This window comes from Kitasatospora sp. NPDC096128, from assembly GCF_040303105.1.
GTDB lineage: Bacteria > Actinomycetota > Actinomycetes > Streptomycetales > Streptomycetaceae > Kitasatospora.
Window position 1 is genome coordinate 154489 of sequence record NZ_JBEOSP010000010.1, and the last position, 56175, is coordinate 210663.

Consider the following 56175-nt stretch of genomic DNA (forward strand, 5'->3'; position numbering starts at 1 on the left):
AACCGGCCGCGACCAGCGGCGAGGGCAGGTCGTTGGGGTCGATCCCCAGCTCCTCCCGGGCGTGCACCTCCAGCGCCAGCTCCGGGTCCCGGGACAGCTGCCGGGCCACCTCGTGGGCGAGCTCCGGGTCCACCCCGCGCGAGACGTACACCTGCGCCAGCTCGGCCAGCTCGCCGTGCGGGTTGCGGCTCAGCTCCAGCCGCTCCGCCGCGATCTCGGCCTGCACCAGCTCCCGCTGGGAGGCGACCGAGGTGTACTCCCCCGCCGCCATCGAGCAGGCGCCGGCCGCCAGGCCGGCCAGCCCGGTGAGGATCACCGTGCCGTGGGAGGCCGCGCCGCCGACCACACCGGTCATCAGCGCGAAGTTCGACACCAGACCGTCCACCGCACCGAACACCGCGGGCCGCAGCCAGCCGCCGTTGACGTCCCGGTGGTGGTCGGCCGCGGGTATCCGCGGGTGCTGGGCGGGCTCGGCTTCCAGGGTGGTCGCAGTCACGGTTCTTCCCCTCCGTCTTTCGTTCGTCGCCCCCGACCGTAGCCGCCTTGACCTGGGCATTTCCAGCAAAGCAAGGCTGTCCGAACGATGCTGAGGCTGCCCTTCGCAGCTCTCGCGAAGGGCAGCCTCAGTCAGGGAACGTGCCTGCTCAGACCGGGTTCTCGGCATCCTTCCCGGTCTTCTCGACCGGCTCGCCATCCAGGATCCGAGACGGCTTCGACCCGTCCACCGTCTCACTCGGCTTCACGGTCTCCGCCTTCCCCTTCTCGCCGTCCTTCTCCTGGGCCTCGACGTGCGCCGCCGGGTCGATGCTCGCCGGGTCCTCACGCCCGGGCCGCTTCTTCCCGACGATCACGAAGTAGGCCACCGCCCCGATGAACACCACGATCGAGGTCCAGTCGTTCAGCCGCAGACCGAAGTAGACGTGCGCCTCGTCGATCCGCAGCCACTCGGTCCAGAACCGGCCCACCGTGTACGCGGCCACGTACAGCGCGAAGGCCCGGCCGTGCCCCAGCTTCCAGCGCCGGTCCGCCCAGATCACCAGCAGCGCGACGGCCACGTCCCAGATCGACTCGTACAGGAAGGTCGGGTGGAAGACCCCGTTCACGACCTCACCGCCGGGCAGCGTCTTGTGGATCTCCAGACCCCACGGGAGAGTGGTCGCCCGCCCGTACAGCTCCTGGTTGAAGTAGTTGCCCCAGCGGCCCAGCGCCTGCGCCAGCGCGATGCCCGGCGCGATGGCGTCGGCGTACGCGGGCAGCGGCACGCCCCGGCGGCGGCAGCCGATCCAGGCGCCGACCGCGCCCAGCGCGACCGCACCCCAGATCCCGAGGCCGCCCTCCCAGATCTTGAAGGCGTTCCAGGGGTTCTTCCCCTCGCCGAAGTACAGCTGGTGGTCGGTGATCACGTGGTACAGCCGGCCGCCGACGAGGCCGAAGGGCACGGCCCAGACGGCGATGTCGCCGACGGTGTGCTTGGCACCGCCCCTGGCGACCCAGCGCTTGCTGCCGAGCCAGACGGCCGCGACGACCCCGAGGATGATGCAGAAGGCGTAGGCGCGCAGCGGGATCGGTCCGAGGTAGAGGACGCCCCGCGACGGGCTGGGAATGTAGGCGATATCCATGGCGGTTCCGACGCTACAGGGTCTGCGGCCCCCATCGGACACCCCCGGGGTCACAGAAATCGAACAACGGACACCGCCGCCCCCTCCCGACCGGAAGGAGACGGCGGCCCGGTGGTCTCAGCCGGCCGACGGCGACGGGTTATTGGCCTCCGAAGCAACCGCGGTAGGCGCCGGCGACTGCCCGTTCGAGCCGGCCGTACCCAACTGCTTGCCCTGGTTGGCGGCGTCCACCCACTTCACCAGGTTCGCCGGGGTGATCTCCTCGTTCCCGTTCTTCGGGTAGATCGGCTGGCCGTTGAGCAGCACCGTGGGCGTCGACTTGTAGCTGGACTTGTCGAAGTCCTGCTGCACCGCGGACACCCACCCGCCGTACTTGTTGTCGTTGACGCACGCCTGGAACTCCGGCGTGTCCAGTCCCCCCACCTGCTTCGCGAGGTTCAGCAGCACGGCCTTGTCGCCGAAGGCGTCATTGGTCTCGTCCGGCTGGTTCCGGTACAGCACGTCGTGGAAGTCCCGGAAGTGCCCGGCGTCCTGGGCGCAGGCCAGCGCGTTGGCACCGTTCTTCGAGCCCTTGCCCGGCACCGCCCGGTCGATGAACGACACCACATGGGCGTTCGTGTAGATCTTCCCGGCGTCCTCCAGCTGGTCGATGGTCGCCGAGAACTCGCGCTCGAAGATCCCGCAGGCCGGACACCTCGGGTCCTCGTACACCGTGAGCACCGACGGCGCGTTGCTCGCGCCGACCGGGATCACCAGGTTCTTGTCACCGATCGTCCCGGCCGGGGCGGCGGTCGGGGTCTCCGGCTTGGAGCGCTGGTTCTGCACCACCACGCCGGTGACCACCGCGGCGGCGATGACCGCGAGCACGGCCCCGCCGACGATCAGCTTCTTCCTGCGCCGCGAGCCGGCCTCCTCGGCCGCCCGCTGCTCCAGCATCCGCTCGCGGGCGGTGCGCTTGCCTTCTCGGTTCTTCTCGCTCATTGCCTTGACATCCACGGTCGGGGGCCTTCGTCGGGGGGATAGGAATTCAGCTCGCCAACCAGCCGTCGGCCGAGAGCCGAGTGCGGGGCCGCCACAGCAGGAACCCGGCCAGCAGCAGGAACCCGGTGTCGCGCAGGATCTCCTGGAGGTACTCGGTCTGCGAGGCGTCGACGTGCCCGCCGCCGCCGAAGCAGCCGCAGTCGATCGAGATCCCGCGCGCCCAGGCCGAGGCGATCCCGGCGATGAACGCGAGCAGCAGCAGCGCCGAGACCCCGGCGACCAGCCGGACCCCGAGGCCGATCACCAGCAGCAGGGCGAGCGCCAGCTCCAGGAAGGGCAGCCCGTAGCCGATCGGCTTGACCAGGCCCTCCGGCAGGATCTCGTACGCCCGCACCGCCTGGGCGGCCTCCGCCGGATCGGCGATCTTCGCCAGCCCGGCCCACCCCCAGACCACCGCCAGGCCGAGCCGCACCGCAGTGCCGACCCACTCACTCCAGACCGGCACCCGCTGCGGCGCGGGCGCGGAGCCACCGGACTGCACTGCCGGCCCGGCCATCAGGGAACCCCCCTCGGGAAACTCGTTCACATCCTGACGAACCGTAAGGGATGACGCCGGGTTCCTCCGGATTCACGAATTAAGCCGGACGAGTGACATTCCGTCCGATTTCCCCGAACACCCCTACGTCACCGGCACCCCGGCAACCGCCCCGGATCGAACAACTCCGCTCGCCCCTCGTGCTGCCCCCGCACGGCCCGCTCCGCCGCGTCCCACCGGGCCGCCTCCGCACACGCCACCGCCTCCCGCTCCGCCCGCTCCGCCCCCCGCTTGGCCAACGCCTGCCCCACCTCGGTGTGCGCGCCGACCGCGGCCCCCAGAGCCAGCGCGGCCGCCGCCGCCCGCAGCAGCACGGCCCGATGAAGACCCGCCACCTGCTCACCCCTTCGCTAGCCCGGCCGCCCCCGTACACGTGGTTCGTGCACTCGTCCCTCCACTCAACGCCGGTCAACCCCGCCTGATGCGTGTCGCCCCCGCTCTTCACCCGTTCGGGGCCGCCCCACCGCTGACGCGCCCCCGAACCACCCCTTCGTGAGCACCCCACCACCGAACGCACAGGGCGCACCGCACCCACCACCCCACCCGCACCACCCCACCCACCCCCACCACCCCCCTCCCCCACCCGCACCAGGCGAGAGGGACGCGCTGCGGGAGGGGGCGGTGGAGGGGGTGGGTGCGGAGAGGGGCGTGACGGGTGATTTTCAGACCGCCAACGGTCCCAGCCCCCTCGATGAGGGTCGGCGGTCCGAAAATCACCCAGCCCCCGGAGCGCCCACCCCCGGTGTCGTTGGACGTAGAGATGTCAGTGGGTTTGGACAGTGGATGTCGGTGAGGCCGGTTTTTGGTCATGGGGTGTCGGTGGGTTGGACAGGCGGGCGCGTAGGCGTGTCAGTGGGCTGTCCAGTGCTGACGGTGCCGGGCGCGTGCGGGTGGGGTTGGAGGCGGAGGCTGTCCAGGACGTCGGCGGTGAGCTGGTAGCCCCCGGCTGGGGCGGCCTGGACGAGTCCGCCGGCCCGGAGTGCTTCGGTGGCGTAGTCCATCGCGGGGTCGGCGGACCCGTTCCAGAAGATCGTCAGTAGCGCGGCGGTCTCCTGTGCGGTGAGCGGTTCGTGCCGCCCCGCCCGCTTGGCCGGCAGCTGCTCGGCTTCGCCCTTGTAGTGGGGTCCGACGAGCTGGTCGTGTTGTCCGTGGGTGAGCAGGTCGAGCCGCGGTGTGGCGGTGTAGTGCTCGGGCGGCACCTGCCGCAGCACCAGGGCCCCGCCGACGGCGGGGTGGTGACGGGCGTGGGTGATGGCGGCGTCGATCCGGCGGGCGGGCCAGTCGAGCGCGGCGGCCAGGTCGTCGGCGTCGAGCGGGCGCACGGCGTGGGCGAGCGCGGTGATCACCGTGAGCGCGTCGCCAGCGGAGTCCTCGCTCGCCTCCCCGGCGGCTTCGCCGATGTCGGCGATGCGCGGGAGGGCGAAGAGCTCGTTCGCGCCGCGGATGATGTCGCCGGGGTGGAGGTCCAGGCGGCGGGCGAGTTCGAGCCAGAGCCGGACCGGGAGGTCGGGGAGTTCTTCGAGGTCGACCTGGTGTTCGTGGACGCCGAGCAGGTCGGCGAGTTCCCAGGTGGTCATGGCCGCCGCGTGGAGGCGACGTTTGATCGCGGCGGAGTGCCAGGCGCTCTGGTAGTCGACCCGGCGCGGTCCGCGCGGGCTGCGGTCCGCCCCGCGGGGTGGTGCGGTGCGGGGTTTGCGGCCGGTCACGGGGCCTCCGTGGGGTTGGGCCGCTGGGCGGCGAGGACGTGGTGGGACAGGCCGCGGTCTTCCATCCAGGTGAAGGCGCGGGTGTGGCTGGGCAGCAGGCCGTCGCCGTGGCGGCAGTGGGTGCGGTGGAGCCAGGCCGGGGCGAGGTGGAGCCGGTGACAGGTCCGCAGGACGGCTTCGCGCAGGCCCCGCTCGGGGTTGTGGTCGCCGGGCCGGGTGGGGTGGAGGAACAGCGGGTCGTCCTCGCCCGCGCCGTCGGCCTGCCGGTAGGAGCGGTGGGCAGCCAGCACCCGGTGGACCGGTTCGGGGAGCCGGATCGGGTCGGGAGTGAACAGGTGGGGGAAGTCGCGCGGGTAGAGCCGGTCGGGCGGGTCGTACAGGCTGAACGGTCCCTCCTTCTCCCAGGGGGCGAGGATGCCCGCCTCCGGGTCGGCGGGCGGGGGCAGGTACAGCCGGCTGCCGTCGGCGGCCAGGTGGGTCAGGCGGATCAGGCCGAAGCCGTGGGTGCTGGTGCCCAGGTGCAGGGCCAGGGCGGTCGCGGAGGAGGCCGCGGTGTCGGTGACGGAAGCGATGGCGGCGCCGACCTTGGCGGTGATCACGCCGGTGAGCCGGGCGGCCGGGTCGGGCCCGAGCTCGGCGGGGTTCCAGCGCAGGTAGTGGCCCTGGGTCAGCAGGGCGATCTGGATGGCGCGCAGGCGGATCAGGGCGACGGGGCCGCTGGGGGCCGGCCCGAGCCGCTGGTCGCGCAGGTAGGCAAGGAGCCGGTCGTGGGTGAAGCCGCCGCGGCGCCGCTGCGTCCCGGCCCAGGAGCGGGTGGTGGTGATCTCTTGGTCGAGCAGGAACCGCAGCGCCTGGAACAGGTCGCCTGGCAGGCGGCGGCGGCAGACGGTGAGGAACTGGGGGAAGTCGGCGAGCGGCAGTTCGGGCCAGTCGGTGACCGGCCACGGCGCCCCGACGTCGGGATTGGTGCGCTGGTCGGGGACGGTGGGCACGGGCAGTTGTTCGGTGAACTCGGTGAAGGTGGCGACGGTGACCGGCAGGCCGGCGCCGGTCAGCACCTCGTGCGGGGTGACCACGCTCTTGGCGCCGGTGTCGGGGGCGTGGACGAGCCACAGGGTCGCGCCCGCCCGCTGGGTGAGTTCGGCCAGTGCCCGCAGCAGTGTGGCGGGCATGCGGTGGCCGCGGTCCACCACCAGGTCCCGTACTCCGGCGGCACTGGCGTGGGCGCCGGCGTGGCGCATCGCCGCGAGGGCGGTGAGCTTGTCCTGGTCGACGTGGTCGGGGTTCTTGCCGAGCGCGGCCAGGACGTTGCGGGCCAGGTCGGCCGCGGAGCCGCCCGGGGTGGGGTGGACGACGATCCGGCCAGGGCCGGGCAGGGCGTGCAGGCGGCGGGTGGCTCGGGCGTGGTCGCCGGGGTTGAGCACCACCACCGCCCGCGCCTGGTCGGTCGGCTCAGGCATAGACGCCTCCGCCCAGCAGGGTGAAGGCGTTCGCGACGACCTCGGCGTCGATCCGGGTGCGGTCGGCGTCCTCGCACAGCGCGGCGGCGGTGTGGGTGAAGGACGCCCAGTCGCGCATGGTGCCGTGCCCGTAGGTCTCGTCGATGCTGCGCAGGAGCTCGGTGTCCGCGCCCTCGTAGATCGGGTGATAGGCGCGGATCAGGTCGGGGATCTCCGCCGGTCCGAGCGGGCGGAAGGGCAGGCGGCGGAAGATCCGGGAGCGGAGCATCGGTTCGCGGGAGAGGACTTCCCAGCAGCCGTCGCCGCCGACGTAGAGCAGGGCAAAGTTGGTCTTCCGGTCGTCGTGGAGGTGGCGGAGCATCTCGATGCAGTTGCTGTTCAGCCGCTGGGCCTCGTCCACGACGACTAGGCGCTTGGGGTGGGCGAGCAGGTCGATCAGCTTCGCGGTGATCTGGAAGCGGTTGCGCCCGCCGGCGGTGGCCGCACCGGTGAGCTCGGTCAGCAGCTGGTCGCCGACCAGGCGCATGGTGGGCTGCGAGGTGAACGACAGCAGTGTGACCGCGAGTCCGGGGTTGCGGGCGGCCTGGTCCTCCAGCGCGGACTCCATGGCGTAGGTCTTGCCGGTGCCGGCCGGGCCGTGCAGGACGCCCATCGCGCAGTTGGCGACCAGGTCGTCCACGATCCTGGCGGTGAGCTGGAAGGTGCTGGTCGGCAGCGTGGCCGCGCCGGTCAGGTTCGCGAAGTGGCGCGGCATCAGTCCTCGATCTCGGTGGGTTCGGGGGCGGGCAGCGTGGGGGTGAGGCCGAGCAGGCTGCTGCTGGCCTTCGCCCGCAGCGCGGCGTCCAGCGACCGGCCCGCGTGGCCAGCCGCCGCGGTGCGCGGGACGAGCTTGGAGGGCACCGGCGTGCCCGGACCGGTCATCGGGGCCAGCACGGTGCGCGCGCGGCGGGAGGCGGCGCGCCGCTCACGGCCGAGCCGTTCGGCCTCCTCCCGCTGCTGGGTGCGCCAGTGGTCGGCCTGCTCGTCTGTCAGTTGCCCGCTCGGGTAGGCGGTGCACAGGTGGGCACCGCCCAGGTAAACCTCGATCTGGCGGTCGTCGTGGGGCATGTAGCGGACCTCAACGCTCTGCCCCACCCGGCCCTGGATCTCGGGGGCCAGGTAGGTCAGGCCGTTGAAGCGGATGCCGTCCTTGCCGACCACCCGGGTGGTGTCGGCCAGCAGCAGGTGCCGCAGCCGCTCGGCGTCGATCCGGTGCACCGGCCCCGGGTCCTCCAGCCACGCGGTGGTCGGCGTACGGCCGCCCAGCATCCGGTGCGCGCGCTGGGTGTTGTACCAGTCGGCCCAGGCGGCGAACCGCTCCGCCAGACGCTCGATGCGCATCGGCCCGGCGCCGGCCTCCTCCGCCTGGGCCTTGTCCCGCGCGCTGTCGCCGACCGGCCCGTACAGGCGCCCGGCCGCGTCCCTGGGGCCGCCCGTGAAGCCGGGCAGCTGCGCGATGAGGGTCTGCTCGATCGTCAGGTTCAACCGCTCCACCTTGCCCTTGCGGAACGGCATGTAGGCGGGCAGCCGGTGCACGGTGACGCATAGCGCGCCTATCACCTGCTCGATCGCCGAGGCCGCGAACTCCAACCCCCGGTCGATCCGCACCCGGGAGGGCACCGCGCCGAACGGCGAGCGGCCTTCCTCGTGCACCAGCGCCATCCGCATCGCGGTCAGCACCGTGGCGCTGGACGGGTACACCGCCAGCGCCCAGCCCAGCAGCCCGCGGGTGCCGTCGTCCACCACCGTGGTCAGCCACGGCATGATCGGCCGGCCCTTGGGCGGCAGCACCAGCAGCGGCAGCTGCTTGTGGTCCATCTCCCATACCTGCCCGCGCCCGGCGTCCGGCCGGCGCAGGTACACGTTCTTCGCCCGGCGCCCTTCCTCCCCGACCTTCCAGGCCGCCCGCTCCGCCGGCGTCATCTCCCGCTCGAACGCGCGCGCCAGCGTCCGGCGCGTCACCGACGCCGCGTCGCTCCAGCCCTCCGCCAGGAACTCCGGCACCGGCGCCCCGGCCGTCGTGCCGTCGCCCTCCAGCACCGCCTCGCGGGCGCGGGCCAGCGCGGAGACGTTGCCGCGGTAGAACGCGTACGCCTCCACGTCCGTCTCACTCAGCCGGAACCCGTCCGCCCCCGCCCGTCCCGGCCCGGGACAGTCGCCCAGCCACCGCCACACCGTGCGCGCCGTGACTCCCAGCGCCCGCGCGGCCAGGTCGACGTGTCCGCCCGTCAGCTCACCGCAGCCGCGCAGCTGCTCCAGCCTGGACACCGTGGTCCGTCTCACCTCGCCCGCCACCCTCACCATGGGCAGCAGTGTCAGTGGCCTGTCCAACCCGGCGCGCGGCTCTTGGCGGCCACGCTCCCGGATCAGGTGAACTCGACCCGAACCGGTTGCGTCCGTCCTCGCCGATCCGCTAGACGGAAGCCGTCCCGGAAACGACCGGTTCCGGGACGGCCACCCGCCGCGACGGCCGGAGCGCGAGAGCCGTCCCGGTACCAGTCCCGCAACTGGCGGGCGCGACACAGAAGCGGGACAGGTATTCGGGACGGGCCGCACCGCGCGGCCGAGCGGAAGGGGAACACGTGGACGGCGACCTGGACGAGATCGCCCGCGCCGAGCTCGTCGAGCGCGAGCCGTGCCCGCGCTGCGGCGCCCCGCCTGGCTCACCGTGCCGCGCCAACTCCGGCGTCGTCGCCGTCGACTACCACACCGGCCGCTACAGCAAGATCCCCGCGCTGCGGTCCGGGCCGGCCATCCGCATCCCCGCCGCGCGCGGCCCCGGCCGCACCTGGCACCCCGGCCCCGAACCCACGCCCAGCGAGACCACCGCGCGCACCGGCGACCGCATAGGCTACGCCCGCGTCTCCAGCAAGGGCCAGGACCTCGACGGCCAGGTCCGCATGCTCAAGGCGGCCGGCTGCATCCGCATCCACGTCGAGAAGATCGGCACCCGCGAGAAGATCCGCCCCGAGTACAACACCGCGCTCGCCGACCTCCGCCCCGCCGACACCCTCACCGTCACCATGCTCGACCGGCTCGGGCGCAACATGGTCGAGCTCATCACCTCCGCGCAGCAGCTCGCCGAGCGCGACCACCGCCTGGAGATCCTGACCGGCCCCCTCGCTGGCGTCTACGACCCCCGCGGCGGCGGCAAGGTCCTCTTCGTGATGTTCGCCGCCATGGCAGAGGTCGAGCGCGAGTTCATCCACGAGCGCACACTCATCGGACTCGACACCGCTGCGGCCAACGGCAAGCACGGCGGCCGGCCCCCGGCGCTCGACGCCGACCAGCTCGCCATCGCCCTGCGCCGACGCGACGCCGACGAGCCCATCACCGCCATCGCCAAGCACCTCGGCGTCGGCCGCTCCACCCTCTACCGCGCCCTCGCCGCCCACGACGAAGGCCAGGAACCTCTCTAGACCTGCGTCACGAGCACCCCGCCCGGACAGGCGGGGCTCGACTCAGGGGGCGATGCCGTGCAGCAGCGTCGCCGTCAGCAGTCTCCCGGTCTCGGCGGGTTCGGTGCCTCCCCGGTGGTGGGCGCGGGCGGCGGCGGCCAGGTGGGCGGAGATGACGGTGACGACCCAGCCGGCCGGGATGTCGGCGCGGACCTCGCCCGCGCTCTGTGCCCGGGTGACCAGGTCGGTGAGGCTGGCGCGGATGTCGCGGTCGGCGGCGGCCGGGGTGCTGGTGATCCCCGGCAGGTACAGGGCCTGGTAGCGGTGGGCGATCTCGGCCAGCGCGGCGACGATGCGCTCCAGCGCCTGCAGGGGCGGGCTGTGGAGCGGATCGACTCCCGCGATCGCGTCGGCTGACTCGTGGGCGGCCTGCTCGCGCAGTGCGTCCACGAGGGCCTCGCGGGTGGGGAAGCGCCGGTAGACGGTGATCCGGCTGACGCCGGCCGCGTCCGCGACGGCGTTGACCGGCGCGTCGGGGTCCTCGGCCCACAGCCGGGCCGCCGCGGCCAGGATGGCGCGCTGGTTGTCCGCTGCGTCGGCCCGCAGCGCGCGGGGCCGGGAGGTGTCGGCGGGGTCCATGCGACTACCCTATATCTGAAACAGCCTGTATCAGTTATGGAGTGTGGTGCCGATGCTGTGGCCCCTGCGGTCCCCTGGGCGGCCCGGCCCGCCGAAGCTGGAACGCGCGGTGCTGAAGGTGGCGTCGGCGGCGGTCTTCGGCTCCGTGCTGTCGACCATGGACGGCACGATCGTGAACATCGCGCTGAACACGATCCGGCGCGAGTTCCACACCACGCTCACCGCCGTGCAGTGGGTCACCACCGGCTACCTGTTGGCCCTCGCCCTGACCCTGCCGGTGTCGGGCTGGCTGGCGGACCGGCTGGGTGCCCGCCGCCTGTACCTCGGCTGCCTGCTGGCCTTCTCCGCCGCGTCGGCCCTGTGCGGGGCGGCCCCCTCGATCGGCTGGCTCATCGCTCTGCGGATCGTCCAGGGCATGGTGGGCGGCCTGCTCGCGCCGCTCGGCCAGACCCTGGTCGCGCAGGTCGCCGGACGCGAGCGGCTGGGGCGGGTGATGAGCATCGTCGCCATCCCCACCCTGATCGGCCCGATCCTGGGCCCAACCGTCGGCGGGGCGATCGTGGCCCACGCCTCCTGGCGCTGGATCTTCTACGTCAACCTGCCGCTCGGCATCGCGGGCGCCGCCTTCGCGGCCCGCCGGCTGCCCCCGGACCCGCCCGCCGAGACCGCCGAGACCCGCAGGCGGTTGGACGCCACCGGCCTGGCCCTGATCGGCCCCGGGCTCGGTCTGCTCGTCTACGCCGTCTCCCGCATCGCCCAGAGCGGCGACCCGACCGACCCGACGGCACTGGCCCTGGGCGCCACCGGCGCGGGTCTGCTCGGCATGTTCACCGTCCACGCCCTGCACCTCGGCGAGAGCGCCCTGCTGGACCTGCGCCTGTTCAAGGACAAGGCATTCGCCGCCGGCACGGCCACCGCTTTCCTGTCCCGCCTGACCGGTGACGGCGTCGTCCTGCTGCTGCCGCTCTACCTTCAACAGGTGCGCGCGATGAGCCCGCTGACCGCCGGCGCCGTGCTGGCACCGCAAGGCCTGGGCGCCATGCTGGCGCTGCCGCTGGCGGGCCGCTTCACCGATACCTACGGGCCGCGCCGCACCGCCTGCGCCGGCGCCGTGCTCGGCCTGCTCGGCACCGCCGGCCTCCTGACGCTCAGCCCCTCCAGCCCCCTGGTCTGGCTGTGCCTCCTGCTGTTCCTTCGGGGCCTGGGCGCGAGCCTTGCCGGTCTGCCGCCGGTCGCCGCCGCCTACCGATCACTCAGCCGCCACGAAGCCGCCGGTGCCAGCACCACACTGAACATCGCCCAACGCCTCGGCTCACCGCTGGGTACCGCAGCCCTCGCCGTCGTGCTCGCCGCCGCCACCCGCACCGCCGACACCGATCCGGTGCGCCTGAGCCACGGCTTCACCCAGGCGTTCGCAGCCGCCACCGCGGCCACAGCCCTCCTGCTCGCGGCCAGCCTCACCCTGCCCGGCCCGCCGGAGCCGCAGCCAGGCGATCACAACGCGAGGTGTGTCCAAACCCACTGACATTTCCGTGTCCAACGACACCCGGAACCGCCCCCGGACCCACCCACCCTCCCGAAAGCCCACCCCCCACACCCCAACCCCGCGCAGCGGAACCCCACCCCCCACTCGGCGGACCACCCACCCCCCGCTCGGCGGGGGCGCCAGCCCCCTTCGCATCCCGGAGCCGGATTGTCACCCGCCCGCAGGAAGCGCAGGCTGGCAGGAGGGCCAGGGAAGCGGCCCGCCCCGGTCGGCCGCGGTACCGATGACGGCCACCGGTCAGGCACGAGGGGCAGGGCAATGGCACGCGGGAAGCTCTGGGGCTACGTCGCTTCGGGGGCCCGGGCGCTCAGCGCGCTCGGCGGCGGCGCGCAGAGCGCCGAACGCGCGGGCGGCGTGGGCGGCGTGGGCCCGTACCCGCCGCTCGCGATGGCCGGCCCCAGGACGCTGTCCCGGACGGAGCTGGACCGGCTGAGCTGGACCGGTCGGCAGGCCGGGTGCGAGCCGCAGGCGCGGCACGTGCAGGTCTCCGAGGTGGTACGCCGGGTGGTGCGCGGCGGTGGCCGGGCGGCGGCCGTCACGGTGCGGCTGGCACCGGGGCTGCCGGTGGTGGCCGGGGACGCCCGCCGGATGGAGGCCGCGATCGCCGGGCTGCTGGACCACGCGATCCGGCGCAGCCCGCTGGGCGACCGGGTGCTGGTCCGGGCGGACGTCAAACGCGCCGGCCTGTCGGCCCCCCGGCCCGCGGCCGGTCGGGGCGGCACCGGACGGGGCACGGCCGGGCAGAGCCGGGAACGCGTCGAGATACGAATATCCGACCGTGGTTCGTACGAGTCGCCCGAGGCCCGTGAGTGGCTGCTGGCGGGCGTGCGCACCACCGGGCCGGTGGGCCCGGCGCTGCACAGCCTGGTCCTGGCGGCCGGCGGACGGCTCGCGGTGGAGCCGACCCCCGGCGGCGGCCTGACCGTCGTCCTCCTGCTCAGCGTCGCCTACGACTAGCGACTGGCCGGGCTCGCCCCACCACCCGGCGAACACCGCGCCCCGAACCTAGACTTGCCCCATGCCCCGGCTCAACGACCAGGTCAGGGAGCTGCTCCAGGAGTACGCCGACCTGATCAACATCACCGGCGGGGACGCCTTCCGGGCCCGCGCCTACGAGAAGGCCGCCCGGGCGGTCGGCGGCCATCCCGAGGACCTCGCCGGTCTGGACGTCAAGGGACTGCAGCAGATCCCCGGTGTCGGCAAGTCCACCGCCGAGAAGATCGCCGAGTACCTCACCGGCGGGAAGATCGCAGCGCTGGAGGCCCTGCGGGCCGAGATCCCGCCCGGCGTACGGGAGATGATGGCCGTCCCCAGCGTCGGCCCCAAGCGTGCCCTCTCGCTCTACCGGGACCTCGGCATCGGCTCGGTGGACGAACTCGCCGACGCGATCCGCGCCGACCGGCTGTCCGGCGTGGCGGGCTTCGGGGAGCGCAGCGGCGAGAAGATCCTGCACGGCATCGAGCTGCTGCGGCAGTCCGGCGGCCGGACCCTCCTCGACGCCGCCACCGACCTGGCCGAGCAGCTGGTCGAGGCGATCTCGGCCGTCCCCGGCTGCACCCGCTGCGCGTACGCGGGTTCGCTGCGCCGGATGCGCGAGACGGTGGGCGACATCGACGTCCTGGCGACCGCCGCCGACTCGGCCCCGCTGATGGCCGCGCTCACCGGACTCCCGTACGTGGCCGAGGTGATCGGCAGCGGGCCGACCAAGACCTCGGTCCGCACCACCGGGGGGATCCAGGTGGACCTGCGGGTCGTGCCCGAGGAGGACTGGGGCGCCGCACTGGTGTACTTCACCGGCTCGAAGGCGCACAACATCAAGCTGCGCACCCGGGCGGTGCGGGCCGGCCTGAAACTCTCCGAGTACGGGCTGTTCGAGGTCGACGGCGACACCGGAAAGGCCTCCGGGGGCGGCTCCAAGGTGGTGTCCGCGACCGAGGAGGAGGTGTATGCGGCGCTCGGGCTGCCCTGGATCCCGCCGACGCTGCGCGAGGACCGGGGCGAGATCGAGGCCGCACTGAACGGTGAACTCCCGGAGCTGATCGAGGAGTCGGACCTGCGCGGCGACCTGCACACCCATACCGATCTGACCGACGGCCTGGCCACCCTCACCGAGATGATCGACACGGCGGCGGCCCGCGGCTACTCCTACTACGCCGTCACCGACCACGCCCCGGACCTGGTGATGCAGCGGATGACCGACGAGAAGATGCTGGCCCAGCGCGAGGAGCTGCGCCGACTCGCCGACCGCCACCGGAAGTTGCGCCTGCTGCACGGCACCGAGCTGAACATCGGTCCGGACGGCGGGGTGGACTGGCCGGCCGAGTTCCTGGCCGGATTCGACGTCTGCGTGGCCTCCGTGCACTCGCACTTCACCCTGGACCGCGCCGCCCAGACCCGCCGGTTGATCCGCGCCTGCGAGAACCCGTACGTCCACGTCATCGGCCACCTCACCACCCGCCGGATCGGCCGGCGCGGGCCGATCGACGTCGATCTGGACGCGGTGTTCGCGGCCGCGGCCCGCACCGGCACCGCGATCGAGATCAACGGCTCCCCGCAGCGGCTCGACCTGCGGGACGAGGACGTGCTGCGGGCCAAGCGGCACGGCGTGCGGTTCGCGGTCGACAGCGACGCCCACGCCACCGGCCAGCTCGCCTACCCGCGCTTCGGCATCGGGACGGCGCAGCGCGGCTGGCTCACCGTGGAGGACGTGGTCAACGCCTGGACGTGGCAGCGGCTGAAGCACTTCCTCCGCAAGGACGCACTACAGAAGTAGTCCACCGCACCTACACCTGCTGTCACTTCACCTGCCGCCACCACACCCGCCGTCGCCGCGCCCGCAGCGACCCGGCTGCCCCTCCCCGAGCGAAGCCCCCGGCGAGCCCAGCACCCGGGCCGCGCTGCGGTGCCCGAGCCCGGTGGCCAGCTGGAGGTCCCCGGTGTCGAGGAACCCGGCCAGGAAGCCCGCCGCGAAGGCGTCCCCGGCCCCGGTCAGGTCGCGCACCTCCGCCACCGGCGGCACCGGCACGGTGAACAGCCCCTCCCCCGGCACGTCCACGGTGGTCGCCTCGGCACCCGCCTTGGTGACCACGGTCGAGGCCGCCAGCCGGGCCCGCTCCGGCCCCGGCAGGCCGTCCACCAGCAGCCCGAGGTAGGCCGACTCGGAGCGGTTGGCGAATACGAAGGTGGGCGCCAACTCGGTGAGCAGGGCGAGGAACCGCTCCCGCCCGTACTGCTCCAGCATGCCGGTGGAGGAGGCGTCCACCGAGGTGGTGCCGCCCGTCCGCCGGACCCGGTCGAGCGCGTCGACCGCCGTCCGGCCGACCGGCTCGCCGTCGAAGGAGTACGCGGGCACGTGCAGGTGGGTCAGGCCGGCCAGCCAGTCGTCCGGGACGCGTTCCAGCAGCTTGGCGGCACCGCGGTCGGGCAGCATGGTCCGTTCGCCGTCCCGGTCGATCAGCACCACGATGCTGCCGGTCTGGCCGTGCCGCTGCACCCGGACGTCCACGCCGTGGCCGCCGAGTTCGGCGACGATGCCGTCCCCGACGGCGTCCGCGCCGACGCAGCCGAGGAAGCGGGCCGGGTACTGCCCGGCGGCGAAGCAGGCGACGTTGGCCGCGCTGCCGCCGCGCCGCCGGAAGACCTGGGCACCGGAGTCGGTGCCGTGCCGCAGCGGTCCGTCGACCCAGACCACGATGTCCTCGACGAGGTCGCCGAGCACCCCGAGCACGGCTCAGGCCCCGCTGGTCGCGGCAGCGGCGCCGTCGCCCTCACCGGCCCCACCGGCCCGGCCCGCCGAGGCGGCCGAAGCGGTCAGGGCGGTCAGGGCGGTGGCGATCTCGCCGCCGAGCCGGACGTTGCCCCGGTAGACCTCGACGTTCACCTCCAGGCTGCGCCCGCCGGTGTCGCGCTGGATGTGGTCGAGCAGGAAGGGCGTGGAGGCGTTGCCGGTGATGCCCCGGCGCTCGGCCTCGGCCCAGGCGCGGGCCAGGATGCCGTCCAGCTCCTCCGGCGGCAGCTGCTTGGCCGGGTCGACCGGGTTGGCGATCAGGACGGCCTGCGGCAGTTCGAGCCGGTCGCGGGCGTCGATCACCCCGGCGGCCTCCTCGGGCGACTGCACGGCGAAGTTGATCTCGTGGCCGGAGTCGGTGACGTAGAAGCCGGGGTACTTGGTGGTGCGGTAGCCGATGACCGGGATGTTGAGGGTCTCGAAGCGCTCCAGGGTGGCCCGGATGTCGAGGATGGACTTCACCCCGGCGCTGATCACGGTGACGGGGGTGGCGGCCAGCGTGGTCATGTCGGCGGACTCGTCGAAGCTCTCGGAGGCGCCGAAGTGGACGCCGCCGAGGCCGCCGGTGGAGAAGACCCGCACGCCCGCGCGGTGGGCGAGGAAGGCGGTGGCGGCGACGGTGGTGCCGCCGTGCCGGCCGAGCGCGGCGACCACCGGCAGGTCCCGCAGGCTGACCTTGTCCAGGCCGTCGGTGGCGGCGAGTTCGGTGATCTGCTCGGTGCTCAGGCCGACGGTGGGGACGCCCGCGTGCACGCCGATGGTGGCCGGGACGACGCCCGACGCGCGCAGCTGCTGCTCGGCCTCCAGCGCGACCGCCAGGTTGCGGGGCCGCGGCAGGCCGTGGGTGAAGATCGTCGACTCCAGGGCGACCACGGGACGGCCGTCGGCGACGGCCTGCGCGACCTCCTCGGAGATCTGGATGGCGGGGGTGCTGGCGGGCAGTCCGGTCATGGGGGCGAGCTTCCTGTGAGATGCCACTGCGGTGGGGCAACGTGACGCTCAGCGTAGGGACGGTTCGGATCGGAAACCAGAATGAGTCCTGGGGTTTCCGATAGCCGGTCAGCTATTGGTTCGCACTAGGATGACCCGCATGGGCTTCACCTTGCGGCAGCTGGAGGTCTTCCTGACCGTCGCCGAGACGCTGCACTTCGGCCGGGCCGCCGAGCGGCTGCACATCTCGCAGCCGACGGTCAGCCAGGAGGTGGCCCGGCTGGAGCGGACGGTCGGCGTCGAGCTGTTCGACCGCAGCCGCCGCTCGGTCGCGCTGACCGGTGCGGGTGAGGTGATGGCGGCCGAGAGCGCGCGACTGCTGGAACAGGCCGGGGCGATGCTGGCCCGGGTCCGGCTGCACGAGGCCTCCCGGCTGGGGACGGCCCGGATCGTCGCCTCCCCCAGCGTGGTGAACCGGCTGCTGCCCGCCGTGGTCAGCCGGGCCGAGCAGGAGCTGCCCGCGCTCGACACCGCCGAACTCGCGGTGGACACCGGCCAGGTGTCCGTCACGCTGGCCGGTGAGCTCGCCGACATCGGCCTCGGCCGCTTCCTGGAGGACGTCCCCGGCTACCGGCTGGAGCGGATCGCCGACGAGCCGGTCCGGGTCGCCCTCGGCCGGGACCACCCGCTGGCCGGGCGGGCGACCCTGCGGCTGGCCGAACTGCGGGACCTGCCCCTGCTGTTGTGGCCGCGCGAGCAGCACCCCCGGTACTACGACCACGTGCTCGGCCTGTGCGCGGAGCACGGCGTCGACCCGCCGGTGCTGGTCAGCCCGCCGCGGATCGTCGGCTCCCGGCTCTACCTGCTCGCCCGCAACCGCGCCTTCTCGCTGGTGCCCGGCTCGATGACCGGCCACCTCACCGAGGACGTGGCCACCGTACGGCTGGAGGGCCGGGCCACCCTGCCGCTGGAGATGCAGTGGCGCACGGACGACCGCCGGCCCCCGCTGGCGACGCTGCGCCACCTGATCCGGCAGGAGGCCGCAGCCCTGGAGGAGTGGTAGGGCCGGCCCCGACCACCGCGCCGGCCGGGCGGACCGACGACCCCGCAGGAGCGCCGGAAAGCGACTCTTGACGCTCACATGCCACCGCCGGAAGGATGCCCGGATCACCCACCCGGCCCGTCGCGCGCCGACGGGCCGCCCGACCCCGGGGATCCACCTTGGCCATGTCCCCCCGGCGCTCCCCGCGCCCCCTGCTGCATCGCCTCGCCGGACTGCTCGGCGCCACCGCCCTCACCCTGGCCGGCACCCTGACCGCCGCCGCCCCCGCCCACGCCGACTTCGGCAGCGGCTACCACGACCCGGTCACCGCCGCCAAGCCGCTCACCCGCCCCGACACCCGCTCCTGCACCGTCGAGGTGATGCACGACCGGGAGTTCCGCAACGGCTACGGCAACCCGCCCGACACCCCGTACACCACCACCCTCACCCCGCCCGCCGACTGCGCCGGGCCCTGGTCCGCGGTGGTCCTGGACCTCCACGGACAGGTCGCCGGGCGGCAGTTCGACCGGATCTTCAGCGTCCGCGTCGGCGGCGTCCAGGTGCTGCTGTCCTCCACCCCGGAGCCGTCCAAGGACGGCATCCAGTGGAACGTCGAACGCGATCTCACCCGCTACGCCCCGCTGTTCGCCGCCGGACCGCAGCCCTTCTCGCTCGACCTCGCCAACGTCACCGACGCCACCTACACCGGTGTCTACAAGCTCTCGGCGAGCCTGACCTTCTACACCGCGAACGACCGCTGGCCCGCCGCCCGCGGCGCCGACCAGGTCCTCACCACCGGCCCGTTCACGCTCACCCAGGCCGCTCCCGGCACCGGCACGGACCTCACCTTCCCGCAGAACCTCCAGCGGCTGACCGCCGAGGTGTACGCGCGGGGCGGCGGGGCCTGCGAGGAGTTCGCCTACGCCTCCGCGCCGGACGCCTTCGTCGCCGCCAACCCGTCGATCGGCGCCTGCGGCAAGGGTCCGTTCCGCGAACTGCGGCTCACCGTGGACGGCCGGGTGGCCGGCGCGGTCTGGCCGTACCCGGTGGTCTACACCGGCGGCTGGGACCCGCTGCTGTGGCGGCCGGTCCCGGGGATCTTCGCCTTCGACCTGCCCGCCTACCGGCTCGACCTCACCCCGTACATCGGCCTGCTGCTGGACGGGCGCCCGCACCGCGTCGGCATCACGGTCAACGCGTCCGAGGCGCAGAGCAACGACGTCTGGACCGGCCAGGCCAACCTGTTCGCCGAGGTCGACCACGGCACCGCCCGCACCTCCGGGCAGCTCACCGACTACCGGGTCGCCCCCGAGGCCGCCGTCACCACCCAGCTCGCCGACCACGGCGGCGGCAGCGGCGACTGGACCGTCACCGCCGCCCGGCACGACCTCGCCCGCGGCTGGGTGCAGACCTCGCACGGCCGGATCACCACCGAGGTCCGCGACGACCTCGCGTTCAGCTCCGCCCAGCAACTGCGCGACAGCGGCAACGACGTGACCCTGCACAACGGCGCCGACCTCACCCGCACCACCGCCACCTGGGGCGGCGGACCGCACCGCAGCACCACCGTGCACGAGGGCGAACCGCTGGACGTCAGCTACAAGGTGACCCACGACGCCGCCGGGAACACCGACCAGACCACCGCGATGGACCTCGGCTACCACCGCGAGGCCACCACCGCGACCGGCGGCCACGTCACCGGACGCACCACCGTGGACCACACCCTGCGGCCCACCGCCACCCGCCACGACGGCGACCGCACCGTCCGGACCGGCAGCAGCACCGAGGACTACCGCAGCACCGGGCCGGGCGGGCCGTACCACCGCACGCTGAGCTTCGTGGACGGGTGGCCGAAGCCGTAGAGCTCGGCGGAAAGAGCCCCGAGTTGCGAGATTTGCCCGAATTCGGTCCGTTCACCCCTGGTGCACGGGTCGTAGGAGGCGCATGATGGGAGGTGGACCTGCGAGGTAGCTGAAGGAGTTCGACCGCAGGAGGCAGTGGCGACAGGTCGAGACGGATCAGGGTCTGCCGCTGGTACTACCTCGGTCGACGATCGAACTACCGGCCGGAGGACGTGACGTCCGGAGGCCACCCCCACCTCGTAGGTTCCGCGCGTCCACGGAGCATCCCCTCGGTTCCGTGGACGCGCTCTTCCGTCGCTCCCCTACCGCGGCACCGGGTACCCCATCTCCCAGGCGTGCACCGCGATCCCGACCCGGTTCGGCACGCCCAGCTTGCGCTGGATGCTGGCCACGTGGGTCTTCACCGTGCCCGGGGAGATGAACAGTTCGGCCGCGATGTCGGCGTTGGTCCGGCCCGCCGCGACCTGGCCGGCGATCTCCACCTCCCGCTCGGTGAGCGGCACCACCGGCACCACCGGCACCACCGGACGACCGGCCTGCCGCTCCGGCCGCCCGGATCCTCGCGGCGCCGTCACGTGCCGCAGCAGCCGCACCGTGACCGACGGGCTGATCAGGCTCTCCCCGTCCGCCGCCGCCCGGACCGCCTCGGCCAGCAGGGCCGGGCCGGACCGCTTCAGCAGGAACCCGGACGCGCCGTGCCGCAGCGCCGGGTAGACGTACTCGTCCAGGTCGAAGGTGGTCAGCACCACCACCCGCACCGAACCGGACAGCCGCCTGGTCACCTCCAGCCCGTCCAGCCGCGGCATCCGGATGTCCACCAGCGCGACGTCCGGCCGCAGTTCGGCCGCCAGCTCCAGCGCGGCGACCCCGTCGACGGCCTCGCCCACCACCTCGATGTCCGGCTGGGCGTCGAGGATCCGGCGCACAGCGCGCCGCACGGCCTCCTGGTCGTCCGCGATCAACACCCGGACCACCCGCGGACACTCACCGTTCGTACTCGTCACACCGGGCAGTCTCCCGCACCGACCGGCCGCCGGGAAAGTTCACGCCGTCGGTCCGGCGCGGTTCACCTCCGCCCGGTGAAGCTGGCCGCCATGAACGCTTCCAGTGGACGCCCGCCCGTCGGTCCGCCAGTCAGCCCCTCCGTCAGCCGGCGCGGGCTGCTGGCCGGGGCGACCGGCCTGAGCCTCGGCGGCGCCGTCTCCCTCTCCGGCGTCACGGCCACCCCCGCCGCCGCCTCCCCCCTGCTCTGGGAGCGGCCCGACCGCTCCGGTGCCCCGCGGGTCGGCGGACTGCACCTGCAGTTCGGCCCGGACGCCTCGCGCGAGGTCACGGTCTCCTGGCACACCACCGCCTCCGTCTCCAACCCCCGGGTGGTGTACGGGACTTCGCACGGCGGCTTCGGGCGCACCGAGCAGGCCGAGACCCGCACCTACCGGGACGCCGCCTCCGGCACCGAGGTCCAGGTGCACCACGCCCGGATCGGCGACCTGCACCCCGACACGGACTACGTCTACGCGGCCGTCCACGACGGCGCCACCCCCGAACTCGGCACCGTGCGCACCGCGCCGCGCGGCCGGGCCGCCTTCACCTTCACCAGCTTCGGCGACCAGGGCACCCCCACCCTCGGCAAGCAGACCGCCAACGGCTACGCCAACGACAACCTCGGCAGCCCGGCCGCAGGCGACACCACCGCCGGGGTCGAGCGGCTCGCCCCGCTGTTCCACCTGGTCAACGGCGACCTCTGCTACGCCAACCTCTCCACCGACCGGGTCCGCACCTGGTCCGACTGGTTCGAGAACAACACCCGCTCGGCCCGCCACCGCCCCTGGATGCCCGCGGCCGGCAACCACGAGAACGAGAAGGGCAACGGCCCGATCGGCTACGGCGCCTACCAGGCCTACTTCGACCTCCCGGACTCCGACGCGGACGACGAACTGCACGGCCTCTGGTACGCGTTCACCGCCGGCTCGGTGCGCGTCATCAGCCTCAACAACGACGACGTGGCCTACCAGGACGCCGGCAACAGCTATGTCCACGGCTACTCCGGGGGCGCCCAACAGCGCTGGCTGGAGCGCGAGCTGATCGCCGCCAACGCCGACCCGGGGATCGACTGGATCGTGGTCTGCATGCACCAGGTGGTCATCTCCACCGCCGACAGGTTCAACGGCGCCGACCTCGGCATCCGCGAGACCTGGGTGCCACTGTTCGACAGGTACGGCGTCGACCTGGTGGTCTGCGGCCACGAGCACCACTACGAGCGCTCCCACCCGATCCGCGGCCAACAGCCCACCGACACCCGCACCCCGATCCCGGTCGCCACCGGCACCGAGACCATCGACACCACCCGGGGCACCGTCCACATGGTCATCGGCGGCGGCGGCACCTCCGCCCCCTCCAACCACCTCTTCTTCACCCCGCCCAAGGCCCGGGTGATCACCGGCGTCGGCCCCGTCGACCCGGCCACCGGCAAACGGCCCCCGGTCTACGTGATCGAGGACGCCCCCTGGTCCGCCTTCCGCGACGCCGAGAACCCGTACGGCTTCGCCTCCTTCGACGTCAACCCGGGCGAGCGCGGCGGCGACACCACCATCGACGTCACCTACTACTCCGTCAGCGGCCCGTACGGAGACCTCGTCCCGGTCGACCGCTTCACCCTCACCCGCCCCCGCGGCCTCCGCGGCGGCGGCCGGGAGCGCTGACCCGCACCCACGGCCCGGCCTCCGGCCCCTGGACCCGTCGGCGCCCGGCCGCGTCGGCGGGTCTACATGTGCGTCCACCCGCCGTGGGCGAGGAGCCCGATGGGACCTGCCCCGACCAGGACGGCGAGCACCGTCCCCAGCGTGCCGCGGTTCTGCCGGGCCGTGAGCAGCAACATGACACCGGTCGGGACGCCGAAGACGATGACCGGCAACGAGAGAAAGAAGTACGGGGCCGAGCACACGGCCTCGAGGCCGAACTGGCACCAGCCGACGACCAGGCAGGCGTTCCGGAACGCCGGCTCGCGCGGAACGGCCAGGGGCAGCAGGGCCGTCCCGAAGAACCCGAAGAACAGGCCCCAGAACCACGCGCCGCCGCCGCCCCTCGCCAGGACGTCGACGGTCCACGGCAGCAAGGAGGCTCCGGCCAGGGCGACGAGGACGCGCCCGCTGGGCCTGACCCGACGCCGCACGGGCTCGGCGGGCACTTCGCCCGGCCGGTCGGCGAACGCCGCTTCGACCGCGAAACCGGGCTGTGCCGACAGTGATTCGCTCATTTCCATCCCCCCAAGAACGATTTGAACGCGTTCAACATAGCGCTCCGACCGTCCTACGGAAAGACCGGGGCCCGTGTCGCTACCGCCCCGGCAGGGTGCAGCACACCTCCCAGCCGGACGGCCCGTGCGGGCCCGAGGTCAGGGTGCCGCCGTGGGCGGCGGCACGGGCGGCGAGGCCGGCCAGACCGGTGCCACCGGAGCCGGGGCGGCGGCGCAGCCGGGGCCTGCGGGCGGACGGCCCGCCGGTGTCCCCGACGGTCACCCGGACCGTGCGGCCGTCCGGCCCGGGGACCACCCGGACCGTCACCCCGGCGGCCCGCGGGGCGTGCCGGCGGACGTTGGTGAGGGCCTCCAGGACGACGGCGTACGCGGTGGCCTGGACCTCGACGGCGAGCATCCCGGCGGCCTCCGGGGCGAGCTCGACGGTGGCGCGCGGGCCGCCCGTCGTCCCGAAGCGGGCGACCAGCTCGGGCAGGTCGGCCAGGCCAAGGTGGCGGGTGGTTCCGGCGGCCGCCGGATCCTCGCGCAGGGCTCCCACCATCTCGTCCATCGAATCGAGCGCCCGCAGCCCCGCCTCCTCCAGGCGCCGCAGCAGGGCGGCCGTCTCCTCCGGTTCCTGGTCCGGGAGTTGGCCGGCCTGGGCCTCCAGCACGATGCCGGTGATCTCGTGGGCGACGAAGTCGTGCAGCCCACGGGCCACTTCGAGCCGCTGCTCGCGCCGCGCCCGGTCGACGGCGCGCTCCCGGCGGGCCTCCGACACCCGCAGGTAGAGGCCGGCCCCGGCGACCCCCAGCACCGGCAGCAGGGAGAACAGCACCCCGACCACCGGCCCGGCCGCGCCGCCCTGCGGCACCCGGAGGGCGAACCGCAACGGCAGCAGCACGGCCGCGAGGGCGACCGCCCCGCCGACCGGCCCGGCCCGGCGGTCGGGCAGCCGGCGGACGGCCCGGAACAACACCCCCAGCAGCGCCGGCCATTCGAGCGGCAGCCAGAAGGCGGGCAGCCGGTAGGGCCCCGGGTAGCCCAGGTCCAGCAGCAGCGAGGCCCCGGCCGCCGCGCCGGCCGCGACGGCGAGCGTCACCCCGCCGAGCGGCCACGGCAGCAGCGCCACCGCAGCGGCGAGCGCGGCCGTCAGAGCAGGCAGCAGGGCCGCGCCGCGCTGCCCCGGGTGGGCGAGAACGACGGGTGCGAGCAGCAGGAGGACGGCGACGACAGCGGGCCATCGACGGCGTCGGGCGGGGCGGAACTGACGGTCGGTGCGCACACCGCCGAGCCTAGGGGCAGCTCTCCGGGGGGAGACCCGGTCCTCCCCGCGAAGGAGTCGACTCCCCTCCGCAGCGGGAGGTCTGCGCGGCCCGCCCGGGCCAGACTCGAAGCCGTCGGAACAACCGCCCGCATCGGAGGCCGCACCACCATGAACCGTCGTCTCGCCGTCGCCGCGACCGCGCTCTGCCTCCTGGCGGCCACGGTCGCCACCGCCGCGCCGGCCTCCGCCGCCACCGCCGCCCCGACCCCGGCGGCGGCGCCGGTCGCCGCCGACCACGCCTCGGTGCGCCTGCACGGAAGCGGCAGCACCGTCCTCGACTCCAGGTTCACCACCTTCGAGGGCGACCCGGTCCAGCTCACCGTCGACGCCCGGGCCGACGCCCTCAAGCCGCTGGAGACCACCCGCGGCCACTTCCACGTCCGCCACGTGCACACCGACGGCCGGCTGGTCGCCGACTTCGAGGGGGACATCACCTGTCTGGCCGTCGGCGGCCGGGAGGCCATCGCCACCGGCGTGGTGACCGGGGGCGAGGCGCCGTGGTTCCCGGGCAGGCCGCTGATCGGCCAGAAGGTGGCGCTCTCGGTGGAGGACGACGGCCGGCACGGGGACCGGATCGGCTGGGTCTGGGGCTTCTTCGGCCAGCCGGTCTCGGACTGCCAGGGCACGGTACCGTTCATCCGCACGACCGGTGGCGACTTCACCGTGCGCGGCTGACCACCGCCCGACCAGGGCCTTTCGGCGTCCGACCGGGCCGGGGTGTCACCACCCGCCCGATCCCCGGACCCCCTGGAGGCCCCGATGCTCCCCGACCGCCCGACCCCACCCGGGCCGACCGAAGCCGGCGCGGGGTTCAACGACCCCACAGGGGAGGGCCGTTGAACCCCGCGCCCGAAGAACGGCATCCCGGGCAGCCACGACCCGGGCAACCGGGGCCCGACTACGCCCGACTCGCCGCCCTCGGACCGTACTTCGCCCTCGATACCGCCCCCACCGGCCCCCCGCCGCCCGGCTTCCGTCCGCTGCCCGAGCTGTACGGCACCGGCCCGGACTCGCCGCTCGCACCCCGGATCCGGGTGGTGGCGCAGCGCCTGGGCACGGCCGAACTCCGGGTCGCCGCCTCGATCCTGCACCTCGGCCTGGCGGCGCGCTTCTGGTCGGTGGGCATCGGCTCGGCCGTCCTGCTCGGGACGGTCCCGACTCTGGAACGCGCCTGGGTGCGGATCCCGGACCAGGGCCCGATCGACCTCTGGTCGCCGCCGGAGGAGGTCCGCCCCGAGCCCGGGGAGCTCGTCGATCAGCTCCACCACGCTGTCCTGATCGGGCAGTTGGAGCCACTGGCCGCAGCAGTGCGCGCCGCCGTGCCGCTCTCGGCACGCCTGCTGCGCGGCAACGCGGCCTCCGCGCTGGCCGGGACGCTACGGGTACTGAGCGCCCAGGCGTCGCTCCCGGCAAGGGAGTTGGTCGCGCAGCTGCTGGACCGTCCGCCGCTGGCGGGCTCCGGCACGCTGCGCACCGGCCCGCGCGGGGCCGCGTTCCGACGGACGAGCTGCTGCCTCTACTACCGGATCGGCCCGGGCGCCGGGCTCTGCGGGGACTGCTGCTTCACCCGGCCGCCGGCCCGGCCGAAGCGCCTCGGGTAGCCCCGCGCGCACGGGCCCGCGCCCGACGTGTCCAAGGTCGGGCGCGGGCCCCCGGCCGGGCGCGGGCCGCCGGCCCCCACCCGGTTCCGATGCCCTCGCACCGGGTGGAGTCCCCTCGGGCGTACGGTCCTCAGACCGCGACCGCCTCCTCCATCTCCTCCTCGGCGTCGGCCTCGGCCCCGGTCGGCGCCGCCACCGCACGACGCCCGCGGCGCTCGTACACGGCCGCGGCGACCAGGGCCGCCCCGCCCAGCAGCAGCCAGACCACCAGGGTCAGCACGTGCCCGCCGAGGCCGGCGCCGCCGTCGAAGTACAGGATGTCGCGCGCACCCTCCAGGTAGCCGGCGCCGGTCCAGAAGCCGTGCAGGGTCCCGAAGAAGCCGTTCTGCAGTTCGGGCCGGTAGATGCCGCCGGAGGAGGTGAAGTTGAGCATCACGAACAGCACCATCAGGGCGAGCGTGGTCCACTTCTTCAGGAAGCTGTGCAGGCCGGTGCCGATCAGCACGATGCCCGCGGAGTAGAGCCAGCCGAGCGCCCAGACCGCGGCGTAGTCGTGGTCGACGACGTGGAAGAGCGGCCCGGCGGTGACGATCCCGATCACGCTGACCACCAGCGAGACGACCACGCCCACCGCGGCCCGGATCCGCAGGCTCAGCCCGGCGCCGGCGGCGCCGATCGCCGCGACGCTGGCGTAGGAGCCGATGCTCAGCGCGACCAGCAGGAAGAACAGGCCCTGGCCGGTCGGGTCGCCCGCGGCGGGGGTGGTGAGGTCGGTGACGTGCAGCGGGACGCCCTGCCGGTCCGTGACATTGGTGAACACCGCCGTGGCGGCCACCACCGAGGTGTCCGAGTTGCCCTTGGCCACGATCAGCTCCGGGCTCCTGGCGTCCGGGACGAAGGCGCCGACCAGGTCGCGGTCGCGCAGCTGCTGCTCGGCGGCGGAGCGGTCGGCGACGGTCCGGACGTCCAGCGCGGCACCGGCCTTGCCCTGGATGGCCTGGGCCAGGCCCTGCGCCTGGGGCCCGGCGCCGACGACGGCGACCTTGAGGTGGTGGGGCTCCGGCTGGTGGAAGGCGCCCTGGTAGGCGAGGGCCATGCCGAGGCACATCAGCAGCGGGGTGAGCAGGTGGACGACGAGGTGTTTGAGCGAGTGCCCCAGGGTGGGCGCTGCGGCGGGGGTCTGGGGTGTGCTCATGGCGTTCGTACCGTCCTCCGGCGATCTCTTCGATGACGATGGCACATACAACCAATTCAGATGGTAAATGCAACCATCTATGGATGTAGCTTACAACCATCCGACGTCGATCGGAAGCCGGCCGGACGCCGGGCCGCCCGGGGAACGGCCCGGCGCCCCGGCGACCCGGCGCCCCGGCGACCCGGCGACCCGGCTCAGCCCAGCTCGAACACTCCGTACGAGAACCCCTCGGCCCGCAGCTCACCGTCCACGACCCGCACCCCCTGCACCTCCAGCGGCCGCACCGCACCCCCGCCCGGTCCGCCCGACCCGCCCGCCAGCCGGACCACCCCCGGCTCCCGGCGCGGGTTCACCGCCACCAGGTACCGCCCGGAGCGGACGTACACCAGCGGGTACCCGGCATGCCGCACCTCCACCCCGCCGGACGCCGCCAGCCCCGGATGGGCCCGGCGCAGCGCGATCAGCCGCCGGACGGTGTGCAGCAGCGAGGTCGGGTCGGCGCGCTGGGAGAGCACGTCCGGGCGCCGCGGGTCCGGGTCCGGCGGCAGGTACCAGCGCTCGGGGGCGGCCGTCGAGAACCCGGCCGAGGGGCCCGGCGTCCACTGCATCGGGGTCCGCGAGCCCGCCCGGTTGTAGCGCGGGCCGAGCACACTGCCCTCGACATCGGGCAGTCCGGGCAGGTAGCGCATGCCGATCTCGTCGCCGTAGTACACCGCGGGCAGGGTCGGCCAGGTGAGCAGGAAGGCGAAGGCGGGGGCGAGTTGCTCCCCCGAGCGCGGGCCGGTGGCGAGCCGGGAGAAGTCGTGGTTGGCGGTGGGCAGCACGATGTGGCCGCTGCCCTCGGTGAGTTCGGCGGCGGAGCGCCAGGCGTCCAGGAAGGTCTGCGGGGTGCCGCGCCCCTCGGCCTCGAAGTAGCACGGGCCCTGCCGCCAGAACTCCTCCACCGTCCCGCCGCCGTTGTTCCACAGGGATCGCAGCGGCAGGCCGTGGTCGTCCCCGCCGAAGTGCAGGAAGAAGTCCGCGTGGAACCCGGCCGCGACGGCGGCGGCCGGTTCGCCCCACTCGGCGAACAGCGCGGCCTCGGGGTGGGTGCGGTCCAGCCAGTCGCGCAGTTCGGTCCAGAGCTTGGCGGTCTCGACCCGGCCGGGGTCGTCCTTGACCAGTGAGTACGCCATGTCCACCCGGAAGCCGGCCACGCCGAGGCCCAGCCAGTGCGCCATGATCTCGCGCAGCGCCGCCCGGTTGGCGCGCGGGCCCTCGGCGTCCACCGGCTGGCGCCAGGGCTCCGTCGAAGTGCCGCGCGCGTAGCCGAAGTTGAGGGCCGGTTGACAGTCGAAGAAGTTCGGCCGGTACCAGCCCGGGCGGCTCCCGGGCGAGGCGACGAAGCCGTCCACCGGCCGGTCCGACCAGATGTAGCGCTGGTCGGACGGGTCCTCGGCGGAGGCCAGGAACCAGGGGTGGCGGTCGGAGGTGTGCCCGGCGACCAGGTCCAGCAGGATCCGGATGCCCTTGCCGCGCGCGGCCTCGACCAGTGCGACCAGGTCCTCGGTGCGGCCGTAACGCGGGGCGGGGGTGAGGTAGTCGGTGACGTCGTACCCGGCGTCACGGAACGGCGAGGCGAAGCAGGGGTTGAGCCAGACCGTGTCCACGCCCAGCCAGGCGAGGTGGTCCAGGCGCTCGGTGATGCCGGCGAAGTCGCCGATGCCGTCGCCGTCGGAGTCCGCGAAGGTCTGCGGGTAGATCTGGTAGAGGACGGCATCGGCCAACCAGTCGGGGCCGGGGCGGGTCGAGGTCATGGGGTGGGTCCTCCTGCCGGGTCCGGGGGCCGCGCGGGCCCGAGAGCCGAGGGGCCGGGGGCGAGCCGGGTGCCACCGATTCTCGTCCAATCCCGGCCGTCCCGACAGCCCGCCCCGCACCTTCACCGAACCCTCGCCGGACCCGCTCCGCAGAAGCCGCTACGCCCCCGCCGCGCAGGCCCGGGTGAACGCCCGGGCCCGCCGGGTGATCTCCGCCCAGTCCCCCGCCTCCACCGCCGCCGGCGGCACGACGTCCGTCCCCGCGCACACCGCGAGCGCCCCCTGCGCCAGGAACTCGGCCGCGTTGCCCGCGTTCACCCCGCCGGAGGCCACCAGCGGCACGTCCGGGTACGGGCCGCGCAGGTCCTTGAAGTAGCCGGGACCGAACGACCGGGCCGGGAAGATCTTCACGGCGGCGGCACCCAGGTCGACCGCCCGGGCCACCTCGGTCGGGGTCAGCGCCCCCAGCACCACCGGCACCCCGCGGGCCCGCCCGGCCTCCGCGACCTCGGGCCGGCAGCCGGGGGTGACCAGGAAGGACGCCCCCGCGTCGATCCCGCGCCCGGCCTGCTCGGCGGTCAGCACCGTCCCCACCCCGACCCGCCACCCGGCCGCCGAGGCCAGTTCCAGATGGTCCGTCACATCCGGTGTGGTGTAGGTGAATTCGGTGAAGTTGATGCCGCCCTCCGCGAGGGCGGCGCACAGCGCGGCGGCGTCCGGGATCCGGGGCGCGCGGACCACCGCGATCACCGGGTCGTTCCACAGCTCGGAGAGTCCGTTCACGGCGTTCATCAGGTCTGCGCCCCTCGGGCCTGCGTTCATCGGGCCGGCGTTCATCGGGCCTGCGCTCGTCGGGCCGGCGCTCGTCGGGCCGGCGTCCCTCGGGCCTGCGCTCGTCGGACCGGCGTTCATCGGGCCTGCGCCCCTCGATCGGTGCGGCGCAGGGCGCGCCCGGGGCGGGCGCCGGTGGTGCGACCCTGCCGGACGACGGCGGTGCCGTTGACGTACACGTACTCGATCCCCTCGGCGGGCAGCCGGGGCTGCTCGAAGGTGGCGGCGTCCCGGACCCGCTCGGGGTCGAGGAGCACCAGATCGGCGTGGTACCCGGGGGCGATCCGGCCGCGCCGGTCCAGCCCGAGCCGGGCGGCGGGCCGGCCGGTCATCCGGGCGACCGCCTGCTCCAGGGTGAGCACTCCCAACTCCCGTCCGTAGTGGCCGAGGTACCGCGGGAAGGTGCCCCAGGCGCGCGGGTGCGGCCGGGCCCCGACGAGCAGCCCGTCACTGCCCGCGGTGTGGGCGCGGTGGCGCATCACCGCCCGGACGTTCTCCTCGTGCCCGACGTGCTGGAGGATGGTGGTGGCCAACTCGTCCCGGCGCAAAAGGTCGAGGAAGACCTCCGTCCCGCCGGTCCCCCGCTCGGCGGCGAGTTCGGCGACCGTCCGGCCGACCACCCCCGCCAGCCGCGCCGACCGGACGCCGGAGACCTGGACGGTCGACCAGTCGGCGACCACGCCGTGGCAGCCGTCGCTGCCCTGCTCCTCCATCGCGTGCCGGATCCGCTCGCGGTCGCCCGGGTCGGCGAGCCGTGCCAGGGTCGCGTCCGGTCCGCCCTCGGTGGCCCAACTCGGCAGCAGGGCGGCCAGGGTGGTCGAGCCGGGCAGGTAGGGGTAACTGTCCAGGGTGAGGTCGACGCCGTCCGCGAGCGCCCGGTCGACCAGCTCCAGGAACTCCCCGGCCCGGCCCCGGTTGACGTCGAAGTTCATCGTGGCGTGGGTCAGGTGCAGCGCGCAGCCGGACCGCCGGGCGATCTCCACCATCTCCGCGTAGCCCTCCAATGCGCCGCGCCCGTACGAGCGTTGGTGCGGCGCGTGGAAGCCTCCGTAGGCCGCGACCACGGTGCACAGCTCGACCAGCTCGGCGGTGTCCGCGTACATCCCGGGGGTGTAGCTGAGGCCGCTCGACATGCCGACCGCCCCGTGCAGCAGGCTCTGCGCCAACACCTGCCGCATCCGGTCGAGTTCGGCCGGGGTGGGCGGGCGGTCGTCCCAGCCCATGGCGAGCATCCGCAGCGAGCCGTGCGGGACCAGGTAGCAGGCGTTGACGGCGATCCGGGTGCGGTCGATCCGGTCCAGGTAGCCGGCGACGTCGCGCCAGTCCCAGTCGAAGTCCGCCGGATCGCCGTTCCAGCCCGCCAGTTGGCGGCGCAGTTCGGGCAGGGTGGTGTCGTCCGCCGGGGCGTAGGACAGGCCGTCCTGGCCGAGGACCTCGCAGGTGACGCCCTGGGTGACCTTGGCCGGGTGCTCGGGTTCGAGCAGCAGGGCGAGGTCGGAGTGGGCGTGCATGTCGATGAAGCCGGGGGCGAGCACCAGCCCGTCGGCGTCCACCTCGGACGGCCCGCCGAGGCCCGCGCCGATCTCGGCGATCAGGCCGTCGGCGATCCGCACGTCCGCCCGGTACCGGTCGGCGCCCGTCCCGTCGACGACCGTCGCCCCCTTGAAGACGGTCGCCCCCTCGAAGACGGTCGCTCTCTCCCCCACCGGCATCAGAAGAAGGTCCTGACCAGCCCGGTGACCTTCGGTTCGGCGGCGTCCGCGGAGTCCAGCACCGGAAGCGCCGTCCACTTGTCGAAGGCCGTGCACGGGTGCGAGACGCCGAGCCGCAGCACCGCGCCGATCGGTGCGAGGTCGCCCGCGTCGCGGAGGAAGGCGTGCTGGTCGTTGAGCGCGGTGATCCGGGCCGCGGTGCCGGTCAACCCGGCTCCGCCGCGCACCAGTTGCGGCTCGGGCAGGCCCTCGTCGAAGGGCAGGTCGCGCTTGCCCGCGTCCAGCAGCGCCAGCTGCGGCTCCGGCCGCGAGGCGACCCGGGCCCAGCCGTGCAGCGCGCCGCGGAACGGAGCCTCCCCGCCGCCTCGGGCGAGCGGCGAGATGCCCCGGTAGAACCCGTCGTCGTGGGCGATGTACGCGCCCGAGCGGAGCACCACCAAAGCCTCCGGCAGGGCGGCCAACTCCTCGACCACCAGGTCGAAGTAGGCGCTGCCGCCGGCCGAGACCACCGGCGGCGCACCGTCCGGGTAGGCCCCGGCGAGCCGGCCGTGCAGCTCGCCGAGCGCCGTCAGGTAGCCGCGGACGGTGGCCAGCCCCTCGGTGGTGGCGTCGTGCGCGAGGGCGCCCTCGTACCCGCCGACGCCGGCGAGCCGCAGGGTGGGCGCGCGCAGCACGGCGGCGGCGACCTCGACGGCGGCGTCCACGCCGCGGACGCCGGTGCGCCCGCCCGGGCCGCCGAGTTCGACCAGCACCTCGACCGGCCGCTCGGCCCCGGCGGCGCGCAGCGCCTCGTCCATCAGCCGTACGCCCTCGGTGGAGTCGGTCCAGCAGAGGAAGGCGAAGCCCGGGTGGGCGGTCAGCTCGGCGGCGAGCCAGGCCAGCCCGGCCGGGTCGAGCAGGGTGTTGGCCAGCAGGATCCGCTGGACGCCGAAGGCACGGGCGACCCGTACCTGGGGCAGGTTGGCGAGGGTGATCCCGTGGCTGCCGGCGGCGAGTTGGGCCTGCCACAGCTCGGGCGCCATGGTGGTCTTGCCGTGCGGCGCGAGCGCGACGCCCGCCTTGGCGCACCAGTCGGCCATGGTGCGGACGTTGTGGTCGAGCGCGGCGCCGTCGAGGGTGAGCAGCGGGGTGCTGAGGGAGGAGAGGGTCGGTCCGGTGGCGAGCCAGTCGCGGGTGGTGCGCCCCCAACTCTCCGGCGGGGCGGCCTTGAAGCGCCAGTCGAGGACCTCGTCGGCCAGCGCGGCCACCGCTCCCTCGGCGATGCCGGGTCCGTCGGCACTGCTCGCGAACGTCTGCTCCACCATGCCCTCCATTCATCAGGTTGCAACATGCGCAACGAGGGTTGCACATGTTGGCACCACGGTTCTAGCATCGGCGCCGGATCACGGTCAACGGAACCGGCCGCCGGTCGCCCCCGACCGACCGCCGGTCACCCCCGGTCGGCCCGCGCTCCGCCGACCGGCCGCAGACGAGGAGCCCAGCAGATGCCGCCACAGGACACCCCGGGGCCGAACCGCCCCGGTCCGCCACCGACGGCCGTGTGCGTGGGCGAGTCGATGGCCGTACTGCTGCCCGACCACCCCGGCCCGCTGGAGGCCGTGGACACCTTCCGGCTGTCCGTCGGCGGCGCCGAGTCCAATGTGGCCGGGGCGCTGGCCGCGCTCGGCGTGCCGACCGCCTGGATCAGCCGGGTCGGCGACGACGGCTTCGGCCGCCGCCTGCTCACCGAGGTCGCCGCCCGCGGCGTGGACGTCTCCGGCGTCACCGTCGACCCGCACCGCCCGACCGGCCTGTACCTCAAGGAGGTCGGCGGCACCACCGGCCACCGGCACGACCTCGGCCCCGGCCGCAGCCGGCTGCACTACCACCGGCGCGGCTCCGCGGCCGCCGCGCTCTCCCCGGCCCTGCTCGCCGACCCGACCACCGACCGCCTGCTGACCGGCGCCCGGCTGGTGCACCTGTCCGGCATCACCGCGGCGCTCTCCGACGACTGCCTGGCCCTGCTGCGCGCACTGCTCGCCGACCGCCGCCCCGGGCGGCTGGTCAGCTTCGACCTCAACTGGCGCCCCGCGCTCTGGCGGGACCGCGACCCGGCCGTGCTGCCGCCGCTGCTGGACGCCGCCGACCTGCTGCTGCTCGGTGCCGACGAGGCCCAGGCCGCCTTCGGCACCGGCGAGCCCGCCGCGCTGCGCCGCCGCTTCCCCTCGCCCGCCACCGTGGTGGTCAAGGACGCCGCCCGGGTGGTCACCGCGCTGGAGCGGGACGGCTCGGCCGTCGCCGAACCGGCCCTGACCGTCGAGGTGGTGGAGGCCACCGGCGCCGGCGACGCCTTCGCGGCCGGCTACCTGGCCGGCACCCTGCACGCCCTGGACCAGCGCCGCCGGCTCCGGCTCGGCCACCTGAGCGCGGCCTGCGCGCTGACCGCCCACGGCGACCAGGCCGAGCTGCCGCCCGCCCCGGTACTGACCGCCCTGCTCGACGCCTCCCCCGCCGACTGGGCCGCCACCCGGGTCACCGCCCGGGGCATCGCCTCCCCGGCCCTGCCCGCCGCCCGGCCCTGGACCCGGACCGGAGCCCAGGCACCGGCGGAGACCGGGACCCGACCCGATCGGGCCCGGGCACGATGAGCGCCGACCCCCGCCACCCGACCGGAGCCCGATGAGCCAGACCGTCACCCGCGCCCTGCGCATCCTCGCCCAGCTCGGCGAGGGCGAGCGCTCCCTGGACCAGCTGGCCGAGGTCCTCGGCGTGCACAAGACCACCGTGCTCCGGCTGCTCCAGAGCTTGGAGGAGGAACGCTTCGTCTATCGCGACGCGGCCTATCGCTACCACCTGGGCGCCGGCCTGTTCGCCCTCTCCGGCCTCGCCCTGGAGCAGCGCGGGGTGCGCCGGATCGCCGCCCCGCACCTCGCCGAGCTGAACGCCGCCACCGGACAGACCGTCCACCTGGCGGCCTACGAGGGCGGCGAGGTGGTCTACATCGACAAGTTCGACTCCCGCCACCCGGTCAGGATGTACTCCCGGATCGGCCTGCGCGCGGCCCTGCACAGCGCGGCCGTCTCCAAGGTGCTGCTGGCCGACCTCCCGCTGCCCGAGCGCCGCCGGGTGGCGGCCGGGATCGACTTCACCCCGCACACCGAACGCACCCTCACCACGCCCGAGGCGCTGCTCGCCGAGTTGGAGAAGGTCGCAGCCCAGGGCTGGGCGCAGGACCACGCCGAGCACGAGGCCTTCATCAACTGCGTCGCCGCCCCGATCCGGGACGCCAGCGGCCGGGTGGTCGCCGCCGCCTCCATCTCCGTCCCGGACGTCGTCCTCCCGTACGAGCAGGTACTGGAACTCCTCCCCCAGCTGCTCGCCACCGCCCGCGCCGTCTCGGCCGACTGCGGCCGCCCCGAGCACAACTGACGGTCCGTCACCGAATACAAGGAGCCCGAACCCGATGTCCTCCGACAAGACCGAGATCCGCACCGACGGCGCCCCCGCACCCGCCTGGATGTTCTCCCAGGGCGTCCGCAAGGGACCGATCCTCCAGGTCTCCGGCCAGGGCCCGCAGGACCCGGCGACCGGCGAGTACGTCCACCACGGCGACGTGAAGGCCCAGACCCGCCGCACCCTGGAGAACGTCAAGGCCATCGTCGAGGCCGGCGGCGCCACCGTCGAGGACGTGGTGATGTTCCGCGTCTACCTCACCAAGCGGGCCGACTTCCCGCTGATGAACGAGGTCTACGCCGAGTTCATCGAGGAGAACATCAAGCCCGGCGGGGTGAAGCCCTGCCGCACCACCATCTTCGTCGAACTGCCCCAGGAGCCGATGCTGGTGGAGATCGACGCCCAGGCCGTCATCGCCTGACCCCCGGCCACCGCACCCGGAGAGCCCGGACGCCACCCCGCGTCCGGGCTCTCGGCGCACTCCGGCACGACCCGCCGCCCACTTGCCACGCCTCCCCGCAAACATTAGGTTAGGCTCACCTAACTCGAAGGAGGTCCGTCCATGCGCGACGCCGAGGTGCCCGAGCCCACCACCGCCGACCGGGTCCACAGCCTGCTCAGCGCGACCTCCTCGCTCACCGTCCGCGCCCTCGGCGAGCACCACGAGCTGGACACCCCGGTCTCCCTCCACGGCTCCCGGCTGCGCCTGCGCGTCCCGCTGGACGCCCCGCTCGTCGCGGCGGCCGCCGGCGCCGCCGACGGACTGGCCGTCGTGCTCGACGTCACCGACGTCTCCCCCGTCGCGGTCCGCGACCGCGTCCGCGCCCGGCTCACCCTGGCCGGTCGGCTGCACCTGGCCCACCTCGCCGACGACGGCCTCAGCGTCCACCTGTGGGTCGACGTCGCCCACGCCGTCCTCGCCACCCCGTACAGCACCGGCGCGCTCACCGCCGCCGACCTCGCGCTCGCCACCCCCGACCCGCTGGCCCGCCACGAGGCAGCCCTGCTCACCCACCTGGCCGACGACCACGCCGACGCCCTCGACCTGCTCACCCGACTGCTCGACCCGGCCCTGCTCGCCCACCACCCGGACGTCCGCCCGCTCGCCCTGGACCGCCACGGCCTGGTGCTGCGCCTGGACCACTCCCACGGCCACCGCGACGTCCGCCTGGTCTTCCCCGAACCCGCCTGCGACACCGAGGACTTCGGCCACCGGATGCACGACCTGCTCACCGCCGCCGAACACGGCCTGCCGGCCCGCCGGAACTGACTGACCACCGGCACTGACTGGCCGCCCGCCAGGGTCGGCACAGCGCTGGAGGCCCACAGGCAGCGTCAACAGGCAGGCCCGACACCGGGGTTGACACCTCGGACACCCCGGGCCGGAAACGGAAGCAGCCGGCCCGGCCGCGCGAGAGGTGTCTCGCACGGCCGGGCCGGCCATGGGCGTGTCCCGCGCCCGAGTCCACTGGTGCGGCGATCACCCGGTCGAGCGGTCACCCGACATGACCATCCCAGGCGGTCGATTCGCCCCGCATCAGCGGTGGTTCAGAGGATCCCGCGGAAGGACCCGGTGGGTCAGAGCGCGACGCCGTGCGCCCGCAGGTAGGCGACCGGGTCGATGTCCGAGCCGTACTCCGGACCGGTACGGATCTCGAAGTGCAGGTGCGGGCCGGTCACGTTGCCGGTCGCACCGGAGAGGCCGAGCTGCTGGCCGACGGTGACACTCTGACCGACGCTCACGCCGATCGAGGACAGGTGCGCGTACTGGGCGTACTTGCCGTCGGCAAGCCGGATCTCGACCTCGTTGCCGTAGGCACCGTCGTAACCGGCCTTCACCACCACGCCGTTGGCGACGGCGCGCAGCGGGGTGCCGGTCGAGGCGACGAAGTCCTGGCCGGTGTGGTGGCCGGAGGCCCACATCGAGCCGGCCACGCCGTAGGCCTCGCCCAGCACCGGGTTGGCGACCGGGGCGACGTAGCCGGAGGTGGCGGCGACCGGGGCGGCGGTGACGGCCGGGGCCGGGGCGGCGGTCTGGACCTGGGTCTGCAGCTGGGCGCCCGGCTTGGCGGCCTCGGTCCGGACCTGCACCTGAGCGGCCGGAGCCGCGGGCTTGGCCGGCTTCGCCGGAGCCGGAGCGGCAGCCGGGGCCGCGGGCTTCGCGGCGTCAGCGGCGTGGCCCGCGAGGGCCAGCTGCTGACCGGGGAAGATCAGATTCGGGTCGGCACCGACCACCGAGCGGTTCTGCTCGTACAGCGCGTGCCAGCCGCCCTCGACGTGCTTGCTGTCGGCGATCTGCGACAGCGTGTCACCGCTGACGACGCGGTAGCTCCCCTGGACGGCGGCCGGAGCGGCGGCCTGCGAAGCGGCCGGGGCGGCCGGGGCGGCCGGGGCGCTGGCGGCCGCCGGGGCGGTGTCCGCCTGGGCGCTCATCGCGGTCACGAGCGGCAGGACGAACGAGACGCCGGTGACGGCGGTGGCGATGCCGATGCGGGCGGCACGGGGCAGGGCGATACGACGAGCCTGTGCAGGCATGGAATTTTCCTCTCCGACGCCTGCGAGGTGAGCTGTCGGGTTCGGGCTGGAGTTGCCCGGCCGCATGCGCGGCTTCACCCCAAGCCGGTCCTGGTCGTCCGCGCCCTGAAAAGGCGCGAACTCCGGTCCGGCGACTTACCTGTGGGTCCCCCGCTCCTGCCGTACAGAGTTCGGTGCGAGCCACCGGGCAGCGGCAGGACTCGGCGTTCCACCCGGTGGATCCGCCCGGGCTGGCCGGGCGGTCGCTGAACTAAAACTCATCCGTTCAGGTGAAGCAATGTCGATCTCTTGAACCCGCAACCAACCCCGCCGCCAGGGTCACCCTCCGAATGATCCGCTGCACCGTGCGTGCACAATCCATTCACCCGGAGCCACTGCTCCGCGACTCTGCGCCGACCGCCCCACCCCTGCGCGACCATTCGCTCACGCACCGCCACCGGCCGACACACCACCCGGTGACCCTTGTCACGTACGCCCCGGCGGGCGCAGGATTCGGCCCGTGGCCACCTCTCAAGCCGGCACTCTGCGCCTCGGCACCGCACAGGGTCGCTGGGTACTCCTCGCAACGGTGCTCGGCTCCAGCATGGCGATGCTCGACGGCACGGTGGTGAACGTCGCCCTGCCCCGGATCGGCGCCGACCTCGGCGCCTCCCTCGCCTCCCTGCAATGGACCCTGAACGCCTATCTGCTCACCCTGGCCGGCCTGATCCTGCTCGGCGGCGCCCTCGGCGACCGCTACGGGCGGCGCCGGGTCTTCCTGATCGGCGTGGTCTGGTTCGCCGTCGCCTCCGCGGCCTGCGCCGCCGCCCCGACCATCCACGTGCTGATCGCCGCCCGCGCCGTCCAGGGCATCGGCGGGGCGCTGCTCACCCCGGGCTCGCTCGCCATGCTCCAGGCGGTCTTCCATCCGGACGACCGCTCCGCGGCGGTCGGCCTCTGGTCCGGCCTGGGCGGGGTGTCGGCGGCCGTCGGCCCCTTCCTCGGCGGCTGGCTGGTGGACGGCCCCGGCTGGCGCTGGATCTTCCTGCTGAACCTGCCGCTGGCCGCCGCCGTGATCGCGGTGACCTCCCGTTACGTCCCGGAGAGCCGGGACGAGTCCGCCACCGGCCGCTTCGACGTGCCCGGCGCCCTGCTCGCCGCCCTCGCCCTCGGCTCGATCACCTACGCGCTCACCGCCGCCGGGGAGGGGCTGTCCCCCGCCGTCTGGGTCACCGGCGCGATCGGCCTGCTGCTGGCCGCCGCCTTCGTGGCCGTCGAGCGGCGCGCGGCCGACCCGATGCTGCCGCTCGGACTGTTCTCCTCCCGGCTGTTCACCGCCGTGAACCTGGTCACCCTCTGCGTCTACGCGGCCTTCAGCGGGGTGTTCTTCCTGCTGGTGGTGCAGCTGCAGATCGTCTCGGGCTTCTCCCCGCTGGTCTCCGGCTTCGCGCTGGTGCCGATCACGGTGCTGATGCTGACCCTGTCCGCGCGCGCCGGGCGCCTCGGCAAGCGGATCGGCCCGCGCCTGCCGCTCACCGTCGGCCCGCTGCTGTGCGCCGCCGGGGTGCTGCTGATGCTGCGCACCGGCCCCGGCTCCTCCTACTGGGCGGACGTGCTGCCCGCGGTCGCCGTGATGGGCTCCGGGATGACCCTGCTGGTCGCGCCGCTGACCGCGACCGTGCTGGCCGCCGTCGAGGTGCGGCACGCGGGCATCGCCAGCGGCGTCAACAACGCCGCCGCCCGCGCGGCCGGCCTGCTCGCGGTGGCCGCCCTGCCGGCGCTGGCCGGGCTGAGCGGCGACGCCTACCGGGTGCCGTCCGCGGTGGACTCCGCCTTCCACACCGCGATGCTGATCTGCGCCGGCCTGCTGACCGCCGGCGGGCTGATCGCCTTCACCACCGTCCGGGGCAACGTGCTCGCGCCCGAGGAGGAGCACCCGGTGGCCGAGCCGAACTGCGACTGGCCCTGCGCCACCACGACCCCGCCGCTCGACCCGGGCCGCCCCCGAACGCACGGGGGCCCCGCCACCGGAACGGCGGCAGGGCCCTCGTCGGAGAGCTGACTCCTCGTCAGAGGATGTCGCCGGGGGTGTACTTGGCCGCCGCCGGGTAGGCGGCCGCGACGGCCTCCACCTGGCGGACGACCTCGGCGACCTGCGCCCCGGCCGCACCGGTGAAGGACAGCCGGTCGGCCAGCAGCGCGTCCAGCGCGGCCCGGTCCAGCGGGATCCGCTCGTCGGCGGCGAGGCGGTCCAGCAGCTCGTTCTCCCGGGCACCGGCGCGCATCGCCAGCGCGGAGGCGACGGCGTGCTCCTTGATGACCTCGTGGCCGGTCTCCCGGCCGACGCCCGCGCGCACCGCGCCCATCAGCACCTTGGTGGTGGCCAGGAACGGCAGGTAGCGGTCCAGCTCGGCCTCGACCACGGCCGGGAAGGCGCCGAACTCGTCCAGGACGGTGAGGAAGGTCTCCAGCAGGCCGTCGAAGGCGAAGAAGGCGTCCGGCAGCGCGACCCGGCGCACCACCGAGCAGGATACGTCGCCCTCGTTCCACTGGTCGCCGGCCAGCTCGCCGGTCATCGACGCGTAGCCGCGCAGGATGACGGCCAGGCCGTTGACGCGCTCGCAGGAGCGGGTGTTCATCTTGTGCGGCATCGCGGAGGAGCCGACCTGGCCCTCCTTGAAGCCCTCCGTCACCAGCTCGTGGCCGGCCATCAGGCGGATGGTCTTGGCCAGGCTGGACGGCGCGGCGGCCAGCTGGACGAGGGCGGTGAGCACCTCGAAGTCCAGCGAGCGCGGGTAGACCTGGCCGACGCTGGTCAGCACGTGGTCGAAGCCGAGGTGGCCGGCGACCCGGCGCTCCAGCTCGGCGAGCTTCCCGGTGTCGCCGCCGAGCAGGTCCAGCATGTCCTGGGCGGTGCCGACCGGGCCCTTGATCCCGCGCAGCGGGTAGCGGGCGATCAGCTCCTCCAGGCGGCGGAAGGCCACCAGCAGCTCGTCGGCGATCGACGCGAAGCGCTTGCCCAGGGTGGTGGCCTGCGCGGCCACGTTGTGGGAGCGGCCGGCCATGACCAGCTCGGAGTGCTGGGCGGCCAGGTCGGCCAGGCGGACCAGCACGGCGACCGTACGGTCCCGGACGTGCTCCAGGGACTGGCGGATCTGCAGCTGCTCGACGTTCTCGGTCAGGTCCCGGGAGGTCATTCCCTTGTGGATCTGCTCGTGGCCGGCGAGCTCGCTGAACTCCTCGATCCGGGCCTTCACGTCGTGGCGGGTGATCCGCTCACGGGCGGCGATCGAGCCGAGGTCGACCTGGTCGACCACCCGCTCGTAGTCGGCGACGGCGTTCGCGGGCACCTCGACACCGAGGTCCTGCTGGGCCTTCAGGACGGCGAGCCACAGGTGGCGCTCGAGGACCACCTTGTGCTCGGGGGACCACAGCTGGGCCAGGGTCGCCGAGGCGTACCGGGAGGCCAGGACATTGGGGATCTGGGGCTTCGCGCTCACGCTTCGCAAGCCTAACAGCCGAGGTCACGCCGAACGTCGGCGGATGGGGTAGGCTGGGCCGGTTGAACCACCATCGGATGAATCCTCATAAACTCCTCACCGCAAGGATACCACACCGATGAACGGAACACCAGCACCCACCGGAGTCCCCGACCCCGCCCTCGCCGAGGCCCTGCACAGCGAACAGGCCGGTCTCGACCGGCTCTACGCCCACCTCGACGCCGCCCGGGAGCGCGCCCTCCGCACCCGCGACCACGCCCACGACGGCGCGGAGGCCGGCGGCACCCACCAGGCCCGGCTGGAACGCGAGGTCCGCGCCCGCGAGGCCGCCCGGACGGCCGCCCGGCTCGACGCGGTGGAGCGCGGCCTCTGCTTCGGCCGGCTCGACGAACGCGACGGCACCGTCCGCTACATCGGCCGCACCGGCCTGACCGACGAGGCGTGCGAACCGCTGCTGCTCGACTGGCGCGCCCCCGCAGCCCGCCCGTTCTACACCGCGACCCCCGCCCACCCGGGCACCGTGGTCCGCCGCCGCCACCTGCACACCGAGGGCCGCACCGTCACCGGCCTGGACGACGAGGCGCTCGACCTCGCCCGGATCGACGAGTCCGGCCGCCGCGCCCTGGTCGGCGAGGCCGCCCTGCTCGCCGCCCTCGCTCGCGACCGCACCGACCGGATGGGCACCGCCGTCGCCACCATCCAGGCCGACCAGGACCGGGTGATCCGCTCCCCGCTGCCCGGCGCCCTGGTCGTCCAGGGCGGGCCCGGGACGGGCAAGACCCTCGCCGCCCTGCACCGCGCCGCCTACCTGCTGTTCACCCACCGCGCCGCACTGGAGCGCCGCGGCGTGCTGGTGATCGGCCCCACCGCCGGCTTCCTGCGCTACATCGAGGAGGTGCTGCCCGCCCTCGGCGAGACCGAGGTGGTGCTGCGCACGGTCGGCGAGCTCTTCCCCGGCGTCACCGCGACCGGCACCGACACCCCCGCCGCGGCCGTCGCCAAGGGCGGCCCGTGGATGGCCGAGGTGCTCCGGCGCGCCGTCGCCGCCCACCAGTCGGCCCCCGCCGAGGGCATCGACCTGGGCGACGGGCTGCGGGTCTCCGCCCGCGCCTGCGCCCAGGCCCGGGACGCCGCCCGCGGCCTGCGGGCACCCCACAACCGGGCCCGCACCCACTACCTGCGCACCCTGCTGGACGCCCTGGCCATCTCCCAGGCGCTCTCCCTCGGCCGCCCGTACGACGCGGAGGAGGCGCACTACGCCCCGCGCGAGCTGTGGGACCGCGCGGACGTCCGCGCCGCGCTCGATCCGCTCTGGCCCGCCCTCACCCCCCAACAGCTGCTCGAACGGCTCTGCACCGACCGGGAGCTGCTCGCCGGGCTCGCCCCCGCCCTCACCCCCGAACACGCCCGCGCACTGCTCCGCCCGCCCGGCTCGCCCTGGACGGCCGAGGACGTCCCGCTGCTCGACGAGGCCGCCGAACTCCTCGGCGACCTCCGCCCGACCGACCGCGACGAGGCCCAGGACTCGGACGGACTCGCCTTCGCCCAGGGCGTGTTGACCATCACCGGGCAGACCGACGACGTCCTGCTGGACGCCGCCGCACTGGCCGACCGATTCCGGTCCGAGGGCCCGTACCGCTCGACCGCGGAACGCGCCGGCGCCGACCGCACCTGGGCGTACGGCCACGTCGTGGTGGACGAGGCACAGGAGCTCTCCGCGATGGCCTGGCGCACCGTGCTGCGGCGCGTCCCGACCAACTCGCTCACCATCGTCGGCGACCTCGCCCAGACCGGATCCCCGGCCGGCGCCCGCAGTTGGGCCCAGGTGCTCGACCCGCTGGTGCCCGGCCGCTGGCGCGAGGAGCGGCTCACCGTCAACTACCGCACGCCCGCACCGATCATGGCCCTCGCCGCCGCCGTGCTGCGCACCGCCGCCCCCGGACAGCAGCCGCCGGAGTCCGTCCGCCCGGGCAGCGAACCGCCCCGCGCCGTTCCCGTACCGGACGGCGACTTCGCCACCGCGCTCGCCCGCCTGCCCGCGGCCCTCGGCACCTCGGGCGTGATCGCGGCGGACCGGACGGCCGAGGCCCTGGGCGCGCTGACGGTCGCGGCGGCCAAGGGGCTGGAGTTCGACCACGTCGTGGTGGTCGAACCGGCCGCGCTGGCCCCGCGGGACCTCTACGTCGCGCTCACCCGCGCCACCCGCACGCTCACGCTGCTGCACCACCGGCCGCTGCCGCCGGACCTCGCCGGGGTGCTCCGCGCACAGACCGGGGCGCTCTGAGCACAGCGGCGAACGGCCGGTCCGGGCAGGCGCTACTGGAGCGAGCCGCCAGCGCGGCCGGCCAGCACCGGCAGGACCTGCCCGCAGATCGAGTGCAGGGCGATCCGCTGCTCGTCGGTCATCGCCTCGAAGGCCTGGTGGGTGCGGGCCATCTCGCCGCGGATGCGGTTCAGGATCTCCCGGCCCTCGGCCGTGATCACCACGATCTTCACCCGGCGGTCACCGGCCGCCGCCTCCCGGTTGGCCAGGCCCAGGGACTCCAGCCGGTCCACGATCCCGGTCACGTTCGACGCGTCGCAGCCCAGCCGCCCGGCCAGCGCCCGCATCGGCACCGGCTCCTGCACCGAGCCCAGCGCCTTGGCCTGGGAGGAGGACAGCCCGTGCCGGGCCGCGGCCGCCGCGAAGTCCTGGAAGTACGCGGCGCCCACGGCGGCCAACGCCTCCATCAGCTCGGCGTTGGTCGGTACGGTCGTCGTCGAGGTCGAACCCATGGGGTCAGCGTACGGCCGAGTGCTTCAGTAACTCAAGCTTTGACCACGGCAACCGTCGGCGAGCCGCCCCACAGTACCGCCGAACGGCACCGCCGAACGGCCGGACGGCACCGCCGGACCCGGCAGGATCAGAGCACCAGCTGGTCGAACAGCCGCCGCAGCTCGACCTCCGGGTCCGCGGTCAGCCCGGTGTGCACCGGTCCCGGCTGGACGACCGCGCTGCGCGGCGCCGTCAGCCACCGGAACCGCTGCCCGGGGCTGTCCGAGGCCGCCGGACCGGCCTGCGGCCCGCCCAGGCAGACCGCCTCGATCCCCTGCAGCGCCCGCCGCACCCCCTGCACGTCCGCCACCGGGTCCAGCGCCAGCAGCCGCGCCTGGTCCAGGTGGGTCCGCGCCGCCAGATGGGCGCTCTGCCGGCAGTACAGCAGCACCCCGACGTTCACGCACTCACCCCGCTCGACCCGCGGCACCGCCCGGATCACGGCGTACTCGTAGTCGTGGAGCTCCACGACGGCCGGCAGTGCGGCCGACAGCGGCTCGGTCATGCCGACACCTCCGGCAGCCAGTCCCGCGGACCGGCCAGTCGATCGGTCAGCTGGGCGCGGTACGCGGCGCGCACGTCCTCGGGCGAGTCGAACCCGAACTCGTCCACCAGCCACACCTCGGGAATCTGCGCCACCGCCGCCTCGACCGCCGCCTCCGCGAGCGGCGCGAGCGCCTTGTCCGCCGCCGCCACGTCCGGCCGGGCGCGCAGCAGCGCGTGATCGGACGCGTCGTAGGGGCGACGCACCCAGGCGGCGGCGCCGGCCCAGTTGTGGTGGAAGATCAGGCTCGCGCCGTGGTCGATCAGCCGCAGCCCGCCGGTCGCCACCAGCAGGTTGGGATTGCGCCAGGACCGGTCGACGTTGCCGATCAGCGCGTCGAACCAGAGCACCTGCCCGGCCAGTTCGGAGTCCACCTCGAAGCAGAGCGGGTCGAAGTTCAGCGCGCCGCTGACGAAGGCCATCCCGAGGTTGGTCCCGCCGCTGGCCCGCATCTGGTCCTGGACCTGGTGGTCCGGCTCGCTGCGCGCGAGCACCGGGTCCAGGTCGATCGTCACCAGCTCCGGCACCGGCAGCCCGAGCCGCCGCCCCAGCTCCCCGGCCAGCACCTCCGCGACCAACGCCTTCCGGCCCTGCGCCGCGCCGACCCACTTCAGCGCGTACAGCCGCCGGTCGTCGGCCTCGACCAGGCCCGGCATCGAGCCGCCTTCTCGCAGTGGCGTCACATACCGGACCGCCGTCACCTCGGGGAGCACGCCCGACAGCCTATCGGTGCCCCACCCGCCCGGCCCCCGCACCCCGACCTGTTCCCCTTCCTCTCTCCCCTCCTCCCCCCTCCGCCCCACCCCGGTGGCAGCCCCCGCTGCTCCGTGCGAGTGTGGCGGACAGTAATGGGGGCCTTCCGGTACGACCTGCACGGCAAAGGGATGAGCGATGGAACGACCTCGGATCCTGATCGTGGGTGGCGGCTTCGCAGGCCTGGAGTGCGCCCGCCGCCTCGAACGCAAGCTCTCGCCGTCGGAGGCCGAGATCACGCTGGTCACACCGTTCAGCTACCAGCTCTACCTCCCCCTGCTCCCCCACGTCGCGGCCGGCGTCCTCACCCCCCAGTCGGTGGCGGTCTCCCTGCGCCGGAGCCTGCGCCGTACCCACATCGTCCCCGGCGGCGCCATCGGCGTCGACCCGGCCTCCCGGGTGTGCGTGGTCCGCAAGATCACCGACGAGGTGGTCGCGCAGAAGTACGACGTCCTGGTGCTCGCCCCCGGCAGCGTCACCCGCACCTTCGACATCCCCGGCCTGACCGACTACGCCCGCGGCATGAAGACGCTGGCCGAGGCGGCCTACGTCCGCGACCACGTGATCGCCCAACTCGACCTCGCCTCGGCCACCCTGGACCAGCGGGAGCGCGAGTCCCGGCTGCAGTTCGTGGTGGTCGGCGGCGGCTACGCGGGCACCGAGACGGCCGCCTGCCTGCAGCGCCTCACCACCGCCGCGGCCCACCGCTACCCGCGGCTGGACGCCCGCCAGATCAAGTGGCACCTGATCGACATCGCCCCCAAGCTGATGCCCGAGCTCGGCGACGCCCTCGGCACGGCGGCCCTGGAGGTGCTGCGAGACCGCGGCATCGAGGTGTCCCTGGGCGTCTCGGTGGCCGAAGTGGGCGCCGAGACGGTCAAGTTCACCGACGGCCGGGTGATCCCCTGCCGGACGCTGATCTGGACCGCCGGGGTGGCCGCCAGCCCGCTGATCGGCACCCTGGACGCGGAGACGGTCCGCGGCCGGCTGGCGGTGACGGCGGAGATGCGGGTGCCGCAGTTCGAGGGCGTGTTCGCACTCGGCGACGCGGCCGCCGTCCCCGACCTCGCCAAGGGCGACGGCGCGGTCTGCCCGCCGACCGCCCAGCACTCGGCCCGGCAGGGCCGCGCGGTGGCCGACAACGTGATCGCCTCGCTGCGCAGCCAGCCGCTGGAGCCGTACTACCACAAGGACCTCGGCCTGGTGGTCGACCTCGGCGGCAAGGACGCGGTGTCCAAGCCGATGGGCGTCGAACTGCGCGGCATTCCCGCCCAGTTGGTGGCCCGCGGCTACCACCTGATGGCGATGCGCACCAATGCCGCCAAGTTCCGGGTCGGGGCGAACTGGCTGCTCAACGCGACCGCCGGGGACGACTTCGTCCGCACCGGCTTCCTCGCCCGCCAGCCCGCCCGGCTTCAGGACTTCGAGTACACCGACGCGTATCTGACGAAGGATCAGGTGCAGGCCCACGCCCAGTCCCTGCTCGCCAAGGGCTGAGCGGGGTCCGGGCCCGCGGCTCCCCCGCTACCGCGCCGCCCGGTGGTCCGGCCGGGGCGCCGAGCCCTTCGCCAGGTGGGCCCGGACCATGGGCAGGGCGACGCCCTCCAGCGCACCGGGCCCGCTGATCACCGGGTGGACGTTGACCTCGAAGACGCATCCGCCGTCCTCGACGGCGAGGTCCACGCCGCCGAAGGACAATCCCAGCGCACGGGTCGCGGAAACAGCCAACTCGGCGAGCCGCTGCGGCAGTTCCTCGGGCGGCAGCACGGTGGAGCGGGCGCCGCGCGCCTCGTTGCACGGCTCGTCGAGCGCCTCCTGGACATGCTCGCAGACCCGCAGCACACGCTCGCCCAGCACGACGACGCGCAGCTGGTGGCGGCGACCCCGGGCATCGAAGTTGCGGGCGTCGCGGGACAGTTGCCACTTCTGGCCGGTGGTGGCGTAGTGGTCGCGGGCGGCCAGGAGCTGGGCGGTGGTGGTGGCGTGGAACACGCCGTTGCCGCCCAGTCCGGTGGCGGGCCGGGTCCACACGTCGCCGCCCAGGCGGCGGAACGCGTCGAGCGCCGCCGCCCGGTCCGGCGCGTGCAGGGTGATGGTCGGGGCGTGCGGAATGCCGTGCCGGGCGAAGCGTTCGACGGTGCGGCTCTTGTCCGTGGCGTTGCGCCAGGCGGTGCTGTCGGCGGCGCCCAGGCGGGCGGTGTCGCTGCGGGCGAGGACGCGTTGGAAGTCCTCGAAGCGGTGGCGGTCGCCCGGCGGGATCTCGTAGACGATCACCGCGTCGGGGGTGAGAGTGGGGCCGTCCTCGGCGAGACGCAGGGTGAGGCGGCCGTGGCGGATCTCGGCGCGGCCGGTGCCGCCGGTCATGAAGCGGCGCGCGTCGACAGGTGTCGCGGTGGTACCGGTGAGCCGTTCGACCGCCGCTTCGAGGACGGCGCTGCTGCCCTCGTCGGAGCTGTGGTCGGTGATGACCACGATGGGGCGCTCGCCGTCGGTGTCGGGGCGCTGCGGGGCAGTGGGCATGGCGGTCACTCCTGGGCGCGAGGGTGGCGGGAGATGGCGGCAGCGGCCGACAATGCGTCGCCCGACGGCAGGACAGCCCTTCGATCAGATGCATGCCAACTCGTGTGATCAGGTTGATACTTACCTCGCCCGGCGGCGATTACGCCTCGGTGGCGACGCCGCCCGGCCGCCCCGGGGCCCGGACCGCCCCCGACCTGGCCGTGAACGCCGCGAAGTCGTGCCGCCGCCCCTCGCCGACCGGACAGGGGGCGAGGGGCGGCGGCACGTCCGGCTCACTCCGCCGTCAGGTACATCCCGCTCGCGTCCTGCCCGGCCGTGTTGTTGCACGCGTAGTTGCCGGTCGGCCGGGCCCACAGCCGGCTCAGGCAGGCGCCGAGCGCCTGCTGCCCGTAGTAGTCGGGGTGCATCGACTCCTGCAGCACGCCCTGGGTGGTGTTGAGGCCGCCGTCCAGGAAGCGCGCCCACTCGCCGGTGGTCGCGGACGGGCCGGAGCCCGCGGTCGGCTGCTGCGCGGAGGTGGAGCACACCTCATGGCCCTGGAGCATGTTCGAGAGGTCCAGGAACTGCGCCCCCTTGGCGGCCGCGACTCCCGCCAGCGCCTTGGAGATCTGCGGCACCATCGAGTCGCGCGCCCAGTCGGCGTCCCCGTCCCAGAACGGGCAGCCGCCGGTGTCCGACCGGCTCCAGCCGCTCTCCGGGTAGCGCATCTCGGCGCTGCGCGGGATCGGCGAAGGGTAGGACTGCAGCACCAGCCGGTAGTCGGACTGCGCGTAGCCCGCGCCGGTCATGACGGCCCGGATCTCGTCGATCGCCTTGCCGACCCCGGACATCGCAGCGGGCATCTTAGAGTCGATCTGGGACTGCGCCGAGTCGTGGCAGTAGGAGTACCAGACCAGGTAGTCCTGCACGCAGTCGGAGATGATCCCGGAGAAGCCGAGGTCGTTGCCGCCGATCGACAGCGTGATCAGCTTGACGTTGTTCCGGGCCGCCACGGTGGCGAGTTGGTCGGCCTGCGGGGCCTCCCCCTTCAGGGACTGCCCGCCGTTGGAGGCGCGGAAGATGTTGCCCGTGACGGCGCCCGAGCAGGCCAGGTTGATCTGCTGCTGCGCGACCCCCTGGGCACCGAGCACCTCGGCGACGTCGGAGCGGTCACAGCCGCTCGCCGCCGTCGGGCCGTAGACCAGTGAGGGGTCGTACGAACTGCCGGTCCAGGCCCGGTCGGTGCCGCTCCGGCTCCCGCTGGAGTCGGCCGAGTTGCCCTTCCAGCGGCCGGCCTCGCCGGAGATGTAGCTGTCGCCGAGCGTGACGCTGGCGGTCGGCCCACTGGGCACCGCGGCCGGGACGGCCGGGGCCGCCGAGGCGGGAGCGGCGAAGGCCGGCCCGGCCAGGGCCAGTGGCAGGGCGGCGGCCGCGATGAGCAGCCGTCTGGCGAGTCGAGGGGTGCTGCTGGTGCTGCTCGAACTGTTTTCGGGCACGGCGGAACTCCTGCGGCTCGGTCTCCCCGCGGTTCGGGGACGGGAAGACGCGTACGTGGGGTGGGCCGCCGGCCGGTGGCGCTTGGAAGATGGCATGGCCGCGCCGGTTACCGCTAGGTACGTGCAGCAGGTTTCCCGCTTTGTTACCGACGGGTTCAGACCAGTCTGGTGCCGGCACCGCCCGTTCCCAGCACCGCGGCCAGATCGTCGGCCAGGCCCGTTGCGCCCGCCCGGTCGAGGCGTGCGACGGTGAACCGCAGCCCGGGCGGCGACTGGATCCGGTACCGCGCCCCCGGCGCCGCCACCCAGCCGCGCTGCACCAGGGCCGCCAGCGCCGAGGTCTCGTCCGGCACCGGCACCCAGACGTTCAGCCCGCTCTCCCCGTGCGCCTCGATGCCGCGCGCCGCCAGCTCCGCCAGCAGCGCGCCGCGCCGCGCCCGGTAGGCGGCAGCCACCTCGGCGGCCGGCGCCGCGTCGGCGCGCCACAGCTCGGCGACGGTGCCCTGGAGCAGGTGGCTGACCCAGCCCGCGCCGAGCCGCAGCCGCCCGGCGACCCGACCGACCGTCTCCTCGTCGCCGACCATCACCGAGACCCGCAGGTCCGGCCCGTACGCCTTGGCCGCCGAGCGCACCACCGCCCAGTGCCTCGACCCGGCGCCGACCAGCGGGTGGTACGGCTGGTCGACGATGCCGTGCCCGTGGTCGTCCTCGATCAGCAGCGCCCCGGGGTGCTCGGCCAGGACGGCCCGCAGCGCCGCGGCCCGGGCCACACTGACGGCGGCACCGGTCGGGTTCTGCGCCCGGCTGGTCACCACCACCGCACGGGCGCCGTCGGCCAGCGCGGCGGCCAGCGCGTCCGGCAGCAGCCCCTCGTCGTCCAGCCGGACGGGCACCGGCCGCAGCCCCATCGCGGGCAGCAGGTCGAGCAGGCTGCCCCAACCCGGGTCCTCGACCGCGACCGCGTCACCGGGGCGCAGCCACGCCCCGAGCGCGCGTTCGATGGTGTCCAGCGCGCCGGAGGCGACGGCGATCGGGCCGCCGGGCAGTCCGTCGGCCTCGAAGGAGGTGCGGGCGAGTTCGAGCAGGCCGGGGTGGTTCTGCGGGTGCCCGTACAGCACGGGCTCGGCCCGGGCGGCCGCGGCGGCGGCCGCGAGGGCCGGGGCGAGGTCGGGCAGCAGCTCCGGGTCGGGGTTGCCGGTGGACAGGTCGCGGGCCCGCGCGGGGACCGGGATGCGGATCTGGTCGCGGGTGGTGAGCGCGGGCCGGGGCAGGATCCGGCTGCCCTTGCGGCCGGCCGTCTCGATCACGCCGCGGTCGCGCAGCAGCCGGTAGGCGGCGGCCACGGTGTTGGGGTTGACGCCGAGCTCGGCGGCGAGGTCGCGCAGCGGGGGGAGCGCGGTTCCGGGTGCGAGCCGGCCGCTGCTCACGCCCTGTTCGATGTGGGCCGCGATTTCGCTGGCGCGTCGCCCTTTGAACGGATAGTCTCCTAGCACAAACAAGATTATGCACTAGTACATAGGGGTTGTCATGTCGACCACGCCGGAAGTGAACCCGGAAGAGAACCCGGGCGCCGGTCCGGAAACACGCCCGGAGACCGCCGCGGACTCCGCCGGGCCGACCGCCCCCACCGCCGAGGCCCCTGTCTACGCCCGCACCCCCCGCACCACCCCCACCCGTTACAAGGACCGCGCCACCTGGGAGCGGGAGGCGATCCACGCCATCCTCGACGAGGCCTACCTCTGCCACCTCGGCTTCGTCGTCGACGGCGCCCCGGTCGTCCTGCCCACGGTCTTCGCCCGGGTCGGCAGCCGGCTCTACGTCCACGGCTCCACCGGCAGCCGCCCGCTGCGCGGCGCCGCCGACGAGCAGGGCATGCAGGTCTGCGTCACCGTCACCCACGTCGACGCCCTGGTGCTGACCAAGTCCGCGTTCAACCACTCGGTGAACTTCCGCTCGGTGGTCGCCCACGGCACCGCGTACCAGGTCACCGACCCCGAGGAGCTGGACGTCGCGCTGGCCGCCCTGGTCGACCAGGTCGTCCCCGGCCGCTCCGGCGAGATCCGCCCGGCCAACCCCAAGGAGCTCGCCGCCACCGCCGTGGTCCGGCTGGAGCTGGACGAGGTCTCGGCGAAGACCCGCTCGGACGGCGCCCAGGACGACCCGGCCGACGCCGACCTGCCGCACTGGTCCGGCCTCGTCCCGGTCAGCACCACCTACGGCGCCCCCGAGCCGCACGACCCGTCCGTCCCGCTGCCCGCGCACATGCGCCGCTACCCCCGCTGAGGAGGGCCGTCCGATGCTGATCCGGTCCTGGGACCGCGGTGACGAGGAGGAGTGGCGCGCCTGGCTGGCCGAGGGCCGCGACTTCGGCCTGCTCGCCGCCAACGGCGGCCCCGACGCGGGCCCGGTGCTCGTCCCGACGCACTTCCTGCTGGACGCGGAGCGCGGCGAGATCCTGCTCCACCTCGCCGCGCCCAACCCGCTGCTGGCCGCCGTCCGCACCGACCCGAACGTCACCCTGGCGGTCACCGACGGCTACGCCTTCGCACCCGGCCACTGGCGCGGCGAGCCCGGCACGCCCACCAGCTACTACGCCTCCGTCCACTTCCACTGCACCGCCGAGGTGGTGGAGTCCGCCGAGGGCAAGGCGGAGATCCTCAACCGCCAGCTGGCGCACTTCCAGCCGGAGACCCCGGAGGTCCGGGTGGTCCCCGGCGCCAACGAGTTCGGCCGGCTGCTGCCCGGCCTGCGCGGGCTCCGCCTGACGGTCCGGGAGGTGCGCGCCAAGTTCAAGTACGACGACAAGAAGCCGGCCGAGGCGCAGCACGAGATCGCCGAACGCCTCGCCGCCCGCGCGGACGCCCCCGCGCTCCGCCGCGACCAGGACGCCGCCGCCCGCACCCAGTTGCTGCGGCGCCACGAACGGCGCCGACAGCGGCGCGCGGCCACCGCGCGCGCCGCCGACTGACCCCGTTTCACCCGATCGGTCCCCAACTCGGGCAGGTCGGCCGCCACGCTGATCGAATGTGAGACGAGTCCTGCCCAGCCGTCAGGGCGGGCCCGTCCACTCGGGGAGCGCGCGTGTCCACAGTCCACCACCAACGGGCCTCCGGCGAGGCCCACCTCGGGCACGTTGTCTTCATTTCGGCGGCCGCCGCGATGGGCGGCTTCCTGTTCGGCTACGACAGCGCCGTGATCAACGGCGCGGTGACCGGCATCCAGAAGCACTTCGGGGTCGGCCACGGCACCACCGCCTTCGTGGTGGCCATCGCGCTGCTCGGCTCGGCCGCCGGCGCGGTGGTCGCCGGGCGGCTGGCCGACCACTTCGGCCGGGTGCGCACCATGCTGCTGGCCGCCGTGCTGTTCGCGGCCAGCGGCATCGGCTCGATGTTCCCGCCGAACATCGAGACCCTCGCCACCTGGCGCGTGGTCGGCGGCGTCGCGATCGGCATCGCCTCGGTGATCGCCCCGACCTACATCGCCGAGGTCGCGCCGACCGCCTACCGCGGCCGGCTCGCCTCCTTCCAGCAGATGGCGATCGTGCTCGGCATCACCATCTCCCAGCTCGCCAACTACGCGCTCAACCAGGCCGCCGGCGGCGAGTCCACCGGCCACCTCGGCGGCATCCAGGCCTGGCAGTGGATGCTCGGCGTCGAGACCATCCCGGCCCTGGTGTACGGGCTGATGGCTCTCTCCATCCCGGAGTCGCCGCGCTTCCTGATCGCCGACCACCGCGAGGCACAGGCCCGCAAGGTGCTGGTCGAGGTCGAGGGCGCGGACATCGACCTCGACGCCCGGGTCGCCGAGATCCGCGCGGTGCTGGAATCCGCCCACAAACCCCGGCTGAAGGACCTGCTCGGCGGCCGATTCGGCCTGCTGCCGATCGTCTGGATCGGCATCGGCGCCTCGGTGTTCCAGCAGTTCGTCGGCATCAACGTGATCTTCTACTACTCCTCCTTCCTCTGGCAGTCGGTCGGCATCAACGAGTCCAACTCGCTGCTGATCAGCCTCTCCACCTCGATCATCAACGTGATCGGCACCGTGATCGCGATGGCCCTGGTGGACCGGATCGGCCGCAAGCCGCTGGCCCTGGCCGGCTCGATCGGCATGGCGGCCGCGCTGGGCACCGCGGCCTGGGCGTTCTCCTACCGGCAGGGCACCGGCGACACCGCGACCCTGGACAACACCCACGCCACCGTCGCCCTGATCGCCGCGCACGTGTTCGTGCTCTGCTTCGCCTTCTCCTGGGGCGTGGTGGTCTGGGTGCTGCTCGGCGAGATGTTCCCCAACCGGATCCGGGCGCTGGCCCTGTCGGTCGCGGCCTCGGCCCAGTGGATCGCCAACTGGGCGATCACGGTCAGCTTCCCGGACCTCGCGGACTGGAACCTCTCCGCGACGTACGTCATCTACGCGGCCTTCGCGCTGCTCTCCATCCCGTTCGTGGCCTTCTGCATCAAGGAGACCAAGGGCCGCGCCCTGGAGGAGATGGGCTGACCGGCCCCCTCCCGCACCTGCGCCGCACGCGGCCCGACCCACCGAGAGGAAGCCATGCCAGACGAGGGCGGCTCCCGGCAGAACGTCAGCTTCCCGAGCAACGGTCGCACCGCGCACGGGTACCTGGCCCGCCCTCCGCAGGGGGTCGGCCCGGGCCTGATCGTGGTGCAGGAGTGGTGGGGGCTCACCTCGCACGTCGCGGACATGGCCGACCGCTTCGCCGCCGAGGGCTTCACCGTCCTGGCCCCCGACCTGTTCGGCGGCGCCACCACCCACGACCCCGCCGAGGCGGCCCGGCTCAGGCGCGAACTCCCGGTCGAGCGGGCCGTCGAGGACCTCTCCGGCGCGGTCGGCTTCCTGCTGTCGCTGGACGGCGTGGTCGGCGACGCGGTCGGCGCGGTCGGCTTCTGCATGGGCGGCGGCTTCGCCCTGATGCTGGCGGCCCGGGCCGGCGACGGGGTGGCCGCCGTGGTCCCGTTCTACGGTCTCCCGTCGGATCCGGACTTCGACTACCACGGCCTGACCGCCCACGTCCTCGGCCACTTCGGCGAACTCGACGGCTCGATCCCGATGGCCGCCGTGGACGAGGCGGCGATCCGGATCGGCGAGGCCACCGACGTCCGCCCCGAGATCCACTTCTACCCGGCCGGCCACGCCTTCATGAACGACGAGAACCTGCTCGGCAGCTACGACCCCCTGCAGGCCCGGATCGCCTGGCGCCGCACCCTCACCTTCCTCTGGGGCCACCTCGGCTGACGCCCCGCCCCACCGACCGGAGCAGACGCGAAAACCGGATAGACACCTGTACGAACTCCGGCCATAGTCACCCGGGTGCCCACCCCACTCCCCCGCCGCCTCGCCTGGGCGAGTCGCAACTTCCGCATCCAGACCGCCGCCACCGTGATCAGCGGCCTCGGCAACGCCGGCGCCCCCATCGCGACCGCCTTCGCCGTCCTCGGCAACGGCGGCGGAGCCACCGAGGTGGGGTACGTCACCGCCGCCCGGCTGCTGCCCACCGTCCTGTTCCTGCTGCTCGGCGGCACCCTCGCCGACCGGCTGCCGCGCCACCACGTGATGGTCGCCGCCAACCTCTTCAGCGCCGTCTCCCAGGCCGTGCTGGCCGCCCTGGTGCTGGCCGGGCACGTCCGACTGTGGCAGCTGCTGCTGCTCTCCGCCGCCGGCGGCGCCGGCTACGCCCTCTACTCCCCCGCGGCCGGCGGCATGATCATGCAGGCCGTCCCCCAGGAGCACGCCGCCCGCGCCTTCTCGGTCTTCCGGATGGGCCAGAACGCCTCCCAGATCGGCGGCGCCGCCCTCGGCGGAGCGCTCACCGCCGCCGTCGGCCCGGGCTGGGTGCTCGCCCTGGACGCCCTCTGCTTCCTGATCGCCGCCTCCCTGCGTTTCTTCCTGGAGGCCGAGGCCGCGCCCGCCCCCTCCGGCGGCGGCATGCTGCGTGATCTGCGCGAGGGCTGGCGGGAGTTCGCCTCCCGCCGCTGGCTGTGGGTGATCGTGCTGCAGTTCGCCGTGGTGGTCGCCTGCATCAACACGGTCGAGTCGGTGTACGGACCGACGGTGGCCGACGAACGCCTGGGCGGCGCGGGCGCCTGGGGCGGAGCGATGTCCGCGTACGGCGTCGGCCTGGTCGTCACCGGTCTGCTGATGGCCCGTTGGCGCCCCCGCCGGATCCTGCTGGTCGGCAACTGGGGCGTGTTCCTGTTCGGCGCCCCCGCCCTGGCCCTGGCCGCCGGCGCGCCGCTGCCGCTGCTGATCGCCGCGATGTTCCTCTCCGGCGTCGGCGTCACGGTCTTCGGCGTCAACTGGATGGTCGTGCTCCAGCAGGAGATCCCGGAGGAGATGTTCTCCCGGGTCGCCGCCTACGACGAGCTCGGCTCCTACTCGCTGGCCCCGGTCGGCACCGCGCTGGCCGGCCCGGCGGCGGCCGCGCTCGGCCTGTCCGGCGCGCTCTGGGCCTGCGCCGCGCTGTGCCTGCTGCTGAGCGCTGTCGTCCTGATCGATCCGCAGATCCGCCGGCTGTCCCGGCGCGACCCGCGGCGAAGCACCCCGGACGCAACGGTGCCCGCCGGTGAGCCCGCACCCGCGCCGTGAGCGCCCTGTGCGCCCCGCGTGCGCCCGCCGGAAGGCAACCACCGGTACGGGTGGTTCGTCCGTGCAGGTAGGAGACACCAACCACTCGGGGGGCCACCGGTGCCGAAACCACTGCTGTTCCTGGACGTCGACGGGGTGCTGAACCCTGTCTGCCCGCATCCGGACGCCGGATTCGACTCCCACACCCTGCTCGGCTACACCGTCCTGCTCGCCGCCAAGCACGGCGCCTGGCTGCGCGAACTCTCCGGGACGTACGAGCTGGTCTGGGCCACCACCTGGGAGGAGCACGCCAACACCCACATCGCCCCGGCGATCGGCCTGGACCCGCTGCCCTTCGTCCGTTTCACCGGGTACGTCCCCCAACCCGGCGACCCGCGCGTCCCGTTGATGCAGATGTTCTCCGCCCGCAAGTGGGCCCCGCTGCTGCGCTACGCCGAGGGCCGCCCGTTCGCCTGGGTGGACGACGTCATACCGTCCCGGCTGCTCCGCCGCTCGCTGTGGCGCCGGGACCGCCTGCTGCTGCCGATCGACCCGGGCCAGGGCCTGGAGCGCCGGCACGTCGACCGGCTGCTCGCCCGCCCGCCGCGCAGCCAGTCCCTGCCGGGATCACCGGTCAGGGGGTCGGCAGCCAGCTGACGTGCCCGGCGAGCAGCGCGTACCCGACGAAGGCCACCGTGTCGATCAGCGCGTGTGCCGCCACCAGCGGCATCACCCGCCCCCA

The 56175-nt window shown here is 74.1% G+C and carries 51 protein-coding genes and 1 riboswitch (2 of these 52 cut by a window edge); of the genes, 22 read left to right on the forward strand and 29 right to left on the reverse strand.

Going from position 1 to position 56175, the window contains the following annotated elements; translation table 11 throughout:
• From ABTY61_RS14285 to ABTY61_RS14325, 9 genes are all read right to left on the reverse strand, one after another.
• Positions 1–481, reverse strand: the 5' portion of a protein-coding gene (locus ABTY61_RS14285; RefSeq protein ID WP_350505331.1) for a VIT1/CCC1 transporter family protein. Its footprint begins 242 nt before the window's first position; 481 of the gene's 723 nt are visible here — the first part of the coding sequence; its start codon is at positions 479–481; its stop codon lies off the left edge, out of view.
• Positions 482–644: 163 nt separating this feature from the next.
• Complete coding sequence (lgt, locus tag ABTY61_RS14290) at positions 645–1619, reverse strand: prolipoprotein diacylglyceryl transferase (RefSeq protein ID WP_350505259.1); 975 nt, start codon at positions 1617–1619, stop codon at positions 645–647.
• A gap of 117 nt (positions 1620–1736) precedes the next feature.
• A complete protein-coding gene (locus tag ABTY61_RS14295; protein WP_350505260.1) occupies positions 1737–2600 on the reverse strand; it encodes a DsbA family protein in 864 nt (287 codons plus the stop codon).
• A 46-nt stretch (positions 2601–2646) separates the two neighbouring features.
• Positions 2647–3156 carry a MauE/DoxX family redox-associated membrane protein gene (locus ABTY61_RS14300; protein WP_350505261.1) on the reverse strand — a complete coding sequence of 170 codons (510 nt, stop codon included), beginning with the start codon at positions 3154–3156 and terminating at the stop codon, positions 2647–2649.
• Between the two features lie 128 nt (positions 3157–3284).
• The gene (locus ABTY61_RS14305) at positions 3285–3530 is read right to left on the reverse strand and encodes a hypothetical protein (protein ID WP_350505262.1); all 246 of its coding nucleotides are present in this window, start codon (positions 3528–3530) and stop codon (positions 3285–3287) included.
• Between the two features lie 471 nt (positions 3531–4001).
• Entirely contained in the window at positions 4002–4901 is a 900-nt protein-coding gene (locus ABTY61_RS14310) for a hypothetical protein (RefSeq protein ID WP_350505263.1), read from the reverse strand.
• Positions 4898–6361, reverse strand: coding sequence for a hypothetical protein (locus ABTY61_RS14315; protein ID WP_350505264.1), 1464 nt, complete (start codon positions 6359–6361; stop codon positions 4898–4900). The genes ABTY61_RS14310 and ABTY61_RS14315 overlap by 4 nt, the downstream gene beginning before the upstream one ends.
• On the reverse strand, positions 6354–7115 hold the full coding sequence (locus tag ABTY61_RS14320) for an AAA family ATPase (protein WP_350505265.1): 762 nt from the start codon (positions 7113–7115) through the stop codon (positions 6354–6356). The genes ABTY61_RS14315 and ABTY61_RS14320 overlap by 8 nt, the downstream gene beginning before the upstream one ends.
• A complete protein-coding gene (locus ABTY61_RS14325) occupies positions 7115–8704 on the reverse strand; it encodes a Mu transposase C-terminal domain-containing protein (protein ID WP_350505266.1) in 1590 nt (529 codons plus the stop codon). Before ABTY61_RS14325 ends, ABTY61_RS14320 begins: the two co-directional genes overlap by 1 nt.
• A 278-nt stretch (positions 8705–8982) precedes the next feature.
• Here ABTY61_RS14325 and ABTY61_RS14330 point away from each other — a divergent pair, with 278 nt between their 5' ends.
• Complete coding sequence (locus ABTY61_RS14330; protein ID WP_350505267.1) at positions 8983–9819, forward strand: recombinase family protein; 837 nt, start codon at positions 8983–8985, stop codon at positions 9817–9819.
• 42 nt (positions 9820–9861) lie between these two features.
• On the opposite strand, the gene ABTY61_RS14335 is transcribed toward ABTY61_RS14330, so the two are convergent.
• Positions 9862–10437 carry a TetR/AcrR family transcriptional regulator gene (locus tag ABTY61_RS14335; RefSeq protein ID WP_350505268.1) on the reverse strand — a complete coding sequence of 192 codons (576 nt, stop codon included), beginning with the start codon at positions 10435–10437 and terminating at the stop codon, positions 9862–9864.
• Positions 10438–10489: 52 nt separating this feature from the next.
• Between ABTY61_RS14335 and ABTY61_RS14340 the strand changes: the two genes are divergently transcribed.
• From ABTY61_RS14340 to polX, 3 genes are all read left to right on the forward strand, one after another.
• Entirely contained in the window at positions 10490–11962 is a 1473-nt protein-coding gene (locus ABTY61_RS14340; protein WP_350505269.1) for an MDR family MFS transporter, read from the forward strand.
• A gap of 279 nt (positions 11963–12241) precedes the next feature.
• Complete coding sequence (locus tag ABTY61_RS14345) at positions 12242–12940, forward strand: histidine kinase (RefSeq protein WP_350505270.1); 699 nt, start codon at positions 12242–12244, stop codon at positions 12938–12940.
• Positions 12941–13001: 61 nt separating this feature from the next.
• Positions 13002–14756: a DNA polymerase/3'-5' exonuclease PolX gene (polX, locus tag ABTY61_RS14350; protein WP_350505271.1), complete on the forward strand. Its 1755-nt coding sequence runs from the start codon at positions 13002–13004 to the stop codon at positions 14754–14756.
• Positions 14757–14783: 27 nt separating this feature from the next.
• On the opposite strand, the gene ABTY61_RS14355 is transcribed toward polX, so the two are convergent.
• Positions 14784–15710, reverse strand: a complete 927-nt coding sequence (locus tag ABTY61_RS14355; protein WP_350505272.1) for a carbohydrate kinase family protein — start codon at positions 15708–15710, stop codon at positions 14784–14786.
• A gap of 3 nt (positions 15711–15713) precedes the next feature.
• The gene (locus ABTY61_RS14360) at positions 15714–16721 is read right to left on the reverse strand and encodes a pseudouridine-5'-phosphate glycosidase (RefSeq protein ID WP_350505273.1); all 1008 of its coding nucleotides are present in this window, start codon (positions 16719–16721) and stop codon (positions 15714–15716) included.
• Positions 16722–16860: 139 nt separating this feature from the next.
• On the opposite strand from ABTY61_RS14360, the gene ABTY61_RS14365 reads away from it, so the two are divergent.
• Together ABTY61_RS14365 and ABTY61_RS14370 are read left to right on the forward strand one after the other, a co-directional pair.
• Positions 16861–17763: a LysR family transcriptional regulator gene (locus tag ABTY61_RS14365; protein WP_350505274.1), complete on the forward strand. Its 903-nt coding sequence runs from the start codon at positions 16861–16863 to the stop codon at positions 17761–17763.
• A gap of 164 nt (positions 17764–17927) precedes the next feature.
• Entirely contained in the window at positions 17928–19604 is a 1677-nt protein-coding gene (locus ABTY61_RS14370; protein WP_350505332.1) for a peptide-N4-asparagine amidase, read from the forward strand.
• 302 nt (positions 19605–19906) lie between these two features.
• Here ABTY61_RS14370 and ABTY61_RS14375 read toward each other — a convergent pair whose 3' ends face one another.
• A complete protein-coding gene (locus tag ABTY61_RS14375; protein WP_350505275.1) occupies positions 19907–20608 on the reverse strand; it encodes a response regulator in 702 nt (233 codons plus the stop codon).
• Positions 20609–20698: 90 nt separating this feature from the next.
• On the opposite strand from ABTY61_RS14375, the gene ABTY61_RS14380 reads away from it, so the two are divergent.
• Positions 20699–22306, forward strand: coding sequence for a purple acid phosphatase family protein (locus ABTY61_RS14380; protein WP_350505276.1), 1608 nt, complete (start codon positions 20699–20701; stop codon positions 22304–22306).
• A gap of 62 nt (positions 22307–22368) precedes the next feature.
• Here ABTY61_RS14380 and ABTY61_RS14385 read toward each other — a convergent pair whose 3' ends face one another.
• Positions 22369–22860 carry a hypothetical protein gene (locus ABTY61_RS14385; RefSeq protein WP_350505277.1) on the reverse strand — a complete coding sequence of 164 codons (492 nt, stop codon included), beginning with the start codon at positions 22858–22860 and terminating at the stop codon, positions 22369–22371.
• Positions 22861–22939: 79 nt separating this feature from the next.
• Complete coding sequence (locus ABTY61_RS14390; protein ID WP_350505278.1) at positions 22940–24124, reverse strand: histidine kinase; 1185 nt, start codon at positions 24122–24124, stop codon at positions 22940–22942.
• A 150-nt stretch (positions 24125–24274) separates the two neighbouring features.
• Here ABTY61_RS14390 and ABTY61_RS14395 point away from each other — a divergent pair, with 150 nt between their 5' ends.
• Together ABTY61_RS14395 and ABTY61_RS14400 are read left to right on the forward strand one after the other, a co-directional pair.
• Positions 24275–24841, forward strand: a complete 567-nt coding sequence (locus tag ABTY61_RS14395; protein ID WP_350505279.1) for a hypothetical protein — start codon at positions 24275–24277, stop codon at positions 24839–24841.
• Positions 24842–25002: 161 nt separating this feature from the next.
• Complete coding sequence (locus tag ABTY61_RS14400) at positions 25003–25767, forward strand: (2Fe-2S)-binding protein (protein ID WP_350505280.1); 765 nt, start codon at positions 25003–25005, stop codon at positions 25765–25767.
• A gap of 130 nt (positions 25768–25897) precedes the next feature.
• Here ABTY61_RS14400 and ABTY61_RS14405 read toward each other — a convergent pair whose 3' ends face one another.
• The 5 genes from ABTY61_RS14405 to ABTY61_RS14425 all read right to left on the reverse strand — a co-directional run bounded on the left by ABTY61_RS14405 (position 25898) and on the right by ABTY61_RS14425 (position 32605).
• The gene (locus tag ABTY61_RS14405; RefSeq protein ID WP_350505281.1) at positions 25898–26962 is read right to left on the reverse strand and encodes a hypothetical protein; all 1065 of its coding nucleotides are present in this window, start codon (positions 26960–26962) and stop codon (positions 25898–25900) included.
• 194 nt (positions 26963–27156) lie between these two features.
• Entirely contained in the window at positions 27157–28758 is a 1602-nt protein-coding gene (locus tag ABTY61_RS14410; protein WP_350505282.1) for an alpha-amylase family glycosyl hydrolase, read from the reverse strand.
• Positions 28759–28917: 159 nt separating this feature from the next.
• Positions 28918–29550 carry a bifunctional 4-hydroxy-2-oxoglutarate aldolase/2-dehydro-3-deoxy-phosphogluconate aldolase gene (locus tag ABTY61_RS14415; protein ID WP_350505283.1) on the reverse strand — a complete coding sequence of 211 codons (633 nt, stop codon included), beginning with the start codon at positions 29548–29550 and terminating at the stop codon, positions 28918–28920.
• Positions 29551–29666: 116 nt separating this feature from the next.
• Positions 29667–31295 carry an N-acyl-D-amino-acid deacylase family protein gene (locus ABTY61_RS14420; protein ID WP_350505284.1) on the reverse strand — a complete coding sequence of 543 codons (1629 nt, stop codon included), beginning with the start codon at positions 31293–31295 and terminating at the stop codon, positions 29667–29669.
• A 5-nt stretch (positions 31296–31300) separates the two neighbouring features.
• Positions 31301–32605 (reverse strand): type III PLP-dependent enzyme domain-containing protein, encoded by a 1305-nt coding sequence (locus ABTY61_RS14425; protein WP_350505285.1) that lies wholly within the window; start codon positions 32603–32605, stop codon positions 31301–31303.
• A gap of 180 nt (positions 32606–32785) precedes the next feature.
• Between ABTY61_RS14425 and ABTY61_RS14430 the strand changes: the two genes are divergently transcribed.
• The 4 genes from ABTY61_RS14430 (at position 32786) to ABTY61_RS14445 (ending at position 36003) form a co-directional block, all read left to right on the forward strand.
• Positions 32786–33928: a sugar kinase gene (locus tag ABTY61_RS14430; RefSeq protein ID WP_350505286.1), complete on the forward strand. Its 1143-nt coding sequence runs from the start codon at positions 32786–32788 to the stop codon at positions 33926–33928.
• 31 nt (positions 33929–33959) lie between these two features.
• The gene (locus tag ABTY61_RS14435; RefSeq protein WP_350505287.1) at positions 33960–34709 is read left to right on the forward strand and encodes an IclR family transcriptional regulator; all 750 of its coding nucleotides are present in this window, start codon (positions 33960–33962) and stop codon (positions 34707–34709) included.
• Between the two features lie 34 nt (positions 34710–34743).
• Entirely contained in the window at positions 34744–35154 is a 411-nt protein-coding gene (locus ABTY61_RS14440) for a RidA family protein (protein WP_350505288.1), read from the forward strand.
• Between the two features lie 141 nt (positions 35155–35295).
• The gene (locus tag ABTY61_RS14445) at positions 35296–36003 is read left to right on the forward strand and encodes a DUF2470 domain-containing protein (RefSeq protein WP_350505289.1); all 708 of its coding nucleotides are present in this window, start codon (positions 35296–35298) and stop codon (positions 36001–36003) included.
• 308 nt (positions 36004–36311) lie between these two features.
• On the opposite strand, the gene ABTY61_RS14450 is transcribed toward ABTY61_RS14445, so the two are convergent.
• Complete coding sequence (locus ABTY61_RS14450) at positions 36312–37268, reverse strand: M23 family metallopeptidase (RefSeq protein ID WP_350505290.1); 957 nt, start codon at positions 37266–37268, stop codon at positions 36312–36314.
• A 2-nt stretch (positions 37269–37270) separates the two neighbouring features.
• A riboswitch (cyclic di-AMP (ydaO/yuaA leader) is annotated at positions 37271–37454 on the reverse strand.
• A gap of 313 nt (positions 37455–37767) precedes the next feature.
• On the opposite strand from ABTY61_RS14450, the gene ABTY61_RS14455 reads away from it, so the two are divergent.
• Positions 37768–39309, forward strand: coding sequence for an MFS transporter (locus ABTY61_RS14455; RefSeq protein ID WP_350505291.1), 1542 nt, complete (start codon positions 37768–37770; stop codon positions 39307–39309).
• A 7-nt stretch (positions 39310–39316) separates the two neighbouring features.
• Here ABTY61_RS14455 and purB read toward each other — a convergent pair whose 3' ends face one another.
• The gene (gene purB, locus ABTY61_RS14460; protein ID WP_350505292.1) at positions 39317–40756 is read right to left on the reverse strand and encodes an adenylosuccinate lyase; all 1440 of its coding nucleotides are present in this window, start codon (positions 40754–40756) and stop codon (positions 39317–39319) included.
• Positions 40757–40865: 109 nt separating this feature from the next.
• Here purB and ABTY61_RS14465 point away from each other — a divergent pair, with 109 nt between their 5' ends.
• The gene (locus tag ABTY61_RS14465) at positions 40866–43031 is read left to right on the forward strand and encodes a HelD family protein (RefSeq protein ID WP_350505293.1); all 2166 of its coding nucleotides are present in this window, start codon (positions 40866–40868) and stop codon (positions 43029–43031) included.
• A 32-nt stretch (positions 43032–43063) separates the two neighbouring features.
• Here ABTY61_RS14465 and ABTY61_RS14470 read toward each other — a convergent pair whose 3' ends face one another.
• The 3 genes from ABTY61_RS14470 to ABTY61_RS14480 form a co-directional block, all read right to left on the reverse strand.
• On the reverse strand, positions 43064–43522 hold the full coding sequence (locus ABTY61_RS14470; RefSeq protein WP_350505294.1) for a MarR family winged helix-turn-helix transcriptional regulator: 459 nt from the start codon (positions 43520–43522) through the stop codon (positions 43064–43066).
• Positions 43523–43650: 128 nt separating this feature from the next.
• Positions 43651–44067, reverse strand: coding sequence for a DUF3037 domain-containing protein (locus ABTY61_RS14475; protein WP_350505295.1), 417 nt, complete (start codon positions 44065–44067; stop codon positions 43651–43653).
• On the reverse strand, positions 44064–44819 hold the full coding sequence (locus tag ABTY61_RS14480) for a HipA family kinase (RefSeq protein WP_350505296.1): 756 nt from the start codon (positions 44817–44819) through the stop codon (positions 44064–44066). The genes ABTY61_RS14475 and ABTY61_RS14480 overlap by 4 nt, the downstream gene beginning before the upstream one ends.
• Positions 44820–44997: 178 nt before the next feature.
• Here ABTY61_RS14480 and ABTY61_RS14485 point away from each other — a divergent pair, with 178 nt between their 5' ends.
• Positions 44998–46356: an NAD(P)/FAD-dependent oxidoreductase gene (locus ABTY61_RS14485; RefSeq protein ID WP_350505297.1), complete on the forward strand. Its 1359-nt coding sequence runs from the start codon at positions 44998–45000 to the stop codon at positions 46354–46356.
• 27 nt (positions 46357–46383) lie between these two features.
• Here ABTY61_RS14485 and ABTY61_RS14490 read toward each other — a convergent pair whose 3' ends face one another.
• The 3 genes from ABTY61_RS14490 to ABTY61_RS14500 all read right to left on the reverse strand — a co-directional run bounded on the left by ABTY61_RS14490 (position 46384) and on the right by ABTY61_RS14500 (position 50347).
• Positions 46384–47379 carry an ATP-grasp domain-containing protein gene (locus ABTY61_RS14490; protein WP_350505298.1) on the reverse strand — a complete coding sequence of 332 codons (996 nt, stop codon included), beginning with the start codon at positions 47377–47379 and terminating at the stop codon, positions 46384–46386.
• Between the two features lie 272 nt (positions 47380–47651).
• Positions 47652–48854: a GDSL-type esterase/lipase family protein gene (locus ABTY61_RS14495; RefSeq protein WP_350505299.1), complete on the reverse strand. Its 1203-nt coding sequence runs from the start codon at positions 48852–48854 to the stop codon at positions 47652–47654.
• A gap of 155 nt (positions 48855–49009) precedes the next feature.
• The gene (locus ABTY61_RS14500; protein ID WP_350505300.1) at positions 49010–50347 is read right to left on the reverse strand and encodes an aminotransferase class I/II-fold pyridoxal phosphate-dependent enzyme; all 1338 of its coding nucleotides are present in this window, start codon (positions 50345–50347) and stop codon (positions 49010–49012) included.
• Between the two features lie 34 nt (positions 50348–50381).
• Here ABTY61_RS14500 and ABTY61_RS14505 point away from each other — a divergent pair, with 34 nt between their 5' ends.
• The 6 genes from ABTY61_RS14505 (at position 50382) to ABTY61_RS14530 (ending at position 56090) form a co-directional block, all read left to right on the forward strand.
• On the forward strand, positions 50382–51137 hold the full coding sequence (locus ABTY61_RS14505; RefSeq protein WP_350505301.1) for a pyridoxamine 5'-phosphate oxidase family protein: 756 nt from the start codon (positions 50382–50384) through the stop codon (positions 51135–51137).
• Positions 51138–51150: 13 nt separating this feature from the next.
• Positions 51151–51822 (forward strand): FMN-binding negative transcriptional regulator, encoded by a 672-nt coding sequence (locus ABTY61_RS14510; protein ID WP_350505302.1) that lies wholly within the window; start codon positions 51151–51153, stop codon positions 51820–51822.
• A gap of 191 nt (positions 51823–52013) precedes the next feature.
• Positions 52014–53348, forward strand: coding sequence for a sugar porter family MFS transporter (locus tag ABTY61_RS14515; RefSeq protein WP_502895311.1), 1335 nt, complete (start codon positions 52014–52016; stop codon positions 53346–53348).
• Between the two features lie 54 nt (positions 53349–53402).
• On the forward strand, positions 53403–54104 hold the full coding sequence (locus tag ABTY61_RS14520; protein WP_350505304.1) for a dienelactone hydrolase family protein: 702 nt from the start codon (positions 53403–53405) through the stop codon (positions 54102–54104).
• Positions 54105–54179: 75 nt separating this feature from the next.
• Complete coding sequence (locus ABTY61_RS14525) at positions 54180–55454, forward strand: MFS transporter (protein ID WP_350505305.1); 1275 nt, start codon at positions 54180–54182, stop codon at positions 55452–55454.
• 99 nt (positions 55455–55553) lie between these two features.
• Complete coding sequence (locus ABTY61_RS14530) at positions 55554–56090, forward strand: HAD domain-containing protein (protein ID WP_350505306.1); 537 nt, start codon at positions 55554–55556, stop codon at positions 56088–56090.
• Here the strand turns inward: ABTY61_RS14530 and ABTY61_RS14535 are convergent.
• On the reverse strand, positions 56068–56175 hold the final stretch of the coding sequence (locus ABTY61_RS14535) for a CPBP family intramembrane glutamic endopeptidase (protein ID WP_350505307.1). 681 nt of this gene lie beyond the right edge of the window; 108 of the gene's 789 nt are visible here — the last part of the coding sequence; the start codon falls outside the window, past its right edge — the gene reads right to left on this strand; it ends in the stop codon at positions 56068–56070. The two genes, ABTY61_RS14530 and ABTY61_RS14535, sit on opposite strands and share 23 nt — an antisense overlap.

Excerpts from the sequence above, each read along its gene's own strand:
- ABTY61_RS14430 (WP_350505286.1), top strand. The coding sequence starts at position 32,786 with ATGCCGCCACAGGACACCCCGGGGCCGAACCGCCCCGGTCCGCCACCG.
- ABTY61_RS14300 (WP_350505261.1), bottom strand. The coding sequence starts at position 3,156 with ATGGCCGGGCCGGCAGTGCAGTCCGGTGGCTCCGCGCCCGCGCCGCAG.
- ABTY61_RS14440 (WP_350505288.1), top strand. The coding sequence starts at position 34,744 with ATGTCCTCCGACAAGACCGAGATCCGCACCGACGGCGCCCCCGCACCC.
- ABTY61_RS14490 (WP_350505298.1), bottom strand. The coding sequence starts at position 47,379 with ATGCCCACTGCCCCGCAGCGCCCCGACACCGACGGCGAGCGCCCCATC.
- ABTY61_RS14475 (WP_350505295.1), bottom strand. The coding sequence starts at position 44,067 with ATGACCGAGCCGCTGTCGGCCGCACTGCCGGCCGTCGTGGAGCTCCAC.
- ABTY61_RS14465 (WP_350505293.1), top strand. The coding sequence starts at position 40,866 with ATGAACGGAACACCAGCACCCACCGGAGTCCCCGACCCCGCCCTCGCC.
- ABTY61_RS14520 (WP_350505304.1), top strand. The coding sequence starts at position 53,403 with ATGCCAGACGAGGGCGGCTCCCGGCAGAACGTCAGCTTCCCGAGCAAC.
- ABTY61_RS14380 (WP_350505276.1), top strand. The coding sequence starts at position 20,699 with ATGAACGCTTCCAGTGGACGCCCGCCCGTCGGTCCGCCAGTCAGCCCC.
- ABTY61_RS14405 (WP_350505281.1), bottom strand. The coding sequence starts at position 26,962 with ATGAGCACACCCCAGACCCCCGCCGCAGCGCCCACCCTGGGGCACTCG.
- ABTY61_RS14385 (WP_350505277.1), bottom strand. The coding sequence starts at position 22,860 with ATGAGCGAATCACTGTCGGCACAGCCCGGTTTCGCGGTCGAAGCGGCG.
- ABTY61_RS14345 (WP_350505270.1), top strand. The coding sequence starts at position 12,242 with ATGGCACGCGGGAAGCTCTGGGGCTACGTCGCTTCGGGGGCCCGGGCG.
- ABTY61_RS14450 (WP_350505290.1), bottom strand. The coding sequence starts at position 37,268 with ATGCCTGCACAGGCTCGTCGTATCGCCCTGCCCCGTGCCGCCCGCATC.
- ABTY61_RS14360 (WP_350505273.1), bottom strand. The coding sequence starts at position 16,721 with ATGACCGGACTGCCCGCCAGCACCCCCGCCATCCAGATCTCCGAGGAG.
- ABTY61_RS14320 (WP_350505265.1), bottom strand. The coding sequence starts at position 7,115 with ATGCCGCGCCACTTCGCGAACCTGACCGGCGCGGCCACGCTGCCGACC.
- ABTY61_RS14425 (WP_350505285.1), bottom strand. The coding sequence starts at position 32,605 with ATGGTGGAGCAGACGTTCGCGAGCAGTGCCGACGGACCCGGCATCGCC.
- ABTY61_RS14325 (WP_350505266.1), bottom strand. The coding sequence starts at position 8,704 with ATGGTGAGGGTGGCGGGCGAGGTGAGACGGACCACGGTGTCCAGGCTG.
- polX (WP_350505271.1), top strand. The coding sequence starts at position 13,002 with ATGCCCCGGCTCAACGACCAGGTCAGGGAGCTGCTCCAGGAGTACGCC.
- ABTY61_RS14315 (WP_350505264.1), bottom strand. The coding sequence starts at position 6,361 with ATGCCTGAGCCGACCGACCAGGCGCGGGCGGTGGTGGTGCTCAACCCC.
- ABTY61_RS14365 (WP_350505274.1), top strand. The coding sequence starts at position 16,861 with ATGGGCTTCACCTTGCGGCAGCTGGAGGTCTTCCTGACCGTCGCCGAG.
- lgt (WP_350505259.1), bottom strand. The coding sequence starts at position 1,619 with ATGGATATCGCCTACATTCCCAGCCCGTCGCGGGGCGTCCTCTACCTC.
- ABTY61_RS14370 (WP_350505332.1), top strand. The coding sequence starts at position 17,928 with ATGTCCCCCCGGCGCTCCCCGCGCCCCCTGCTGCATCGCCTCGCCGGA.
- ABTY61_RS14470 (WP_350505294.1), bottom strand. The coding sequence starts at position 43,522 with ATGGGTTCGACCTCGACGACGACCGTACCGACCAACGCCGAGCTGATG.
- ABTY61_RS14395 (WP_350505279.1), top strand. The coding sequence starts at position 24,275 with ATGAACCGTCGTCTCGCCGTCGCCGCGACCGCGCTCTGCCTCCTGGCG.
- ABTY61_RS14295 (WP_350505260.1), bottom strand. The coding sequence starts at position 2,600 with ATGAGCGAGAAGAACCGAGAAGGCAAGCGCACCGCCCGCGAGCGGATG.
- ABTY61_RS14445 (WP_350505289.1), top strand. The coding sequence starts at position 35,296 with ATGCGCGACGCCGAGGTGCCCGAGCCCACCACCGCCGACCGGGTCCAC.
- ABTY61_RS14340 (WP_350505269.1), top strand. The coding sequence starts at position 10,490 with ATGCTGTGGCCCCTGCGGTCCCCTGGGCGGCCCGGCCCGCCGAAGCTG.
- ABTY61_RS14435 (WP_350505287.1), top strand. The coding sequence starts at position 33,960 with ATGAGCCAGACCGTCACCCGCGCCCTGCGCATCCTCGCCCAGCTCGGC.
- ABTY61_RS14505 (WP_350505301.1), top strand. The coding sequence starts at position 50,382 with ATGTCGACCACGCCGGAAGTGAACCCGGAAGAGAACCCGGGCGCCGGT.
- ABTY61_RS14485 (WP_350505297.1), top strand. The coding sequence starts at position 44,998 with ATGGAACGACCTCGGATCCTGATCGTGGGTGGCGGCTTCGCAGGCCTG.
- ABTY61_RS14515 (WP_502895311.1), top strand. The coding sequence starts at position 52,014 with ATGGGCGGCTTCCTGTTCGGCTACGACAGCGCCGTGATCAACGGCGCG.
- ABTY61_RS14415 (WP_350505283.1), bottom strand. The coding sequence starts at position 29,550 with ATGAACGCCGTGAACGGACTCTCCGAGCTGTGGAACGACCCGGTGATC.
- ABTY61_RS14335 (WP_350505268.1), bottom strand. The coding sequence starts at position 10,437 with ATGGACCCCGCCGACACCTCCCGGCCCCGCGCGCTGCGGGCCGACGCA.
- ABTY61_RS14510 (WP_350505302.1), top strand. The coding sequence starts at position 51,151 with ATGCTGATCCGGTCCTGGGACCGCGGTGACGAGGAGGAGTGGCGCGCC.
- ABTY61_RS14410 (WP_350505282.1), bottom strand. The coding sequence starts at position 28,758 with ATGACCTCGACCCGCCCCGGCCCCGACTGGTTGGCCGATGCCGTCCTC.